Source organism: Pantoea sp. EKM21T, from assembly GCF_011800405.1.
Classification (GTDB): domain Bacteria; phylum Pseudomonadota; class Gammaproteobacteria; order Enterobacterales; family Enterobacteriaceae; genus Pantoea; species Pantoea agglomerans.
The window spans coordinates 1-55,997 of the sequence record NZ_JAALFV010000015.1 but is presented as its reverse complement, the minus strand read 5'-3'; the positions used below and the strand labels follow the sequence as shown (position 1 = coordinate 55,997).

General features: G+C 56.6%; 58 protein-coding genes (2 of these 58 only partly in view). 38 read left to right on the top strand and 20 right to left on the bottom strand.

Features of this window, described 5'->3' with window-relative positions:
* Positions 1-27: the end of a class II glutamine amidotransferase gene (locus tag HFD87_RS21720; protein ID WP_010255181.1), read on the top strand. The gene continues 741 nt to the left of window position 1, outside the view; only the last 27 of its 768 coding nucleotides appear in the window; the start codon falls outside the window, past its left edge; the stop codon is at positions 25-27.
* Here the strand turns inward: HFD87_RS21720 and dpaA are convergent.
* Positions 1-741 carry the 5' portion of a peptidoglycan meso-diaminopimelic acid protein amidase gene (gene dpaA, locus HFD87_RS21715; RefSeq protein WP_010255183.1) on the bottom strand. Its footprint begins 3 nt before the window's first position, so the window shows 741 of its 744 coding nt (coding positions 1-741); the start codon lies at positions 739-741; its stop codon lies off the left edge, out of view. The two genes, HFD87_RS21720 and dpaA, sit on opposite strands and share 30 nt — an antisense overlap.
* 244 nt (positions 742-985) lie before the next feature.
* Between dpaA and dinB the strand changes: the two genes are divergently transcribed.
* The gene (gene dinB, locus HFD87_RS21710; RefSeq protein ID WP_031590388.1) at positions 986-2,041 is read left to right on the top strand and encodes a DNA polymerase IV; all 1,056 of its coding nucleotides are present in this window, start codon (positions 986-988) and stop codon (positions 2,039-2,041) included.
* A gap of 36 nt (positions 2,042-2,077) precedes the next feature.
* Here dinB and HFD87_RS21705 read toward each other — a convergent pair whose 3' ends face one another.
* From HFD87_RS21705 to pepD, 4 genes are all read right to left on the bottom strand, one after another.
* Complete coding sequence (locus HFD87_RS21705) at positions 2,078-3,145, bottom strand: sugar ABC transporter substrate-binding protein (RefSeq protein ID WP_010255186.1); 1,068 nt, start codon at positions 3,143-3,145, stop codon at positions 2,078-2,080.
* Positions 3,146-3,170: 25 nt separating this feature from the next.
* Entirely contained in the window at positions 3,171-4,172 is a 1,002-nt protein-coding gene (locus tag HFD87_RS21700) for an ABC transporter permease (protein WP_010671160.1), read from the bottom strand.
* A complete protein-coding gene (locus HFD87_RS21695) occupies positions 4,169-5,674 on the bottom strand; it encodes a sugar ABC transporter ATP-binding protein (RefSeq protein WP_031292786.1) in 1,506 nt (501 codons plus the stop codon). Before HFD87_RS21695 ends, HFD87_RS21700 begins: the two co-directional genes overlap by 4 nt.
* Before the next feature lie 260 nt (positions 5,675-5,934).
* Complete coding sequence (gene pepD, locus HFD87_RS21690) at positions 5,935-7,392, bottom strand: beta-Ala-His dipeptidase (RefSeq protein WP_010671162.1); 1,458 nt, start codon at positions 7,390-7,392, stop codon at positions 5,935-5,937.
* 254 nt (positions 7,393-7,646) lie between these two features.
* Here pepD and gpt point away from each other — a divergent pair, with 254 nt between their 5' ends.
* The 3 genes from gpt to crl all read left to right on the top strand — a co-directional run bounded on the left by gpt (position 7,647) and on the right by crl (position 10,003).
* Positions 7,647-8,105, top strand: a complete 459-nt coding sequence (gene gpt, locus HFD87_RS21685) for a xanthine phosphoribosyltransferase (RefSeq protein ID WP_031590376.1) — start codon at positions 7,647-7,649, stop codon at positions 8,103-8,105.
* Positions 8,106-8,221: 116 nt separating this feature from the next.
* Positions 8,222-9,469, top strand: coding sequence for an esterase FrsA (gene frsA / locus HFD87_RS21680; protein WP_033779697.1), 1,248 nt, complete (start codon positions 8,222-8,224; stop codon positions 9,467-9,469).
* 132 nt (positions 9,470-9,601) lie between these two features.
* Positions 9,602-10,003, top strand: a complete 402-nt coding sequence (crl, locus tag HFD87_RS21675; protein WP_003851176.1) for a sigma factor-binding protein Crl — start codon at positions 9,602-9,604, stop codon at positions 10,001-10,003.
* Between the two features lie 103 nt (positions 10,004-10,106).
* Here crl and ompC read toward each other — a convergent pair whose 3' ends face one another.
* The gene (gene ompC, locus HFD87_RS21670; RefSeq protein WP_010255197.1) at positions 10,107-11,219 is read right to left on the bottom strand and encodes a porin OmpC; all 1,113 of its coding nucleotides are present in this window, start codon (positions 11,217-11,219) and stop codon (positions 10,107-10,109) included.
* Between the two features lie 238 nt (positions 11,220-11,457).
* On the opposite strand from ompC, the gene proB reads away from it, so the two are divergent.
* The 10 genes from proB to HFD87_RS23035 all read left to right on the top strand — a co-directional run bounded on the left by proB (position 11,458) and on the right by HFD87_RS23035 (position 19,651).
* Positions 11,458-12,561: a glutamate 5-kinase gene (gene proB / locus HFD87_RS21665; RefSeq protein ID WP_010255198.1), complete on the top strand. Its 1,104-nt coding sequence runs from the start codon at positions 11,458-11,460 to the stop codon at positions 12,559-12,561.
* Between the two features lie 10 nt (positions 12,562-12,571).
* Positions 12,572-13,825, top strand: a complete 1,254-nt coding sequence (proA, locus tag HFD87_RS21660) for a glutamate-5-semialdehyde dehydrogenase (RefSeq protein WP_167423922.1) — start codon at positions 12,572-12,574, stop codon at positions 13,823-13,825.
* 360 nt (positions 13,826-14,185) lie between these two features.
* Positions 14,186-14,917 carry a S24 family peptidase gene (locus HFD87_RS21655; RefSeq protein ID WP_010255201.1) on the top strand — a complete coding sequence of 244 codons (732 nt, stop codon included), beginning with the start codon at positions 14,186-14,188 and terminating at the stop codon, positions 14,915-14,917.
* 423 nt (positions 14,918-15,340) lie between these two features.
* Positions 15,341-15,619: a hypothetical protein gene (locus HFD87_RS23200; protein ID WP_071785064.1), complete on the top strand. Its 279-nt coding sequence runs from the start codon at positions 15,341-15,343 to the stop codon at positions 15,617-15,619.
* A 204-nt stretch (positions 15,620-15,823) separates the two neighbouring features.
* Positions 15,824-16,291 carry a glycoside hydrolase family protein gene (locus tag HFD87_RS21645; RefSeq protein WP_010255203.1) on the top strand — a complete coding sequence of 156 codons (468 nt, stop codon included), beginning with the start codon at positions 15,824-15,826 and terminating at the stop codon, positions 16,289-16,291.
* On the top strand, positions 16,288-16,635 hold the full coding sequence (locus HFD87_RS21640) for a hypothetical protein (protein ID WP_010255205.1): 348 nt from the start codon (positions 16,288-16,290) through the stop codon (positions 16,633-16,635). Before HFD87_RS21645 ends, HFD87_RS21640 begins: the two co-directional genes overlap by 4 nt.
* Positions 16,632-16,925, top strand: a complete 294-nt coding sequence (locus HFD87_RS21635; RefSeq protein ID WP_010255207.1) for a hypothetical protein — start codon at positions 16,632-16,634, stop codon at positions 16,923-16,925. Before HFD87_RS21640 ends, HFD87_RS21635 begins: the two co-directional genes overlap by 4 nt.
* 203 nt (positions 16,926-17,128) lie before the next feature.
* The gene (locus tag HFD87_RS21630) at positions 17,129-18,883 is read left to right on the top strand and encodes a glycosyl hydrolase family 28-related protein (RefSeq protein ID WP_010255209.1); all 1,755 of its coding nucleotides are present in this window, start codon (positions 17,129-17,131) and stop codon (positions 18,881-18,883) included.
* A 381-nt stretch (positions 18,884-19,264) separates the two neighbouring features.
* A complete protein-coding gene (cspA, locus tag HFD87_RS21625; RefSeq protein ID WP_003854408.1) occupies positions 19,265-19,477 on the top strand; it encodes an RNA chaperone/antiterminator CspA in 213 nt (70 codons plus the stop codon).
* A gap of 3 nt (positions 19,478-19,480) precedes the next feature.
* On the top strand, positions 19,481-19,651 hold the full coding sequence (locus HFD87_RS23035; RefSeq protein WP_085978710.1) for a cold-shock protein: 171 nt from the start codon (positions 19,481-19,483) through the stop codon (positions 19,649-19,651).
* 316 nt (positions 19,652-19,967) lie between these two features.
* On the opposite strand, the gene HFD87_RS21615 is transcribed toward HFD87_RS23035, so the two are convergent.
* From HFD87_RS21615 to HFD87_RS21605, 3 genes are all read right to left on the bottom strand, one after another.
* Positions 19,968-21,545: a methyl-accepting chemotaxis protein gene (locus HFD87_RS21615; protein WP_010255214.1), complete on the bottom strand. Its 1,578-nt coding sequence runs from the start codon at positions 21,543-21,545 to the stop codon at positions 19,968-19,970.
* Positions 21,546-21,843: 298 nt separating this feature from the next.
* Entirely contained in the window at positions 21,844-21,993 is a 150-nt protein-coding gene (locus HFD87_RS21610; protein ID WP_022625169.1) for a hypothetical protein, read from the bottom strand.
* An 80-nt stretch (positions 21,994-22,073) separates the two neighbouring features.
* Positions 22,074-23,036, bottom strand: coding sequence for a chemotaxis protein (locus HFD87_RS21605; RefSeq protein WP_010255217.1), 963 nt, complete (start codon positions 23,034-23,036; stop codon positions 22,074-22,076).
* A 167-nt stretch (positions 23,037-23,203) separates the two neighbouring features.
* On the opposite strand from HFD87_RS21605, the gene HFD87_RS21600 reads away from it, so the two are divergent.
* Positions 23,204-23,596: a YgiW/YdeI family stress tolerance OB fold protein gene (locus HFD87_RS21600; RefSeq protein WP_010255219.1), complete on the top strand. Its 393-nt coding sequence runs from the start codon at positions 23,204-23,206 to the stop codon at positions 23,594-23,596.
* A 35-nt stretch (positions 23,597-23,631) separates the two neighbouring features.
* Here HFD87_RS21600 and dbpA read toward each other — a convergent pair whose 3' ends face one another.
* From dbpA to HFD87_RS21580, 3 genes are all read right to left on the bottom strand, one after another.
* Entirely contained in the window at positions 23,632-25,014 is a 1,383-nt protein-coding gene (gene dbpA, locus HFD87_RS21595; protein ID WP_167423921.1) for an ATP-dependent RNA helicase DbpA, read from the bottom strand.
* A gap of 987 nt (positions 25,015-26,001) precedes the next feature.
* Positions 26,002-27,390: an amidohydrolase gene (locus HFD87_RS21585; RefSeq protein WP_167423920.1), complete on the bottom strand. Its 1,389-nt coding sequence runs from the start codon at positions 27,388-27,390 to the stop codon at positions 26,002-26,004.
* A 90-nt stretch (positions 27,391-27,480) separates the two neighbouring features.
* Positions 27,481-28,341: a LysR family transcriptional regulator gene (locus HFD87_RS21580; protein ID WP_010255227.1), complete on the bottom strand. Its 861-nt coding sequence runs from the start codon at positions 28,339-28,341 to the stop codon at positions 27,481-27,483.
* Positions 28,342-28,428: 87 nt separating this feature from the next.
* Between HFD87_RS21580 and HFD87_RS21575 the strand changes: the two genes are divergently transcribed.
* From HFD87_RS21575 to yniD, 6 genes are all read left to right on the top strand, one after another.
* The gene (locus HFD87_RS21575) at positions 28,429-29,598 is read left to right on the top strand and encodes a cyanate transporter (RefSeq protein ID WP_045140740.1); all 1,170 of its coding nucleotides are present in this window, start codon (positions 28,429-28,431) and stop codon (positions 29,596-29,598) included.
* A gap of 205 nt (positions 29,599-29,803) precedes the next feature.
* Positions 29,804-31,459: an L-lactate permease gene (gene lldP, locus HFD87_RS21570; RefSeq protein WP_010255230.1), complete on the top strand. Its 1,656-nt coding sequence runs from the start codon at positions 29,804-29,806 to the stop codon at positions 31,457-31,459.
* Positions 31,456-32,229 (top strand): transcriptional regulator LldR, encoded by a 774-nt coding sequence (lldR, locus tag HFD87_RS21565; RefSeq protein ID WP_010255231.1) that lies wholly within the window; start codon positions 31,456-31,458, stop codon positions 32,227-32,229. Before lldP ends, lldR begins: the two co-directional genes overlap by 4 nt.
* The gene (gene lldD / locus HFD87_RS21560; protein WP_010255232.1) at positions 32,229-33,416 is read left to right on the top strand and encodes an FMN-dependent L-lactate dehydrogenase LldD; all 1,188 of its coding nucleotides are present in this window, start codon (positions 32,229-32,231) and stop codon (positions 33,414-33,416) included. Before lldR ends, lldD begins: the two co-directional genes overlap by 1 nt.
* Positions 33,417-33,474: 58 nt before the next feature.
* Complete coding sequence (locus HFD87_RS21555; RefSeq protein WP_010255233.1) at positions 33,475-33,903, top strand: OsmC family protein; 429 nt, start codon at positions 33,475-33,477, stop codon at positions 33,901-33,903.
* Between the two features lie 121 nt (positions 33,904-34,024).
* Positions 34,025-34,132 (top strand): small membrane protein YniD, encoded by a 108-nt coding sequence (gene yniD, locus HFD87_RS23195; protein WP_022625163.1) that lies wholly within the window; start codon positions 34,025-34,027, stop codon positions 34,130-34,132.
* A gap of 115 nt (positions 34,133-34,247) precedes the next feature.
* On the opposite strand, the gene HFD87_RS21550 is transcribed toward yniD, so the two are convergent.
* The 3 genes from HFD87_RS21550 to HFD87_RS21540 form a co-directional block, all read right to left on the bottom strand.
* Positions 34,248-34,478 (bottom strand): hypothetical protein, encoded by a 231-nt coding sequence (locus HFD87_RS21550; protein ID WP_029519422.1) that lies wholly within the window; start codon positions 34,476-34,478, stop codon positions 34,248-34,250.
* Positions 34,479-34,577: 99 nt separating this feature from the next.
* Entirely contained in the window at positions 34,578-34,748 is a 171-nt protein-coding gene (locus tag HFD87_RS21545) for a hypothetical protein (RefSeq protein WP_003850083.1), read from the bottom strand.
* A 172-nt stretch (positions 34,749-34,920) separates the two neighbouring features.
* Positions 34,921-35,571, bottom strand: coding sequence for a CPBP family intramembrane glutamic endopeptidase (locus HFD87_RS21540; RefSeq protein ID WP_010255238.1), 651 nt, complete (start codon positions 35,569-35,571; stop codon positions 34,921-34,923).
* 213 nt (positions 35,572-35,784) lie between these two features.
* Between HFD87_RS21540 and HFD87_RS21535 the strand changes: the two genes are divergently transcribed.
* The 3 genes from HFD87_RS21535 to HFD87_RS21525 all read left to right on the top strand — a co-directional run bounded on the left by HFD87_RS21535 (position 35,785) and on the right by HFD87_RS21525 (position 39,433).
* A complete protein-coding gene (locus tag HFD87_RS21535) occupies positions 35,785-38,388 on the top strand; it encodes an EAL domain-containing protein (RefSeq protein WP_167423919.1) in 2,604 nt (867 codons plus the stop codon).
* Positions 38,389-38,660: 272 nt separating this feature from the next.
* Positions 38,661-38,957, top strand: a complete 297-nt coding sequence (locus HFD87_RS21530) for an I78 family peptidase inhibitor (protein ID WP_010255242.1) — start codon at positions 38,661-38,663, stop codon at positions 38,955-38,957.
* Between the two features lie 155 nt (positions 38,958-39,112).
* Entirely contained in the window at positions 39,113-39,433 is a 321-nt protein-coding gene (locus HFD87_RS21525; RefSeq protein ID WP_122459180.1) for a hypothetical protein, read from the top strand.
* Between the two features lie 9 nt (positions 39,434-39,442).
* Here the strand turns inward: HFD87_RS21525 and HFD87_RS21520 are convergent, their stop codons facing one another.
* Complete coding sequence (locus HFD87_RS21520) at positions 39,443-39,694, bottom strand: biofilm development regulator YmgB/AriR family protein (RefSeq protein WP_010255246.1); 252 nt, start codon at positions 39,692-39,694, stop codon at positions 39,443-39,445.
* Between the two features lie 434 nt (positions 39,695-40,128).
* On the opposite strand from HFD87_RS21520, the gene HFD87_RS21515 reads away from it, so the two are divergent.
* Positions 40,129-41,403: a multidrug efflux MFS transporter gene (locus tag HFD87_RS21515; protein ID WP_167423918.1), complete on the top strand. Its 1,275-nt coding sequence runs from the start codon at positions 40,129-40,131 to the stop codon at positions 41,401-41,403.
* Here HFD87_RS21515 and HFD87_RS21510 read toward each other — a convergent pair.
* Positions 41,285-44,422 (bottom strand): beta-galactosidase, encoded by a 3,138-nt coding sequence (locus tag HFD87_RS21510; protein WP_167423917.1) that lies wholly within the window; start codon positions 44,420-44,422, stop codon positions 41,285-41,287. The genes HFD87_RS21515 and HFD87_RS21510 overlap by 119 nt on opposite strands.
* 253 nt (positions 44,423-44,675) lie before the next feature.
* On the opposite strand from HFD87_RS21510, the gene HFD87_RS21505 reads away from it, so the two are divergent.
* The 4 genes from HFD87_RS21505 to HFD87_RS21490 all read left to right on the top strand — a co-directional run bounded on the left by HFD87_RS21505 (position 44,676) and on the right by HFD87_RS21490 (position 47,425).
* Entirely contained in the window at positions 44,676-44,819 is a 144-nt protein-coding gene (locus HFD87_RS21505) for a hypothetical protein (protein ID WP_164480391.1), read from the top strand.
* A 204-nt stretch (positions 44,820-45,023) separates the two neighbouring features.
* Entirely contained in the window at positions 45,024-45,275 is a 252-nt protein-coding gene (gene iraP / locus HFD87_RS21500) for an anti-adapter protein IraP (protein ID WP_010671173.1), read from the top strand.
* Between the two features lie 115 nt (positions 45,276-45,390).
* Positions 45,391-45,693: a PsiF family protein gene (locus HFD87_RS21495; protein WP_010255256.1), complete on the top strand. Its 303-nt coding sequence runs from the start codon at positions 45,391-45,393 to the stop codon at positions 45,691-45,693.
* Between the two features lie 205 nt (positions 45,694-45,898).
* Positions 45,899-47,425, top strand: a complete 1,527-nt coding sequence (locus HFD87_RS21490; RefSeq protein WP_167423916.1) for an FAD-dependent oxidoreductase — start codon at positions 45,899-45,901, stop codon at positions 47,423-47,425.
* Between the two features lie 67 nt (positions 47,426-47,492).
* Here HFD87_RS21490 and proC read toward each other — a convergent pair whose 3' ends face one another.
* Positions 47,493-48,305, bottom strand: coding sequence for a pyrroline-5-carboxylate reductase (gene proC, locus HFD87_RS21485; protein WP_010255263.1), 813 nt, complete (start codon positions 48,303-48,305; stop codon positions 47,493-47,495).
* Positions 48,306-48,473: 168 nt separating this feature from the next.
* Between proC and HFD87_RS21480 the strand changes: the two genes are divergently transcribed.
* A complete protein-coding gene (locus HFD87_RS21480; RefSeq protein WP_010255266.1) occupies positions 48,474-48,923 on the top strand; it encodes a YaiI/YqxD family protein in 450 nt (149 codons plus the stop codon).
* Positions 48,924-48,925: 2 nt separating this feature from the next.
* On the opposite strand, the gene HFD87_RS21475 is transcribed toward HFD87_RS21480, so the two are convergent.
* Entirely contained in the window at positions 48,926-49,642 is a 717-nt protein-coding gene (locus HFD87_RS21475) for a DUF2076 domain-containing protein (protein ID WP_010671175.1), read from the bottom strand.
* Positions 49,643-49,957: 315 nt separating this feature from the next.
* Between HFD87_RS21475 and aroL the strand changes: the two genes are divergently transcribed.
* The 7 genes from aroL (at position 49,958) to ppnP (ending at position 55,746) form a co-directional block, all read left to right on the top strand.
* A complete protein-coding gene (gene aroL / locus HFD87_RS21470) occupies positions 49,958-50,482 on the top strand; it encodes a shikimate kinase AroL (RefSeq protein ID WP_010255270.1) in 525 nt (174 codons plus the stop codon).
* A 111-nt stretch (positions 50,483-50,593) separates the two neighbouring features.
* Positions 50,594-50,785, top strand: coding sequence for a YaiA family protein (locus HFD87_RS21465; protein ID WP_010255272.1), 192 nt, complete (start codon positions 50,594-50,596; stop codon positions 50,783-50,785).
* Between the two features lie 349 nt (positions 50,786-51,134).
* The gene (locus HFD87_RS21460; RefSeq protein ID WP_010255274.1) at positions 51,135-51,887 is read left to right on the top strand and encodes an IclR family transcriptional regulator; all 753 of its coding nucleotides are present in this window, start codon (positions 51,135-51,137) and stop codon (positions 51,885-51,887) included.
* A gap of 288 nt (positions 51,888-52,175) precedes the next feature.
* A complete protein-coding gene (locus tag HFD87_RS21455) occupies positions 52,176-53,735 on the top strand; it encodes an OPT/YSL family transporter (RefSeq protein ID WP_163850668.1) in 1,560 nt (519 codons plus the stop codon).
* Between the two features lie 10 nt (positions 53,736-53,745).
* A complete protein-coding gene (locus HFD87_RS21450; protein ID WP_010671177.1) occupies positions 53,746-54,678 on the top strand; it encodes a DUF1177 domain-containing protein in 933 nt (310 codons plus the stop codon).
* A 1-nt stretch (position 54,679) separates the two neighbouring features.
* Positions 54,680-55,360 carry an AroM family protein gene (locus HFD87_RS21445; protein WP_010255292.1) on the top strand — a complete coding sequence of 227 codons (681 nt, stop codon included), beginning with the start codon at positions 54,680-54,682 and terminating at the stop codon, positions 55,358-55,360.
* A 95-nt stretch (positions 55,361-55,455) separates the two neighbouring features.
* A complete protein-coding gene (gene ppnP / locus HFD87_RS21440; protein WP_009091800.1) occupies positions 55,456-55,746 on the top strand; it encodes a pyrimidine/purine nucleoside phosphorylase in 291 nt (96 codons plus the stop codon).
* Positions 55,747-55,758: 12 nt separating this feature from the next.
* Here ppnP and HFD87_RS22850 read toward each other — a convergent pair.
* On the bottom strand, positions 55,759-55,997 hold a 239-nt coding region (locus HFD87_RS22850; RefSeq protein WP_207713122.1), incomplete at its 5' end, for a hypothetical protein.

Here is a 55,997-nt window from a genome sequence, read left to right as displayed (position 1 = left end):
TTCTGCCTTGGAGAGCGCCAGGAATGAACGGGAAGCGGCTTCGGGACTGGCTAAAACCGGTGCCGGGCTGCTGTTCATCACATATTTACCGCTGGCGACATTAACCATCGGCGGCTGATGATATTTAGCAAAGTAAGCGTATCCCGGCTGCAGCTGCTGCCAGAAACTGGCATAGGTGGAGTAGCGGTGACGCTGCATATTGCTGTCGGTCATGCGGAATGGATAGATGCTGATGCTGATATCCTGCTGGCCGTTACGCAGTGCGGCATTCACATAGGTAAAAATCTCATCCATATAGGCGTTAGTCATGGCATAGCAGCCAATCGACTTACAGTCGCCATGAATCATCAGGTAATTGCCGCTGTAGCCCTGATTACGATCGTACTGATTCGGAAAGCCGATGTTGATCGCGCGATAAAACCGGCTATCCGGCTTCAGCTGATTCAGCTTCACGTTGTAAAAACCTTCCGGGCTTTTGAAATCGCCTTCACGGCGTTTCGGGCCGAGGCCGCCAGAAAAGTTACAGATGCGGTAGGTGTCCAGCAGGCGGTATTCGTTACCGATTTTGCCGTAGAGTTCGAGCGTGCGTTCTTCCTTGAAGATCTGGATATAGACCGGGGTGCCGAGTAACTGCTTCTTTAATTCTTTGCTGACCGGTGCCGTTGAGACGGGTTCGGGTGTCATTGCCATGCTGAGGGCTGGCAGTAAAATCATCGCAAACAGGAGTGCGATTTTGCCCATGCTGTGTGTACCTTGAGGTGAAGAGAACATGACGCAAAATGTGCGTCTCTGTTTGCATTATCGGAACTGTCCGCTACCGCAGCGCAACATTAAACATTGTCTGTTTTTTTAGCAAGACGGCGTCAGCCAAATTCGCGATTTACTGAAAGATATTCGGCCAGAAATTTGTAAACTTTAATCGTCAGCGCGACAAATATTGCAGTTACCCCTGCCAACTGTATACTTATCCAGTGCCGGAGGGGGTATGCGTAAAATCATTCATGTCGATATGGACTGCTTCTATGCCGCGGTGGAGATGCGTGATAATCCCCAGCTGCGCGACATCCCGATCGCCATTGGTGGCAGCCGCGAGCGTCGCGGCGTGATCAGCACCGCCAACTATCCGGCGCGCAAATTTGGCGTGCGCAGCGCGATGCCAACCGGCATGGCCCTCAAGTTATGCCCGCATCTGCGTCTGCTGCCAGGACGCTTTGACGCCTATAAAGAAGCCTCCGCGCAGATCCGCGACATCTTTACCCGCTATACGCCGCTGATTGAACCGCTCTCCCTCGATGAAGCTTACCTGGATGTCACCGACAGCCCCCACTGTCACGGCTCTGCCACACTGATGGCGCAGGCGATCCGTGCCACCATCTACCGTGAAACCGGGCTTACCGCCTCAGCGGGCATCGCCCCGATTAAATTTCTGGCGAAGATCGCCTCTGACCTGAATAAGCCGGACGGCCAGTTCGTGATTACCCCGCCGGAGATGTCCGGTTTTCTGCTGACTCTGCCGCTGGCGAAGATCCCTGGCGTCGGCAAGGTCTCGGCCAAAAAGCTGGAAGAGATGGGGCTGGTAACCTGTGGCGACGTGCAGAAGGCGGACTTAGCGCTGCTGTTAAAGCGCTTTGGCAAGTTTGGCCGGGTGCTGTGGGAGCGCAGTAATGGCATTGATGACCGCAGCGTGATCGTTGAGCGCGAGCGTAAATCGCTGGGGGTTGAACGGACGCTGGCGGAAGATATCAGCGACTGGGATGCCTGCCTGGAAATTATCGATTTTCTCTACGCCGAACTGGATCGCCGGCTGACGCAGATCCGACCTGACAAGCAGGTGGCGCGTCAGGGCGTCAAACTGAAGTTCAGTGATTTTCAGCAGACGACCCAGGAGCATATCTGGCCGGTGCTGAATAAAGAGGACATGATTGCCATCGCCCGTAAAACCTGGGATGAGCGTCGTGCCGGGCGCGGCGTGCGGCTGGTGGGATTACATGTGACTATGGTGGATCCCCAGCTGGAGCGTCAGCTGCTGCTGGGTCTGTAACCGTCAGCCTCACCGACCGGCAAGGCTGACATCCGATTACTTCTTATATTTCGCCGCCAGGGTCGCAAACCACGGGGCAACGAAATCCTCATTGCTGCCCCAGCCCGGAATGATCTTGTTCAGTGACGCGACGTTCACCGCGCCAGGCTGGCTGTTAAGCTGCTGCTGAGAGATCGATGCCGCTTTAAACTGATAAGTCGCTGGCGTCTCTTCACCGGCAATTTTCTTCGCCACCAGACGCATATTCACCGCGCCAATAGTTTTAGGATCCACCGCTACCGTCTGCACCCACGGGCTGTTTTTCTCGCGCATCAGCTGCAAATCCTGGTTCGAGACATCAATGCTATAGAGTTTGATCTCGGTACGGCCATTCTCCTGCAGCGCTTTGTAAGCGCCCTGGCTGAAGGCGTCCCAGGCACCCCAGATGGCGTCGATTTTGCCTTTCGGGTATTTCGCCAGAATCGCGCCAATTTTATTGGCGGTGTCGCCCTGAACGTCAGTTGAAACCGCACCAATCGACTCAAGCTGATGAATGCCCGGATTCTCTTTCAGCAGTTTTTCATACACCACCTGACGGCGTTCCATCGGCGGGAAACCGGCAACCCATAGCTTGACGATGTTCGCCTTGCCGTTGAAATCATGGATGAGCTGGCCCAGCGACAACTGCGCCAGTGAAGCGTCATCCTGCGCGGTGACGGTGACGCCCGGGATCGGGCTATCCACCGGCGTATCAAACACCGACAGCTTAATGCCTGCATCGGCAATGCGCTTCACCAGTCCGCTGGCGTAGGGCGCTTTACCGTGCGACAGCACGATGCCGTCATATTTCTGGCTGATCGCCTGATTCACGAAATCCTGGAAGCGCGCATCGTCGCCGTTGCTGAGAAAGGTGCTGACCTTGAAGCCAAGCTGGCGACCCTGCTGAATGGCACCGGCAACAAACTGGGTGGTGTTGTCATCGGAGCCGAGATTGCGGATCACCGCAATACGGATCGGGCCATCATGACTGGCGATAGCCGCAGGCACCGGCGTGACGGTATCCGCGAAGGCGGCGCTGGCGTTCAGCAGGCTCAGGGCCAGCAGCGAGAGTGTTATTTTTTGCATTGTTATCAACTCCGGTAAACGCGCCTCAGCGGCGCTGGATATAGGTGATCGCCAGTGCTAAAGCCAGCACCAGCCCTTTAATAATGTCCATGGCGTAGTAGGGAACAGAGAGCATCACCAGACCGTTCTGCAGCACGCCGAGGATCACCGCACCGACCAGCGTGCCCAGCGCATTCGGCTTGCCGGAGCCCGCCAGTGAGAAGCCAATCCACGCCGCCGCGACCGCGTCCATCAGGTAGCCGCTACCGGCGTTCACCTGCGAGGAGCCGATACGCGAGGCGAGCAGAATGCCGCCCAGACCGGCCAGCAGTGAGGCGATCACATAAGCCAGCACCCGATAGCGGGTGGTGCGGATGCCGGAGAGGCGCGCCGCTTCCGGATTGCCGCCCAGCGCATACATCCGGCGACCATGTTTAGTCAGGGAGAGCGCCAGCTGCGCGGCGACGGTGACGACCAGCATGATGATGACGATGGTGGGCACCTGGCCGAGCAGGCCAAACGCCGCCGGAATGGTGCCTTCCGCCATATCACCGCTCGGCAGCACCATGTTCTCGGTGATCGATCCGCCAAAGCTGTAGGTCATCGCCACCCCCTGAATCACGAACAGTGTCGCCAGCGTTGCCAGCATGTCGGGAATGCGCAGGATCACAATCAGAAAGGCGTTAAACAGCCCGACCAGGGTGCAGAGCGCCAGGGTGAGCAGGATGGCGGTGGTAGTGCCGAAGCCGTACCAGACAAACAGTGAAATCACCAGCGCATTGGCCAGCGAGGCGGTCGATCCGACCGACAGATCAAAGCCGCCAACGGTCAGCGAGATCGAGACGCCGATAGCAATCACCGTGACAATGGCAATTGAGCGCAGAATATTGATGATGTTGTTGGGTTCAAGGAAGCTGTCGGAGGCGAGACCAAAAGCGGCGATCAGGATCACCACCGTGAGCAACATGCCCCATTTATAGAGAAAGTCGAACAACTGGTGACGCCACGGCGAGGCTGTCAGATTCAGGCTGGTTTCTTTGCTGCTCACGCAGGGGTTCCTCCGGTAGAATAGAGCAAAAGCGTCTCTTCGGTGACGTCGCGCGCAGCCAGCTCGGCCACAATGCGTCCATCCCAGAGCACGCAAATCCGGTCGCATAAACCGACCAGTTCAGAAAACTCTCCCGACGCGTAAATGATGCCTTTCCCCTCGCGCGCCAGGTTATCGATCAGGGTGAAGAGTTCGGTTTTGGCTTTGATATCGACGCCTTTCGTCGGCTCATCGAAAATCAGCACGTCGGCGTTGTTGCGCAGCCATTTGCCTATCGCCACTTTCTGCTGATTGCCGCCGGAGAGACGGCGCAGCGTCTGTGCCGGACCGGTGGTGCGCACCTGCAACTGCTGGATAACCTGCTCCGCCCAGCGCCACGCCTGGCGATGGCCAAACAGGCTCCAGCGCGAAAAGCTGTCGTCTGCGCTGACGCTGAGGTTCATTGCCACCGACTCATCAATAAAGATCCCCTCTTTGCGCCGCTCCTCCGGCACCAGCGCCATGCGGCGACTGACGGAGTCATGCGGCGAACGGGGCTGCCACGGCTGGCCATGCAGTTCACCGCGACTGACGCGGCTTTTGCTGGCACCAAACAGCGCCTTACAGAGTTCGGTTTTACCGGCACCGGCCAGGCCTGCAATGCCCAGAATTTCCCCTTTGTGCAATCGTAGCGAGATATCCTGCAGCAGTTGCTCATCATGAAGACCGTCAATCGCCAGCAGCAGCGGCTGAGTCTGCTGCGCACGACGGGCCGGGAAGATATCGGTGAGCTGATGCCCCAGCATCTTCTCCACGATCTGCTCACCGCTCAGTGCCGCCATCGGGCCGGTTTCGATCAACCGGCCATCACGCAGCACCGTCAGCTGGTCACAGATTGCTTTCAGTTCATGGATGCGGTGAGAGATAAACACCACGCCGATGCCGCTGGCCTGCAGGCGACGCACCACAGCAAACAGCCGCTCACTTTCATGCTGATCCAGCGGGGCAGTGGGTTCATCCAGAATCAGAAAGCGGCAGTGGTGCGACAGCGCGCGCGCCAGCAGAATTTGCTGCTTTTCAGCCAGGGTGCAGCGCTCCACCAGCCGGTTGACGTCCAGCGCCACGTCGAGCTGAGCCAGCAGCGCCCGCGCCTGACGCCGAACCTCGCCCCAGCGATAGCGGTGGCCAGGCTCTGCCAGCCGATCCAGCAGAATGTTTTCCGCGACGCTGAGCTGCGGCACCAGCGCCACGTCCACTTCCTGCTGAACCAGATGGATACCCAGCCGTTTCGCATCACGCGGCGTACGGATGGAGACCGGCTCACCATCCAGCAGGATCTCGCCGCTGTAGTGGCTGTGCGCACCGGAAAGGATCGCCATCAGTGTTGACTTGCCCGCGCCGTTAGCGCCGGTCAGTGCATGTACTGAATGGCCGTCACTGCGGAAATCCACCGACGATAGCGCGGCAAACCCGCCAAAAGCGATGGAGATGTTACGCATCTCAAGGCAGTTTAACCCTGGCATGTCATTACTCTCCTGAAGAAACACTGGCCGCATTTTTTCCTGAACCTTCAGGCGCGGCAACAGCCGAAAGCGCATAAGCTAGCACGAAATCTTATTAGCCATCCAGACATCTGGACATAATGGCGGCTGTGACCAGCGAAGCGCGGGAAAGCGGCGGAATAACGGGGGAAAGGGCGGAAAAGGCAGCGAATTATGCTGGGGGAAAGTCACAGGCATAAAAAAACCAGGCCGGAGCCTGGTTTACTTTTTTTGTGACAGAATTACTTTTCTGGCACCACATTCAGCAGGGTGGTCAGCAGTTTCCAGTAAAGGCCAACGCTTTCGATGTGAACCTGCTCATCCGGCGAGTGCGGCCCGGTGATGGTCGGCCCAATCGATACCATATCCATCTCCGGATACGGTTTTTTGAACAGACCACACTCCAGACCGGCGTGGATCACCTGAATGTTCGGGGTCTTATCAAACAGCGCGATATAGGTCTGACGGGTCAGCGCCATAATGGCGGAGTCCGCATCAGGCTGCCAGCCGGGGTAGCCGCCTTTCGCTTTGGTCTGTGCACCGGCCAGCTGGCCCAGTGAGGTCAGCATCTGCACCACATAATCGCGGCCGGTGTCGATCAGCGAACGGATCAGGCAGTTGATCTCTGCATGATCGGCTTCCATGGTCACCACACCGATATTCAGTGAGGTTTCAACTACGCCTTTCGCCACGTCGGAGTTGCGGATCACGCCGTTTGGCATACTGTTGAGCAGGTTCAGGAAGCGATCGCGGCTGTCAGCGTTCAGCGCATCACCCTGATGCGCCAGCGGCTCAGTGACCAGTGCGATGTTCGGCTCTTTGATGCCGTGCTCATTTTTGATGGCGCTCAGGAAGTGCGCCGCCGCTGATTTCAGCGCATCCGCTTTGTGGCTCTCGACCGCCACGGTAGCGAAGGCTTCACGCGGGATCGCGTTGCGCAGCGTACCGCCGCTGAAGGCCAGCAGACGCAGATCCAGTTCAGCAGCATGTGCCGCCAGGAAGCGCGCCAGCAGTTTGTTGGCGTTGCCGAGGCCCATATGAATATCGGCACCGGAGTGACCGCCTCGCAGGCCTTTCAGCGTCAGCTTCAGGGTCTGGAATTCAGCAGGCACCGCTTCACGGGTCAGCGGCAGGGTGGTGACGAAGTCGATACCGCCCGCGCAGCCCATGTAGATCTCACCTTCTTCTTCGGAGTCGGTGTTGATCAGGATTTCTGCCTGCAGCCAGTTGGGTTGCAGACCGAATGCGCCATCCATACCGGTCTCTTCAGTCATGGTCAGCAGCACTTCCAGCGGGCCATGCGTCAGGCTGTTGTCAGCCAGTACTGCCAGCGCAGAAGCCATACCGATGCCGTTGTCCGCGCCCAGCGTGGTGCCGCGCGCTTTCACCCACTCGCCGTCAACCCAGGGCTGAATCGGATCTTTGGTGAAGTCATGCACGGTGTCATTATTTTTCTGCGGCACCATATCCAGATGCGCCTGCAGCGCAACCGGGGTACGGTTTTCCATGCCTGCGGTGGCGGGCTTACGAATCAGGATGTTGCCGACCTGATCGCGCTCACACCAGAAGCCTTGCTCTTTGGCCCAGCCGACGATGTAACTCGCCAGCGCTTCTTCGTGAAAAGAGGGATGGGGAATAGAGCAGATCTTAGCGAAAATATCCCACAGCGGCTGTGGAGAGAGTTGAGACAATTCAGACACGACAGGTCTCCTGTGTCAGTGTACCGGCGAGGCCGGACATCGCGAGTTTCCAATGAAAAATCGCCGTCAGAGAATCTGACGAGCCAGGCCCGAGAATATCACTGTTTTCTACCGGGTGCGCTCTCAGACGCGCTAAAAAGCCGCAACCAGTGCGCGGGTGCTGGTTTTTAGTGCGTCAACTCCTTATAATCTCGCGCAACCTTTTCCCCGTTGCACATTTTTACGCCACCTCGGTTGGCTGGGATTTCTATTCTATGAGCGAAAAATACGTCGTTACCTGGGACATGCTTCAGATTCATGCCCGTAAACTGGCCCAGCGGCTGCTTCCTGTTGAACAGTGGAAAGGCATTATCGCGGTGAGCCGCGGCGGTCTGGTACCGGCTTCGCTGCTGGCACGTGAACTGGGTATCCGCTACGTCGATACCGTCTGCATCTCCAGCTATGACCACGATCATCAGCGCGAAATGAAAGTCCTGAAGCGCGCAGAAGGCGACGGTGAAGGCTTTATCGTGATCGATGACCTGGTGGATACCGGCGGCACTGCCCAGGCGATTCGCGAGATGTATCCGAAAGCGCGTTTCTGCACCATTTTCGCTAAACCGGCCGGTCGCTCACTGGTTGATGATTATATTGTCGATATTCCGCAGGATACCTGGATCGAGCAGCCGTGGGATATGGGTGTGGTCTACATCCCGCCGATTGTTAAAAACTGATTGATACACATCAGACAACGCCCGGTTTTCCGGGCGTTGTGCTTTCTGTGCCTCGCACCCCGAATTGCCGTACAGTACACTTAGCCATCGCCGTTTCTGTTGCAGGAGAAGTGAGTATGTCGAGCAAAAATCTCAGCGAGGAGTTGTTCAAACCGCGCTTTAAACATCCTGAAACCTCAACCCTGGTTCGCCGCCACCATCATGCTACTTCGGATGTCCACTCAGCCCTGGATGGTGACAGCCAGCGTGGCTGGTATCGTATGCTGAATAAGCTGATGTGGACATGGCGTGGCCTGACGCCGCAGGAGATCAGCGAAGTGCTGGCTCGGATTGCCATCAGCAATGTTGAACATACGGATGAGACGCTGCTCGACACTGTAATCGGTTTTCGCGGCGGCAACTGGCATTTCGAATGGTGCAAACAGGCGGGTATCTGGCAGCAGAAAGCGCTGGAGGCCACCGACGACAGCGAGGCGGGCGACTACTGGTTACACGCGGCGCATCTCTACAGCGTTGCGGCCTATCCCTATATAAAAGGGGATGAGCTGGCCGACCAGGCGCAGACGCTGGCGAACCGCGCCTATGAAGAGGCGACTCAACGCCTGCCGGGCGAGCTGAAACCGCTGACGTTCGCCATTCAGGGTGGCAGCCCGGTTAACGGCTTTCTGCACATGCCGCCTGACGTTGAAGCGCCTTATCCCACCGTGCTGTTCTGTGGCGCGCTCGACTCATTACAGAGCGATCACTATCGCCTGTTCCATGATTACCTTGCACCGCGCGGCATCGCCATGCTGACCATTGATGTGCCGTCGGTAGGCAACTCGGTGAAATGGACGCTGAATCAGGACACCAGCTTTCTGCATCAGCAGGTGCTGCGCGATCTGAAAAACGTGCCCTGGATCGACCATACCCGCGTGGCGGCGTTTGGTTATCGCTTTGGCGCTAACGTGGCCGTACGACTGGCCTATCTGGAATCGCAGCGGCTGCGTGGGGTCGCCTGTCTTGGCCCGATTGTGCATGCGCTGCTGACGCAGACGGCGTTGCAGGATGAGATCCCGGATATGTATATGGATATGCTGGCGAGCCGGCTGGGCATGGCAACTGCCTCTGACAGTGCGCTGCGTACCGAACTCAATCGATATTCGCTGAAAACTCAGGGATTGCTGGGCCGCCGGACGCCGACACCCATGCTGTCGGGCTACTGGCAAAACGATCTTTTCAGCCCGGAAGAGGAGAGCAAGCTGATCGCTAACTCTTCGTCAGATGGCAAAGCGTTGCTGATTCCGGTGAAGCCGATGATGGCCAGTTTCGACAAGGCGCTGAATGAAATTTGCGACTGGCTGGAGAAGCGTTTAAAAAGGTAACTGGCAAAATTTACAGTATTTGCTACAACTAGTAGCGGAATTCTTCCGGGCTGCCGTTAAGCGAAACATGACATCCCCTGGCCGTCCGGAAAATCAAGGCTGTATAGCGGTCAAAATCTATGGAGATTCAGCATGACGTTACCAAGTGGTCATCCCCGCAGTCGCCTGCTTAAGCGCTTTACGGAGCTTGGGCCTTATATTCGCGATGGGAAATGTGGCGAAACCCGGTTCTTTTTCGACTGCCTGGCTGCCTGCGTTAATGTGAAACCGGCACCGGAACTGCGTGAGTTCTGGGGCTGGTGGATGGAGCTGGAAGCGCAGGCTGACCACTTTACCTATGTCTACCATATCGGTCTGTTCGATAAAGAGGGTGACTGGTCGGTGGCAACCATCAAAGGCAAAGAGAATACGGCGCGCGTGGAAGAGACCTTACGGAATTTCCATACCCGTCTGAAAGCGATGCTGAAAGAGTTCGAGCTGGATCTGATTCCGGCCAGCGATTTCGATGAGAAACCGGTGAAGCTGAGCGCCTGATTGGGCGGTTCGCTTATACAACAAGCAAAGGGCGCGTTGAAAAACGCGCCCTTTTTCATGCTCACACATTCTGTAGCTTATGCTGTGCGGCATTAGCCTGAAATCAGAACTGGTAAGTCACACCCATCGCGACCACGTCATCGTTGTTAATCGACAGCGCGTTGTCATCATCCAGCTGGTTGATTTTGTAATCAACGAAGGCGGACATATTTTTGTTGAAGTAGTAGGTCGCGCCCACGTCGATATATTTCACCAGATCCGCATCGCCGATACCGTTTTCGATATCTTTGCCTTTGGTCTGTACATAGCCAATAGAAGGACGCAGGCCGAAATCAAACTGATACTGCGCCACCAGTTCGATGTTCTGCGCTTTGTTGGCTGCGCCCGCGACGGTAGCACCGGTGTTACGGTTGGTGCCGCTGATTGGTGTCATGTTGCGGGTATCGGTATAGATCGCCGCCAGGTAGACGCTGTTGGCATCATACTTCACGCCTGCGCCCCAGGAATCCGCACGGTCACCGCCGCCATAGGCACGTGCCTGCTGCTGGTTGGTACGGTCAGAAGAGGTGATGGCACTCATCAGGCTCACACCGGAATCACCCAGGGCATAGCCCAGTGAGGCACCGTAGCCGTCGCCATTCTGACGGTTAATGTCGGTGCGGGTGTTGGCGCTGGTGGCGTCGTTTTTACCCTGATACTGCAACGCAAACTTCAGCCCATCGACCAGACCAAAGAAGTTGTTGTTACGGTAAGTCGCCACACCGGTAGCGCGCTGAGTCATAAAGTTATCGGAACGGGCTGTACCGTCACCGCCGAATTCCGGGAACACGTCGGTCCAGGCCTCAACGTCATACAGCACACCGTAGTTACGACCGTAATCGACCGAACCATACTGCGAGAATTTCAGACCAGCAAACCCAAGGCGGGTTTTGTTGCCGTTGTTGGCGTCGCTGCCTTCGGAGTTATTGACGTTGTACTGATATTCCCACTGACCATAACCGGTCATCAGGTCGTTAATCTGTGTCTGACCCTTAAAACCGATACGGGTATAGGACTTGTCTCCATCCTGGCTGGCATTATCGCTGATGTAGTGCTCAGCTTTAACTTTGCCGTATAAGTCCAGTTTGTTGCCATCTTTGTTATAGATTTCGGCAGCCTGCGCGGCGGATGCCAGCGTCAGCGTGGAGAGGATCATGGCCAGTGTGCTTTTCTTCATTTGCTATCAATCCCAATGTGAACGCCGTAAAAAAATGAAAGTTTTTGTAAAGCACGGACTTTTTACCCGTCGGCGATGAACTTTTTATGACACTTTTCATGATTTCTTGTTAACCCTGAACTTTTGGTCTACGTCCTTGTCCGCGTAAATTCGTGCTTTTCCCCTGCTGGCTGTTGGCTTCCTTATCGACTCCTGTTAAAACGTCCTTTCGTAAAAATTTTTCACTACGGCAGGAAATATGAGTGGCAGTCAGACCTTAGTGGTCAAGTTGGGTACCAGCGTTCTCACCGGCGGCTCCCGTCGGCTGAATCGGGCGCACATGGTGGAACTGGTTCGTCAGTGTGCGCAGCAGCACGCGGCGGGCCACCGCATTGTGATTGTGACCTCTGGCGCGATGGCCGCCGGACGCGAACATCTGGGTTACCCCGAACTGCCACCCACCATCGCCTCAAAGCAGCTGCTGGCTGCGGTGGGGCAGAGCCGTCTGATTCAGCTGTGGGAACAGTTGTTCTCAATCTATGGTATCCATATTGGTCAGATGTTGCTGACCCGTGCCGACATGGAAGATCGCGAGCGCTTCCTGAATGCCCGCGACACGCTGCGCGCGCTGCTGGATAACCACATAGTGCCGGTGATCAATGAGAACGATGCCGTTGCCACCGCTGAAATCAAAGTGGGCGATAATGACAATCTCTCAGCGCTGGCGGCGATGCTCGGCGGTGCCGACAAGCTGCTGCTTCTGACCGACCAGCAGGGACTGTTCACCGCCGATCCGCGTAACAATCCTGAGGCTGAGCTGATTAGTGATGTCCATGTGATTGATGATGCGTTGCGTGCCCTGGCGGGCGACAGCGTATCGGGTCTTGGCACTGGCGGCATGTCGACCAAGCTTCAGGCGGCGGATGTCGCCTGCCGCGCCGGTATCGATGTGATCATCGCCTCAGGCAGCCGCAGCGGCGTAATCAGCGATGTTATTGACGGCAAGCCGGTCGGTACGCGCTTTCATGCGCAGCAATCGCCGCTGGAAAATCGTAAACGCTGGATTTTCGGTGCGCCTCCGGCAGGTGAACTCACCGTCGATGATGGTGCGCTAGCAGCAATTATTGAACGCGGCAGTTCGCTGCTACCGAAAGGGATCCGTGCTATCCAGGGGAATTTCTCACGTGGGGAAGTGATCCGTATCCGCAGTTTGCAGGGCAGGGATATCGCGCATGGTGTTTCACGCTACAACAGCGACGCGATGCGGATGATTGCCGGTCATCACAGCCAGCAGATCAGCGAAATCCTGGGCTATGAATATGGCCCGGTGGCGGTTCACCGCGACGACATGATCGTCAGTTAAGGAGCGGACAATGCTAGAAGAGATGGGAAAAGCGGCGCGCGCCGCAGCTTACACCGTGGCCGATCTGTCGACTGCAGAGAAAAATCAGGTTCTGATGACTATTGCCGACCGTCTGGAGGCGGAAAGCGCAGACATTCTGGCGGCCAATGAGCTGGATTTAGTCGATGCGCGTCAGAACGGTATGAGCGCCGCGCTGTTGGACCGGCTGACACTCAATCCGCAACGCCTCGGCAGCATCGCCAGCGATGTGCGCCAGGTCTGCCAGTTGGCCGATCCGGTTGGACAGCTAATTGACGGCGGTCAGCTCGACAGCGGGCTGCGCATTGAGCGTCGTCGCGTGCCGCTGGGCGTGGTGGCCGTAATCTACGAGGCGCGTCCCAATGTCACGGTGGACGTCGCCACTCTGTGCCTGAAAACCGGCAACGCCGCCATTCTGCGCGGCGGTAAAGAGACCTGGCGCACCAATGCGGCCACCGTCCGGGTGATCCAGAACGCGCTGAAACAGCACGGTCTGCCTGCGGCGATCGTTCAGGCGATCGAAAATCCGGATCGCGAGCTGGTGAATCAGCTACTGAAGCTGGATCGCTACGTCGATATGCTGATCCCGCGTGGCGGAGCCGGGCTGCACAAGCTGTGCCGGGAAAACTCTACTATTCCGGTGATCACCGGCGGCATCGGCGTTTGTCATATCTATATTGATGAGACGATGGAGATCGAACCTGCACTTGATCTGATCGTCAACGCCAAGAAACAGCGTCCCAGCGCCTGTAACTCACTGGAGACGCTGCTGGTGGATCAGGCGATTGCCGATCGTTTCCTGCCCGCCTTCAGCGCGCGTATGGCACAGGAAGCGATCGCGTTGCATGCTGACAGCAACGTGCTGGCGCAGCTGCAGCAAGGCCCGGCATCGGTCACGCAGGTGAATCCGCAGCAGTACAATGATGAGTGGCTGTCGCTGGATCTTAACGTCAAATTAGTGGCGGATATGGATGAGGCGATCGATCACATCCGCACGCACGGCACGCAGCACTCGGATGCCATCCTGACCCGTAATACCCGCAACGCCGCGCGTTTTGTCCGTCAGGTCGACTCCTCAGCGGTCTATGTCAACGCAAGCACCCGCTTCACCGATGGCGGACAGTTTGGCCTGGGTGCCGAAGTGGCGGTCAGTACACAGAAACTGCATGCCCGTGGTCCGATGGGATTAGAGGCGCTGACGACCTATAAATGGATAGCATGGGGCGACGATACGCTCCGGCCATAACTGCCATAATTTTTAACAAAGCGGGAGTCTTTCAGAGACTCCCGTTTTTTTTAGCTCCATTTTCCGGTCCAGTGAAAGATAGAGTTTTCTGCGCATCAGCTTAATTTCCGTTCCGGTCTCGTCACTACTGGCCATTATTCTGGCTGATATTCACGCATTTTTTTACGGAACATTCCTGAAAGCCGGGGCTGTACGCGGCCTGAGGCAATATTTTTTGTCCAGCCGCAGGCTGAAGCGGATAATGATTATCAGGAATGCTTGATAAAGCGGTTAGGTAGTAAACGAGCGGTAATATAAAATGAACTGGTAGCAATAATGAAAATAACATCCAGTATCTCTTCTATGGCTGATTATTAACTAATGGTTAAAAAAGAAAGTACAAGACAAGCTTTCACCGCCAGGCTGATAGCGGCCTGTGAGAGTGCCGGCATTGCCGGACATGGACGAAACAAACAGGTTGCCAGGGCTCTGCAGCAGCAAGGCTGTAAGATTTCAACGCCGGGAGTGTGGAAGTGGTTTAACGCGCAGTCAGTGCCGGATGGCGGCAATTTACTGGCTCTCAGCCAGCTGCTGGGCGTCAGGGTTGAGTGGCTGCAATACGGTATGGAACAACCTGCTGAACCGGTGACGCTAAGTGCGCTCACCGGTCAGAAGAATGTGTTTCGGATTGATAGCCTCGACATTGGTCAGCGAAGTGCTGCAGGCCTGCCCGCGCGTGATGAGTTTGTCGAGACTATCCAGGCGATCGAATATGGTCTGGATGAGGCGCGGGTGCTGTTCAACGGGCGCCCGGCGGAAAACATCCGGTTAATCGCTATCAACAGTGACTCCATGGCTGACACCTTTGCGCCGCGCGATCAGCTGTTTGTGGATATCAGCGTGCGGATGTTCGACGGCGACGGCATCTATATTTTCACCCTCGATGAGCAGCTCTATCTCAAGCGCCTGCAGCTGCAGCATAAGAAAATCGCTGTAATATCAGATAATAAGCGTTATGAAACCTGGTATCTCAATCATGATGACGTCACCAGCCTGAAGGTACTGGCCAAAGTGATCATGAGCCAGGCGCGACATTATCAAATCCTCGGTTAAGGCCACTTCTGCCGGTTTTTTCAGGAAGGCTGAAAAAAAAATAATCGGCATAAATTCATAAATTTAACCAGCGGTAAATAAAAAATTAACCAACAGTGTTTGATAAAGCATAAGAACCTGTTAATAATTTGGATATGGATGAACGAAGCAGTTCTTTCAGGGACGAGCCGCTCTTAAACAATTGAGGCGCTGCACAAGCGCGAATCATACCACCACAAAGTTAGTGAACTTTGGGATGGGGTGGATGCGCAAAATGCAGCGTCGTCAGATGCCGTTTATTTCCCCTCGCTTACTTTCCACCTGACTGCTGATGCAGCCGGGCGGCAAGCGTGCGACCGTGATACGCGACATTCGGGCCCGTTCGGTTCGCCGAAAGCTCGCGCCTGCCACCCCATCGCCAAAGACTCATTCACAGGAGGAGTTATGGCGATAATTCACTATGGCAAAAGCGTTTTTATAGGCAACGCACGTACTCGTCGCCACCGGCGGCGCCAACCTCTCAGCAGCCTGACACAGAGCATCGACGAGGCCCTGAACTTCCCAACTGAAACACCCACCCTGAGACGTGCAGAGCAAATCTGCCAGCGTCAGGTCGCCCCGCGCGTTGACCGCGCAATTACTGCACCCCGCGTCACCAGTCAGGAAACACCCAGTTTCGACAATTGCTGTCTTCCGCACGTTCATCTCTACGCCGTGAGCTGAAACGCGCAGAAAACGCATTTTTCCGTTCCGGCTAACTCTTCGCTTTCTCCAGTTCTCACTGGGCGCAATTTGCTGAATTACTGTTCAGTTTTGCTGCAGGGTCAGTAAGGCCTTCTGCTGCGCCGTGCTGAGAAATGATCAGCGAGCGTTATGTATTTCTTTTCACAAGGCTGAGTTGCTTTAACCCGTCATTGAGGAGTCGTTATGAGCCAGATAATCGCAGTACTGAATTTTGAAGAGGGGTATGTCGACACGCCTTATCTCGACACGCTGGGCTTTCCCACGGTGGCCGGCGGCATTCGAATTGGACCCAAGGGGGCGTCTCTGAGTAATTACGCTTTCCGCGTGCCACGGCGCGTCGGTGATGTCTGGAAGCAGTGCATTCTTGAAAACAAAATTCAGGAGATGCAGGGCAGGGAGCTGCTGCGTAATGCGCTGGCGAAGTGCAACGACGCCCGCACCGACGTGCTGCTGAGCATGGCTTATCAGCTGGGCGTCGAGGGCGTCCTGCAGTTCAAAAACATGCTCAGCGCGATCGTGGCTGAACAGTTTAATGATGCGGCTGACGCGATGATGAACAGCCTCTGGGCCCGTCAGACGCCGGGCCGCGCCAGACGTCACGCGGAGATGATGCGCAGCGGAACCTATGCGGTTTACAGGGGGTTGCTATGAGATGGCTCATGTTTCTCACCGCCGTGCTGACGGCAATCATCATTCTGCTGCTGCTGCAGCGCTTTACCACCCTCCAGTTTGTCTCTCATGCCCGTCTGCTTTTCAAAACCTGGTCTGTCTGGCTTGCGTCGCTGGGTTCCATGCTCAGCGCCTGGGCGCAGTCGTTTCCTTCGGCCGCCGTTGATGCCTGGAGCGCACTGCCCGAAGACGTTAAAGCGATTCTGCCGCACAACTACCTCGGGCTGGTGGGCGCCTTCATGGTGGCGATGGGGGTGATTGCACAATTTGTTCGTCAGAAAAACCTGCTCAATGCGAAGGAGCAGTCTGAAGGAGCGAAGCCATGACTCTGATTACCACCTTACTGGGCGGCAGCTGGCACTGGATCGCCGCGCTGGCTGCGGTCATCGCGGCGCTGGGCGCCAGTTATTTCGGCGGCAAGAAAATCGGCAAAGTGCAGCAAAAAGCGCGTTCTGACGTCGATAACGCGCAACAGGAGGCGTCCCGCGTCACCGCGGTAGCGCAACAGCAACAACATAACCGCGAGGAGGCTAACCGTGTGGCGACTGACAACCATAGCCTTGATGACGCTGCTGCTCGCGACAAGCTGCAGCAGTCGAAATACCACAAACCCTGAGCCGGTGGCGATCACCGACTCTGCCTGCGTACTTTTTTCCCCTCTTTATACCTACGGCGATGACGCGCAAAAAATGGACGTTCGTACGGTGCGCGCCATCAACACCCACAACGACATGTGGGACTCCCTTTGCGGCCATCCGGCTGTGGCTAAGTAGTGCGCTGATTTCAGCGCGATATCTCTATGATCCTGAGGAGGATTCTATGATCGAAGTTAACTCTTTTGCTGAACTGCGTACCACTGTTCCACCAAAATCAGGTGAAGTCGCGAGCCTTAAACGCTATTACGATAAGGACTCCAGCTTCCGTGGCGGCGCAGACTTTGTCGGTTTTCTCAGCACCACTCCGCTGAAAGATGATGGCGGTACGGTGGCGGTGGGTAACGGTTTCTACTGGAAGCGCACCATCAACGATCCCGCCGAAGTGAACATTCTGCACTTTGGCGCGAAAGGGGATGGCGTGACCGATGACACTGAAGCCTTTAAGCGGATGCTGGCATGGACACAATCCTACAACGCCTACGCGAAAGCGATTCCGGTGCGTTTTCCGGGGGGCCGCTTCCTGATTTCACCCATCGATATCAGCGATACGGAGTTGTCGTTTTTTGGTCTGGCAGGCGATGATATCGAGCTCGGCTCGGCACCGCGTACCACCATTGTTTCTGATAAAAGCGCGAAAACCGTGTTTAAGGTTAATGCGCGTCGAATCGTCATTAAAGGCATCTGCTGGCATGGACAGGCTAACGCCGGGACTGTCGACACCACGGCCAAAGTCACCGTCACGCCTGAACAGTGCAGTAACACGCAGCCGTTCTTTGAAAATACCATTGTCGGAGGCCAGATCGTCAATATCTTCTGCTTCAAGGCGCAAAGTACCGGGGGAACCGTCTTTAAGCTGCAGGATACGCTCGACAGTAAGTTCGATCAGATTTACAGCTCCAATACCTTTTCACGGGTGTTTGATGTCGGCTGGTCAAACACGCCGAAGGGGAACTGGGACCACTCAACCGCCATTGAGCTGTGTAATGCCAACTTCCAGTCGGGCTATGGCGACGCCACGCTCTATATGCCGCGCGTCACTCAGGGGCTCATGCGTAACGTCTGGATTGAGCACACGACTAACCCAGGGGATCTGTCGGATGGCGGCTGGAACATCGAAACGCTCAACATTGAAGATTGCGCCACGCCGCTCAATCTCAATAATGCCCGCGTGGTGATGCGTCATATCAATCTGCAGGCAGGCGCGAAAATCACCAATGATCTGGCCGGAAGTAAGTGGTTATCGACCTTCGAATATGGCTATCGTCGGGATGAGAACTACGGCACGTTCATGACCGGTTCGCTGCGTGCCGGCTACTACAGCGGCTATAAAGTGGTGAACAACACCGATACCGACAACTGGTATCGGCTGGGGCAGCTCTATTTCCCTGCGCCTAACCAGCAATGGGTAATGGAGCTGATCGGGAAAGCGGATGCGACCACGCCCTCCGGCACCGCCGGTTCGCCGGTTAATGTGGTGGGCACCGGTAAAACCCTGATCAACCTCCAGCGACTGGAGACGGTCTGGGCCGATGCTTACCATATGGGTCAGCCTTCCGTACTGGACATTCGTTATGGCCGGGTAGGGACCACCTATGCCGTAATCTGGGTCAAGCTGAGAGCGAACAGCGGCGAAACCATGTTCAACCTGAAGACGACCGGTCCGACCCGCTTCGATACCGGCTCCTGCTCGCTGTTCCAGGCTGATATGTCGGTGGTTACGGATATCACCAAAATCAGCAACCTGAAACCCGCTGCACGTTTTGGTATGCACAATGGGCTGGCGGGCATCGGGGCCAACGAAAAAGGGGTGGTTACGCTGGCTACCGCTGCGGGTACGCCGACTAATAAGACCGCTCCGACCGGATTTGTGCTGATCAATATCAACGGCGTTGACCGTAAGGTTCCTTACTACGATTAATGATCGGCATGTTTTGGGCGAGGCTCCGGCCTCGCCCTTTTTTGATCTGACATTATCTCCGCTTCTTTTTACGTCGCCGGGAAAGTCACAGCTGCACTGTGAAGCCAGACAGTCTTCCTGACACAGCCTTTCGCCTTCATCCTCTTCAGCGGGCTGATTGCGTTTAATTTGAATTACGGCTTGCGTCACTTTAAGAAGTGTGGCCTAATGAATCGTCGGTTTGATTAACAGACACTATCAAAGTAAGTAACCAAAGCAGTTCTCATCTCTAAGTTTGTCGCGAGACATCCCTTCTTTTTGAGTCTTCTCTTACGTTCTGATTAAAATCTGTTCTCAGGCCATTATGTATGCCGGAAGGCTCGATATATTAAGGATTTAAGCATGTCTAACAAAATTCGCGGTACCGTTAAATGGTTTAACGCAGAGAAAGGCTTCGGTTTCATTTCTCCTGCAGACGGCAGCAAAGATGTATTCGTACATTTCTCTGCAATCCAGGGCACCGATTTCCGTTCATTAGATGAAGGTCAGCAAGTTGAATTCACAGTAGAAAATGGCGCCAAAGGCCCAGCTGCTGCGAACGTTGTTGGTCTCTAAGGACTGAAAATTACTTTTAAATGTCCTCACTGTAGTGGCTCACAGTTTCGTACATCACATTTTGATGTTACAAGAGCCAACCCGCATGGAGCGAAATGCATTTTCTGCAAATCTGTCGTGGTTCAGGTGAACCTGGCAAGGATTGCAATTCAGAGCCAGCTTCGCGCTCTCTGATTAAGGCTAGTGAGCTTTATAGCGTTGTTGCATTTACAGTAATAAAAGGCTGCCTCTGGCAGCCTTTTTTGTTTCTGCGTTTCCTCCTTCTCAAACCTCACGCTTTATCCTTGTAACCTGCCTGTTTACCTTCATTTTCGCTGTTTAGTTGCAACTCCCTTGTATAACGCTTACCACTTACCACTTACCACTTACCACTTACCACTTACCACTTACCACTAACCGCTAACCGCTTCCCGCTCTGTTGCCTGTAACCTATCCGCCCTTATCGTCACCATTCTTAAACTGGCCCGCCGAAGCAGGCCGTTGAGAGGGATTAACGCAGTACGGGTTGCAGTGAGAGCTTGCCGGTATTAAACACGCTCATCGCCTGTGCCATACGCTCTGCCTGATCCTGCAGCGCTTGTGAGGCGGCTGACGCTTCCTGTACCAGCGCGGCGTTCTGCTGCGTCACCGCTTCCATCTGGGTAATCGCCTGATTGATTTCATTAATGCCGCTGCTCTGCTCGCTGCTGGCAATGGTGATTTCGCTCATGATGTTTGCCACGCTCTGCACGCTGTTCACTACTTCGCCGATAGTTGAACCGGCGTGTGTTACCAGCTTGCTGCCTTCATCGACTTTAGCGACGGAATCTTCAATCAGTACCTTAATCTCTTTGGCCGCTGAGGCTGAGCGCTGCGCCAGATTACGCACTTCACTCGCCACGACCGCAAAGCCACGACCCTGTTCACCCGCGCGTGCCGCTTCAACCGCGGCGTTCAGGGAGAGAATATTGGTCTGGAAGGCGATGGAGTCGATAACGCTGATGATATCGACAATTTTTCGTGAGGAGAGGGCGATCGCTTCCATCTTCTCAATGACCTGCTCCATCACCACGCCACCTTCACGCGCCACGCTGGAAGTGGTTGAAACCAGGTGATTGGCTTCACGCGCGTTGTCGGCGTTGTGTTTCACGGTCGACGTCATCTGCTCCATGGCAGAGGCGGTCTCTTCCAGCGAACTGGCCTGCTGTTCGGTTCGGGTCGAAAGATCAAGGTTCCCGCTGGAGATCTGATTAGAGGCCACCGCAATAGTGTCGGAGCCGGTACGCACTTCGGTCACAATCGACAGCAGATTATCGTTCATTCGTTGCAGCGCCTGCATCAGGACGCCGGTTTCATCGCGTGAGGTCACCTGCATCTGTGAACTCAGATCGCCTGCGGCAACGCGTTCAGCAACGTCAACCGCTGCAACCAGCGGACGCACAATAGAACGGGTCAGGAAGTAGCCCAGCAGAATAGACGCCAGAATCGCCAGCGCGGAGAAAATCAGCGTAATGGAGATAGCCGACTGACCATTTTCCACAATACCCTGACCTTCACTGCGCAACTGTGCGTCCTGAGAGTTGGCAAAATCCACGGCATCCTGAAGGAATTTGTTCTGGGTGGCGGTCATCGATTTCAGGACATAGGTGCTGGCAGCCTCAAAATCGCCCGCCTTCACCAGGGTGATCAGCTCTGCTTTAACTTTCTCAAAAGCCTGGGAAGAGGCCAGCAGACCGGCGATCTTTTTCTTGCCGACCGGCGTGACCTGAATATCTTCGATCCTTTTCATTGCGCTGTTGGTGCGTTGCGTGGCTTCATCCAGCTGACCATAACGCTTCACATTCATTTCCGGACGTGTCGTGTCGATCACCATGCCGCGCAGGTATTTGATCTGATCGTTGACGCCATCGCGCACATCAAATGCCAGTCGTACTTTCACATAACGATCGTCAACGATCGAGGCGATCGCCGTATTAATGCTGTTAATCCTGGTTATGGATGTCACGCCAATCACTATCAGTAACGTCACAATAATACCGAAGGCTGCTGCGAGCCGCATTCCCACCTTCATATTCTTGATACTGAACATGTTCTCTTCCCCGTTTTATTATTAATCAATTTGTTAGCAACACTCAGGTTTCCTGCTGTTGTGCGCAGTGCCTTGCTGATGTCTGTGGTCACAGCCTCAGGCAAAAAGGTGATCTCGCGCATACTGTTATCGGAGCACGAAGTTGTACCTTTAATAATTTTTAAGTAATAACGCCGGGTGAATAAATAGTCAGTAAAAATCATCAGAAATGGTTAAGTAATAACCAGAGGAAATTCAGACAAAAAAAGGGCTGTCAGCAGTGATGCTGACAGCCCGATCCAGACAAGGATGAATGGATTCAGAAAACTAAGAAGTAGAGGCCTGTCCAGAACGCGACGCTTAATGTGACGGCGCTAATCCAGGCCAGCTGGCGTAAACGGCCACGCAGCACCTTTTGACGGGAAGGCGTAGCAGGTGCAGGCGTAACGGGTAAGGTTTCAATGTGCATAGTCGGTTCCTGATCAGGTCAGCCATTCTGCTGGCTAAAACGTAAAAGCGTGCCGGGCATTCTTAGCGGCCCGCATTCGCTTAGCGGGCAGTGTCGAGAACGTTGAAAATCACGTCTGACAGCTCATTCAACTCAAACTTTGCTACATAGCCATCGGCACCCACTTTGCGCACGTGATCTTCGTTGGCGCTGCCAGAGAGTGAGGAGTGAATGACGACCGGCAGAGCCTTGAGGATCGGGTCACGCTTGATGTTGCGGGTCAGCGTAAAACCATCCATCTCTGGCATTTCCAGATCGGTCAGCACCAGGGCGATTTTGTCGTGAATCGATTCGCCGGCAGCCTGCGCTTCCTGGCTCATCAATTTAATTTTTTCCCAGGCATCCAGACCGGTGTTAAACATCAGCGCCGGAATGCCCATACTCTTCAGACCCTGCTCCAGCAGCTGACGCGCGACTTTGGAATCTTCTGCCACAATCGCCACTGCACCTGGGCGGTAGTTGAAGGCACGCGGTCTGGCTGCTTCCGGTTCGACGCCGCGCACCGATGGGATGATGTCATACAGGATTTGCTCAACGTCCAGCACCATCGCCAGCTCGTTGCTCTGCTTGTCACTGTCCAGGCAGGCGATGCTGGTAATGTTGCGGCCGCCGATACCGGCTTCGGCGGTATGCACCTGGCTCCAGTCGAGACGCACAATGTTCTCAACTGACTCCACGGCAAACGCCTGGGTGTTACGGGCATACTCGGTAACCAGCAGCAGGTTAAGACCGGTTTCCGGCACACAACCCGCCACGGCAGGCAGGTCGATGACCGGAATGAACTGGCCACGAATACTTGCCATACCCAGCAGCGGCGAACGCATGCCTGCGGCTTTGGTGATAGTGGGCATCGGCACAATTTCACGCAGCTTGAAGACGTTAATGCCAAACAGTTCAGACTTGCCTTTCAGCTGATCGGAACCTAAGCGAAACAGCAGCAGCTCAAACTTGTTCGATAACGCGAGGTTCGCTCTCTCATCGATCTCTTTCTGAAAATTATCCATGGTTGCCTCTGCATTAACGCAGCTGGTGAAATAGGGTGTGAACAGGTTATCGGCAGCAAACGGAAAAAGGTGAGAAGAGAAGGGTGAAATAAAACGGACGCCAATTAATGTGCCAGGATTAACCCTGAAGGTTCAACATGGACACCTTTCCAATAAAGGAGTGTGAAATGAAAAAAGTGATTCTGGCGTCGTTGCTGGTGATGATGAGTGCGGGTGTTTCGGCCGAAGAGGGCGGATACAAAGCGGGCGATACGCCACCACCGCAACACAAGCAGGATGCCGGCTATAAAGGTTCAGAAGATACCGGTCAGACGCATATTGATCAGATCCGCGATTTCCGTCAGGGCGGATATGTGACGCTGGAAGGTTACATCGTGAAGAAAGAGCAGGGCGAACGGTATCAGTTCCGTGACAACACCGGCACCTTACCGATTATCGCGCCGAAGAAGACCTTTGATGGTAAAACCTACACCGCAGAAGACAAAGTACGCGTCAGTGGCAAGGTACAGGGCAAAGGGGATAAAACCACGCTGCATGTGACCCAAATCGAAGAGCCGTAACAAACCGGGCGAGATAATCTTCTCGCCCGTTTTATTTAGTCCTTCAGCAGAATCGCCCGGCAGGTTTTGCCTTTGATTTTGCCCTGCTTGAGTTTCACCAGCGCATTTTTGGCCTGATTCGCCTCAATCGCCACGTAGGCGTGGGTCGGCGTAAGGACAATTTTGCCGATCTGCTCGGCACGATAACCCGCTTCACCCGTCAGCGCGCCCAGAATATCTCCCGGACGTATCTTGGCTTTACGGCCACCATCAATGCATAAGGTCATCATAGCTGCAGGCAGCGGCTTGCTGCTGCCCTTTTTCAGCGTGCTGGCAGAGACCCACGGCAGCTTCTGCTGCAGGAAATCTTCCAGCGCATGCGCGCGAGCCATCTCATCGGCAGCAACCAGGCTGACCGCGACGCCATGTTCGCCCGCACGCGCCGTACGACCAATACGGTGCAGGTGAATTTCAGGATCCCAGGCGAGCTGATAGTTAACCACCATCGCCAGCGATTTGATGTCGAGTCCGCGTGCAGCGACGTCGGTGGCGACCAGCACGCGACCACTACCGTTAGCGAAGCGGATCAACACGCGTTCGCGATCGCGCTGCTCCAGATCGCCATGCAAAGGCAGGGCGCTGATATCACGCGCGTTAAGCGCCGCGGCGACATCATCACATTCACGTTTGGTGTTGCAGAAGACCACACAGGATGAGGGCTGGCGATCGCTGAGCAGTGCTATCAGCAGACCCAGTTTTTCATTGTGGCTGGCTTCGAAAAACTGCTGATCGATTGAAGGCAGTTCGCTGACATCTTCTGTCACCACGCTCAGTGCATCACGCTGAAAGCGGGTGCTGATAGCCGTAATGCCGTCTGGCCAGGTGGCGGAAAAGAGCAGCGTCTGGCGCGAGGTGGGCGTCGCTTCAATGATCGTTTCCATATCATTCAGGAAACCCATCTCCAGCATCCGATCGGCTTCATCCAGTACCAGCGTGCTGAGCTGGTCCAGCTTGAGGTTTTCGCGGTTAATGTGGTCGAGGATACGACCCGGCGTGCCGACCACGATATGGGGCGGATGCACCAGCGAATCACGCTGTGCGCTCATCGGCTGTCCGCCACACAGAGTGAGAACTTTGATGTTGCGGGTGAAGCGCGCCAGCTGGCGCAGCACATTGCCTACCTGATCCGCCAGTTCACGGGTCGGACAGAGAATGAGTGCCTGGGTCTGAAAGCGGGCGCTGTCGATATGGTGCAGTAAACCAATACCAAAGGCAGCCGTTTTACCGCTGCCGGTTTTCGCCTGCGCGCGCACGTCGCGTCCCTGCAGAATGGCGGGCAGCGTGGCGGCCTGCACGGGCGTCATGCTGGTGTAGCCCATCTCGCGCAGGTTTTCGAGCTGGCTGTCGGGAAGCGAATTGAGGGTAGAAAAAGCGGTCACGGGCGCGGCCTCTGAGGCTGAAAGTGTAGGGCATTATTGCGGGGCAAGTCTGGCAGAAAGCACGCCTGACAGCAACGGGAACCTCGATGGTTAGCAGTATGAAACTATATCTGTCAGAGGGCTTAGGAATAGACTGAAGTTTACGGGAAAAAGGTGGTTTATTTTTATAGATTAACCCCTACTCAATGTGATTGTTCCAGAATGACGATCTTTTGAGGCCAGAGATTATTTGATAAGTAGCCGTTTTTAAATATTTATTTCATTGTTAATCAGATAAATCCTTAACTACTACTCCAGTAATAGAATTAATCATTAAAAAATATCACCACTAGTGCCGATAAAAATCCTGAGCTAATTGCTTTATATTTAGCGCGCCATATTCCTGGTACAACGACCGGTAGAGGGTATTTGCATTGAGTAATCGCATCCAGGGACCACATGAAAATGTGCTTAAAATAGTAGGCCGCGCCGTACTGACACTGCATGTTCATGGAGAGAGCTTATCGGCTGATAAGATCGCTTCGATGATTGCGTGTTATGCGGAAGATGAGCCCTGTGATCAGGAAGATCGTCGCTTATACGCGCTGGCAATGGAACTAATGTCGAATGATAAATGGGCCAAAAGCGCGTAACCCGCACTCCGCTCAGGTAAATGCAGAGCCTCCCTTGTGGAGGCTCTGTTGTTTTTGGAGGAGTGGGTTTGCGTTGTGGGGCGGGTACTGGCTCCCGGCGCTTTAGGTAAGGTGGTCGTCTGTAACCGGGCCTGAGCCAGCTCGATCTCTCCGCATTTGCTGAGAAGGCTCAGCGCGGTCGATTACGCACCTCATCCCTGAGGTGCGCCCGTAGCCGGGCCAACGCTTTGCGTTGTTCAAAAACGCTCCCGGCGTTTTTAGTACGCACCTCATCCCTGAGGTGCGCCCGTAGCCGGGCCAACGCGTTGCGTTGTTCAAAAACGCTCCCGGCGTTTTTGTCCGCAGCCCTGCTGTTTCAGGCCGGGGCCAGCGCAAACACCGGTTTACCGCGCGAGAAGGTCGCGACGACTGGCGAAATTCGTGCCACGGCTTCGGCGGAACAGCTCGCCGCTACCAGCATCATGCTCGCTTCATCGCCCGGTACTGGCCACTGGCGGTCACCCTGGGCTGTCAGCGGCAGCCGATCGTCTGTGGCGATCGCCAGCGCCCGCGACAGCGAGAACTCATCCGATCCCCGATAGAGCTGCGCATAGAGATTCGCTTTTTCCATCATGCTGCCGGTGCCAAACGGTGACCAGTGATCGATAACGCTGTCGGTGCCGGTCATCACCTTCACGCCCGCTGCCTGTAATTGCGGAATCGGCATGGTCAGCTTGCCGATCGGCAGCGTAGAGGCGACGCTGAACTGCTGCTCCGCCAGCCCTTCGATCATCTTATCCAGCGTACTGCCGGTCAGGGTCGCCAGCGCAAAACCGTGGCTCAGCGTCACTTTGCCCTTCAGCGCCGGATTCTTTGCCACGGTGCCAATCATGTACTGAATCGCCGCCACGCCAGCGGGTGAGGTTTCATGCAGATGTATATCCACGCCGCGCTGATAGTCGAGCGCAATCTGGAACATCGCATCCAGTGACTTCTCCATGGCACCATCGACATTGGTGGGGTCCAGGCCGCCGACATACTCAACGCCGTGCTGCATCGCCTCGCGCATCAGCCCATCGACCTGCGAGTGCAGCAGGCCATGTTGGGGAAAGGCTACAATCTCGCAGGGAAAGGCGGGGTGACGGGCTAATGCCGCCTGCAGATGCTCCAGACTTTGCAGGCCGCTGACCGGATCGATATTGCAATGGCTGCGGGCGCGGGTGGTGCCTTTGGCGTGCAGCAGAGCGATCAACCCTTCGGCGCGCGCCTGAGAGTGCGGCAGCAGTTGCGGAATCAGCACCTGTTCACGCGCAATCATGTCCATGATAGTTTTGCCCTGACGGGGACGCGGAGCCTGCCACGGGCCGCCGTAGAAGGTTTTATCAAGGTGGATATGCATATCCTGGGTGGCGGGCAGCAGCAGGGCATCCTGTGCATCCCACGACGGCAGGGTGCTGTCACCCTGACCCGCGGGTGTCAGCTGGTCAATTTTACCGTCGCGCACGCTGATGTCGTAACGCCCGGTGCGGGTCGCAACGATCTCATCATCCTCACGGATAAAGCCCTCCTCCAGCCGCACATTGCGCAGCAGATAGTGATCCTGCCGGGGCAGGGCGGCGGGCTGGTCGGGATTGATGGAGGACAAAGGTGATGGCGTGGCGGCACTGGCCTGGCCGAGACCGGCGGCCAGCAAGCCGCCTGCGGCGGTCCAGCGGACGCTCTGCCCAAGGAAATCACGACGGCTCGGCGAAGAGGAAATAGGCATCAGAGGCTCCTGCAAAGTGAACAAGGTCTTAATCTGACAAACGACGCTCCACCCTGCTGCGTTATTTTCCACTGACGACTATTCGATATCTCACTGCCAGCGCAGCTGGCTGAAGGTTGCCAGGGATTCCGCCAGCTCGCGCTGCAGCGGGTCCTGCGGATGACGACAGAACAGCGCCAGTTCGAAGGTATCAATCACCGGCAGACCCTGTTCCGGGCCCAGTACCCGATGTTGCGGCAGGCGGCAGCTGGCGGGCAGTAATGTCAGCCCCAGACCCTGCGCACTGGCGGCGGCCAGCGCGACCAGGCTGGCGCTGCTGTAACTAATGCGCCAGCTACGGCCCAGTGCGTCGAGCGTCTGACACACCTCATCGCGATAGAGCCCCTGCTGGGGAAACAGCACCAGCGGTACCGGCGTCTGCTCAAAGCAGGGCCACTCTGCGCTATCGAGCCACAGCAGGGGTTCAGGACGCGACGCCAGCGGACGCTCGCCAGCGGGCTGTTTAATCAGCATGATGTCGAGCTCTTCACGCTGCCAGGCGCGACGCAGCTCCACCTGCATGCCGCTCATCACGTCCAGCCGAAGTTGCGGATGGTCGCGACTGAAGTGCGCCAGCAAACCGGCCGTGGGCGCGGCGAAATCTTCCGGCACGCCAAGACGCAGCACACCGTCGCGCCACTGGTCACTCAGCACATCGTGCGCTTCCCCATTCAGGGCGATAATCCGCCGGGCGTAGCCTAAAAGTTTCTCGCCCTCTTCGGTGATCTGCACCTGATGCGAAGAACGGTTCAGCAGCTCTTTGCCGACCATCTCCTCCAGCCGTCGCACCTGCTGGCTGACGGTGGACTGCGACAGGTGCACCCGGTCGGCGGCGCGGGTAAAGCTGGCGGTTTCGCACACCGCGACAAAGCTGAGCAGTTGTTGCGGAGTAAACATCGGCTGACGATTCATATTTCCACTACCTGGCAGAGTAATATTTCATTTCCAGATAGTAACGACTGCTGCCAGGCTGGCAACTTTTAACTGTGTGGATCTCAGATGAAGAGAGAGAACAACCTGCTGCTGGCGGCGCTGGTGTTAGCCGGGCTCAATATGCGACCGCTGATGACCTCGGTCAGTCCGTTACTCGGCGAGCTGCGTCAGAGCATCGGTCTGTCGCCGCTGGCGGCATCGCTGTTGCCTGCGGTGCCGATGATGATGATGGGTGCCATTGCGTTAGTCAGCGCCCCGCTGATGCAGCGCTTTGCGGTGCGTAAACTGCTGCTGGGTGGCCTGGTGCTGCTGTTGCTGGCGCTGGTGAGTCGGCTGTTTGTGGCTGACGGAGGCTGGCTGGTGCTGAGTACTGTGCCGGGAGGGGCGGGCATTGGCATTGTGCAGATGGCGATGCCGGGATTGATCCGTCAGCGATTTGGCAGCCGCAGTGCCGGCGTGACCGGACTGTGGGCAGCGGCGCTGATGGGCGGCGGTGGGATTGGCGCGGCGATCTCGCCGTGGCTGAATGGGCAGCTTGGCTGGCAGGGCGCGCTGAGCAGCTGGGCGCTGCCGGTGGTGCTGGCCATCCTGCTCTGGCTGTTTATCACCACCCCACGTGCAACCCGGACAGAGGCCGCCGCTCTGCCTTCGCTGTGGCGGAAAACCCGCGCCTGGACGCTGGCGTTGAGCTTCGGTCTGGTGAACGGCGGATATGCCATCTGTGTCGCCTGGCTGCCCGATTTTTATCATCAACTCGGCTGGAGCGCGCAGGCGGGCGGGTCACTGCTTGGCATGATGATCGGCTGTCAGGTCACAGGTGCGCTGCTGCTGCCCTTGCTGGCGCGGGGCCGCGATCGCCGTCCGCTGCTGCTGCTGACACTGGCGATGCAGTTCAGCGGCATGCTCGGTTTCCTGTTTGCGCCACAACTGGCACCGTGGCTCTGGGCGGGGATTGCGGGCTTCGGGCTGGGCGGGGCATTTCCGCTGGCGCTGGTGCTGGCGCTGGATCATCTGGAGCAGCCGCAGGCTGGCGCGCGGCTGGTGGCTTTTATGCAGGGCGTCGGCTTTATTATCGCAGGCAGCATGCCGTTTATCGCGGGGCAGTTGCATGCGCTCACCGGTCACTTCACCAGCGTCTGGTTATTGCAGGCGGCGGTCACGCTGCTGTTAATCGTGCTTAATCTGCGTTTCCATCCGCGCAGCTATCAGCACGCCTTTCCTGAGGTGAATCGCTGATTTTGGTCCGACCAATCCCGGCAATATTTTTCTCTGGTTCACACTCCGGGAAAATTCGCGCATCTTCTGTTGCCACAGGTTAACAATGCGTTAACTATCTGTTGCCATAAGCCCCGACAGAGCGGTTTGGTCTGACCAATCCGGGGCAGATGGCACCAGCGCTGCGGCTGCGTGCCACGTCACCTTTTCCTCTGGAGATACTGGCATGCAGATCTGGCAACAAAACTACGATCCGCTGGGTAATATCTGGCTTTCAAGCCTGATCGCACTGATCCCGATTCTCTTTTTCTTCTTTGCGCTGATTAAGCTGAAGATGAAAGGCTACCTGGCGGCCACCACCACCGTGGTGCTGGCGCTGCTGGTGGCGCTGTTTCTCTATCAGATGCCGGTTGCACAGGCGCTGGCCGCCGTGGTGTATGGCTTTCTCTATGGCTTGTGGCCGATTGCCTGGATTATTGTCGCCGCGGTGTTCGTCTACAAGATCTCAGTCAAAACCGGCCAGTTCGACATTATCCGCGCCTCTATCCTGTCGATTACTCCCGATCAGCGTCTGCAGATGCTGATTGTCGGCTTTTCGTTCGGAGCGTTTCTGGAAGGGGCTGCGGGCTTTGGTGCGCCGGTGGCGATTACCGCCGCGCTGCTGGTGGGACTCGGCTTTAATCCGCTCTACGCTGCCGGGCTCTGCCTGATTGTAAACACCGCGCCGGTGGCCTTTGGTGCGATGGGCATCCCGATTATTGTGGCGGGGCAGGTGACCGGGCTGGATAGTTTTGCCATCGGCCAGATGGCCGGACGCCAGCTGCCGCTGCTGACCCTGATTGTGCTGTTCTGGATTATGGCGATCATGGATGGCTGGCGCGGGGTGAAAGAGACCTGGCCGGCGGTGGTCGTGGCAGGGGGATCGTTTGCCATTGCCCAGTTCCTCAGCTCCAACTTCCTGGGGCCGGAGCTGCCCGATATTATCTCGTCGCTCGCCTCGCTGATTTCGCTGACGCTGTTCCTGCGGGTCTGGAAGCCGGTTCGCATCTTCCGCTTTGCGGATGCAGAGGCGAAACAGGGCGATCCGTTGCTGCCACCGCAGAAGTATCGGCTGGGGCAGGTGATCCGCGCCTGGATGCCGTTCCTGTTTCTCACCGCCACCGTCACGCTCTGGAGTATCCCGCCGTTTAAAGCGCTGTTCGCCAAAGGCGGTGCGCTCTATGAGTGGGTGCTGGCTATGCCGGTGCCGATGCTGAATGAGCTGGTGGCGCGGATGCCGCCCGTGGTCGGTACTGCAACCCCTTATCCGGCCATCTTTAAGCTGGATCTGGTGTCCGCCACCGGCACCGCCATTTTAATTGCGGCGATCATGGCGATGATTTTCCTGCGCATGAAGCCAAAGGCGGCATTGCAGACTTTTGGTGAAACGCTGAAAGAGCTGGCGCTGCCGATCTACTCTATCGGGATGGTACTGGCCTTTGCCTTTATCTCGAATTACTCCGGGCTGTCTGCGACGCTGGCACTGGCGCTGGCTCACACCGGCCACGCTTTTACCTTCTTCTCACCGTTCCTGGGCTGGCTGGGCGTCTTCCTGACCGGATCAGACACCTCATCGAATGCGCTGTTTGCTGCTTTACAGGCCACGACCGCGCAGCAGATTGGCGTCTCCGATATTCTGCTGGTGGCGGCCAACACCACCGGTGGCGTGACCGGTAAGATGATCTCGCCGCAGTCGATCGCTATCGCCTGTGCGGCGGTCGGGCTGGTGGGTAAAGAGTCCGACCTGTTCCGGTTTACCGTTAAACACAGCCTGATTTTCACCTGTATGGTCGGTGTGATAACCACACTTCAGGCCTACGTCTTCCCCTGGATGATCCCATGAGCAGCAATGCCGATCCGCTGGTGACGCGCCTGCGGGCCTATATCACCGAACATCAGCTCGAGCCGGGCATGCGCCTGCCCGCCGAGCGGCAGCTCTCTGCGGAGCTTGGCGTCTCGCGCTCCTCGCTGCGTGAAGCCATACAACAGTTGATCAGCAACGGCATGCTGATTAGCCGACGCGGCGGCGGCACCTGGATCCGTCAGCAGCTGGCGCCCTGGTCGGAACAGCGCATCGTCGAGCCGATTCGCCAGCTACTGCGCGACGATCCCGACTACCGCTACGACATTCTGGAAGCGCGCCATGCCATCGAGGCCAGCACCGCCTGGCACGCCGCACTGCGCGCCACCGACGCCGACAAAGAGAAGCTGCAGTACGCTTTCGACGCCACCCTGAAGCTGAAAGAGAGTGACGATCCCGATCTCGCCGCCCAGGCTGATGTGCGCTTCCATCTGGCGATTGCCGAGGCGTCGCACAACGTGGTGCTGCTGCAGACCATGCGTGGTTTTTTTGAGCTGCTGCAATCGTCGGTGATGCAGAGCCGTCAGCGCATGTATACCCAGCCCGCGATTTTTGCCCGCCTGACTGAACAGCATCAGGCGCTGCTCGATGCGATCCTCACTGGCGATGCCGACGCTGCGCGCCAGGCGGCGATGCAGCATCTGGGATTCGTGCACACCACCATGAAAAGCCTGCATGAAGATGAAGCGCGTCAGGCGCGCATCACCCGCTTACCGGATAACGACACACGCAACCCAAAGGAATCTGACTGATGATTATCTCCGCTGCCAGTGACTATCGCGCGGCCGCGCAACGTATCCTGCCGCCGTTCCTGTTTCACTATCTTGATGGCGGTGCCTATGCCGAGCACACCCTGCGTCGCAACGTAGAGGATCTCTCGGATGTGGCGCTGCGCCAGCGCATTCTGAAAAATATGTCGGAACTGAGTCTTGAAACCAAACTGTTCAATGAAACCCTGTCGATGCCGGTTGCGCTGGCACCGGTCGGCCTGTGCGGCATGTATGCCCGCCGGGGTGAAGTGCAGGCGGCGCGCGCGGCAGACCTGAAAGGCATTCCGTTTACCCTGTCGACCGTCTCGGTCTGCCCGATTGAAGAGGTGGCCCCGCAGATTAAGCGTCCCATGTGGTTCCAGCTCTATGTGCTGCGTGACCGCGGCTTTATGCGCAATGCGCTGGAGCGCGCCAAAGCCGCCGGTTGCTCTACGCTGGTGTTTACCGTGGATATGCCCACGCCGGGCGCGCGCTATCGCGATGCGCACTCCGGGATGAGCGGCAATCACGCGGCGCTGCGTCGTTACTGGCAGGCGGTCACCCATCCACAGTGGGCGCTGGATGTGGGTCTGCAGGGGCGCCCTCACGATCTGGGGAATATCTCCACGTATCTGGGCAAGCCTACCGGGCTGGAAGATTACATCGGCTGGCTGGCGAATAACTTCGATCCCTCTATCTCGTGGCGCGATCTGGAGTGGATCCGCGAGTTCTGGGATGGACCGATGGTGATCAAGGGCATTCTCGATCCGGAAGATGCGCGTGATGCGGTGCGCTTCGGCGCCGACGGCATCGTGGTCTCTAATCACGGCGGACGCCAGCTGGATGGCGTGCTCTCCTCGGCGCGTGCGCTACCGGCCATTGCCGATGCGGTAAAAGGTGACATCGCCATTCTGGCGGACAGTGGCATTCGCAACGGGCTGGATGTGGTGCGGATGATTGCGCTGGGCGCAGACAGCGTGCTGCTGGGACGGGCATTTATCTATGCGCTGGCAACCCACGGTCAGCGCGGCGTAGAAAACCTGCTGACGCTGATTGAAAAAGAGATGCGCGTTGCCATGACCCTGACCGGCGCGAAGTCAATCGGTGAAATTACCCGCGATTCGCTGGTGCAGGCGGAAGCGTTACTGGCACCGCAGAGCACATCGCCACGTCCCCGCGCGGTGAGTTGAGCCTGCGAAAATGAATGTATTGTCTATACTTAGCTTCTTTACCAACAGGAGGAACGACATGACAATTCATAAGAAAGGTTCGGCGCATTGGGAAGGCGATATCAAAGGCAAAGGCACCGTCAGCACCGAGAGCGGCGTGCTGAGCCAGCAGCCTTATGGCTTTAACACCCGTTTTGAAGGCGCCAAAGGCACCAACCCGGAAGAACTGATTGGTGCAGCGCATGCAGCCTGTTTCTCTATGGCGCTGTCGCTGATGCTGGGCAACGCAGGTCATCCGCCGGAAAGCATTGATACCACGGCCGACGTGTCGCTGGACAAAAAAGGCGATGGCTTTGCTATTACCAAAGTGGCACTGACCAGCACCATCTCTCTGCCAGGCATTGATGAGTCGACCTTCGATGAGATCATCAATAAAGCCAAAGCGGGCTGCCCGGTTTCTCAGGTACTGAACGCGGAAATTACGCTGGATTACACCCTGAACAACTGATGCCGGTAACGGGTCGCCTTTTGGCGGCCCGGGCGTTATGCTATGCCTCACCGGTCCTGTTGCTGACCGGAACAGATGCGCCTTCTGGCGCATCTTCGCTTTCTGACCAGAGGAAACTGAGGTGACGAGATACCGGGCAGCCAAAAAGTACTGGAAGATGGTGCTGGTTCTGTTGTGCATCTGTGGCGCGCTGCTGCTGATTCGCTGGGCTGCCATGATCTGGGCCTGAACAGATGAAGGGGATTGGCCGCCACACGCTGGGCATATTATTGATGGTGATTATTGTGCTGGAAGCGGTTCACTATCTGCTTACTGCCTCATGGCTGCCGTGGCGATAAACGCGCTCAGACAAAGGCATCCTCGCGCCTTTTAGCCCGCACATCGCTGCGCGCAATGCGATAAGCCTTGCGCGGATCGCCCACCACAAACTCAAAGGTTGGCGTGTAGTAAAATGGCAGCCAGCCGCCATAGCTGCTCTCCCACTCCCAACGGACGGGGCAGGGCCACAGAATGCCATCATACAAAAGATAGTAAACCCAGCGTCCACCAGGACGACGGGGGCGTGATGTTTTCATGGGATTCACAACGATAATGGTTAACAACAGCTTATATTTTGTACGCTAAAGCGTCAGCTTGCAACGTTACAGCCCTGCTTTATTGAATCTGGCCCTGAATTAGCGATGTACTTCGCCGCACAGCAGTACCACATTCGGTCTGACTTTATGAATGCGGTTCGCCATCGTTTCACAGTCGACCTTCGTCGGATAGATGCGCTCTGATACTGGCAGCGCCTCGCAGGCATCGTAGCCGCATGCGCTCACTAACAACACAAATCCTATCAACATAGATCCTCTCCTTTACACGGTCTGGTGGTCCGGACTGTGGTGCTTTTTATCCCTTTTTAACATCCAGTATAGACAAACGTGCCGGGGCGGCATTGTCAGTGTGAGCTATGGTCCGCCAGTCAGGGTGTGATGCGGCGGTCTGTAAGGTGTGTCAGAAGGGGCGGGCCTGGCGCTAGCCTGCGAAATACCAGGCGGGCAGCAGCGCAATCAGGTTATTCAGCGTGTGCAGGAAGATGGGCAGCGCCAGACTGTTACTCCGCAGCCGGGCGTAACAGAGCAGTAGCGAAAACAGCGTCAGGGCGATAAGGGTCTGCCAGTGCACATACTGCGTATGCATCACCGCAAACAGCAGTGAGGTCAGCAGCATACAGGCAAAGCGGCTCCGTGGCGCCCACAGCAGAAAGCCCTGCAACAGAAAACCGCGGAACAGCACCTCTTCAAACACCGGTGCGAGCAGCACGGCGGTGAGCAGCAGAATTAGCAGCGAATTGCGTCCCTGTTGGGCCTGCATCACCAGCCATCCTTCCGGCTGCATGAACTGCATCTGTGCGGCCATCAGAACAAATAGCGCGCCAGTAAACAGCAGAGTTTGCAGCGTGCAGAGTTCACCCAGCGGCAGGTCGGTGCGGCGCTGGCAGTAAAAGCGGTAAAGCGGATAGATAACAGCAAATTCAAACAGGCAGAGCACCGGCACCAGCAGGCCGTCATTACGCAGCACGCTGTAATTAGGGAACAGCGTGATCAGCATGGTAACCAGGTAATAGACCACAAAGCTGCCGACGTAGAACAGCGTCAGTGTCACTCTGTCGGAATTGGTATTCATAGGCGACTCTGCCAGCGAAGGTTAGCGCATAGTAGCAATGCACCAGATCGCTGTCGAGTCAGCCTGTAACACAATATTTAAGCGCAAAATGTTAACCGCAGACTAAACACCCGCGCGCGTGAGCCGATAACTGAGGAAACTAATCTGGTCAGCACTGCATGTTGTATTGCAGGCCCGTCATCTCAAACTCTGACTGTGTAGTGAGCACTCTTAATGACTTCTAACCCTCCGGCGCCACCCTCGCCTCCATTCAGTCATGCCGCTGAAGACCGCACTGTCCGCTTTACGCGGCGCAGCCTGCGCACGCTTTCGCTGCTGCTGTTTGGCGTGCTGGTGCTCTCGATGCTGATGGTGCTGACGATTGCGCAGCGGCAAAACAGCGTATCGGTTGAGCATGACCAGTTGCTGATGCAGCAGGCGTGGAAAAATCGTCAGGAGGCGATGGTCACGGATATCCGGGATTATGCGTTCTGGGGCGAAGCCTGGCGCAATCTCCATGTCAGGGTCAACAAAGTCTGGGCTTATGACGAAGAGAACTTTGGTCCGGGCCTCTACGAAGAGTATCACTATGAGGGCGTATTCGTGGTCGACGGCAACGGTCACACCACGTACAGCGTCATTAATGGGCAGCTGGTGGATACGCCGCTGGAAGCCTGGCTGGGAAAAGAGGCTCCAGCGCTGATTGCGGCGGCACGTCAGCGCAACGATACGGCGATAACCCGTGATGCGCTGATTAATCATCTGCCCGCCATTGTGGTTGCCGCCCCCATCGGCAGCGGCAAACTGACGAATATGCCGCCGATAGCGGGGCCGGCGTCAGTCATGGTGTTTGTGAATCTGTTCACCCCTGCCAAATTACAGGCGCTGGGCGCCACGCTGGATGTGCGCGAACTGCGCCTGCCCGTCAGTGCAGGGGATGCCCTGCGTGAACCGCGGATGGTGCAACCGTTACCCGGCGGCGATCTGATTGTGCTGCGCTGGACGCCAAAGATGCCTGGCATGGGCCTGGTCTGGTTTCTGTTACCACTACTGATGCTCATGGCGATCATCATTGGCATAATCACCCATCGCGTCAGCCGCCATGCGCTCTCTAATGCGATTCTTTCTGACCGGCGCTTTGCCCTGCTGGCGATCAGTCAGCAGGAGCTGGCCAACAGTGAAGCGCGGTTTCGCGATCTCGCTGAGGCGGCGTCAGACTGGATCTGGGAAACGGATGGAGAGGGCCGCCTGATCTACCTGTCAGCGCGCTTTCAAACCGTGACCGGCCACGATATTACACACTGGCTGGGCCGTCACATCGATCACCTGCTGACGCATCCCAGCCATTCGCTGGTCGCCTGGCTGCAGCGTCAGGAGGAGGAGGGGCAACGGATGCCACTGCGCTGTCAGTTTATGTCGGCGCACGGCAACCGCCGTATCGGCCAGCTGGTCGCGAAAACAATCTGGCATGATGCGCGACGTATCGGGTTTCGCGGCACGGTGTCGGACATCACTCAGAGCATGGAAGCCGAGGCGCGCATTCATTTTTTGTCGCGTCATGACGTCTTAACCGGCCTGTCGAACCGCGTACAGCTGCAGGAGTTTCTGACGCTACACCTTGAGCTGCCTGATGGCGCTGCGCCGCTGACGCTGATTACCCTCGATCTCGATCAGTTCAGGCCGATTAATGAAACCTGGGGCCATGCGGCGGGCGATGAAGTGCTGAGCCAGATAGCGCAGCGTCTGAAGCGCTGTATCGGCCCGCAGGAGCTGGTGGCGCGGCTGAGTGGCGATGAGTTTGTGCTGGTATTGCGTGAAACGAACCGTGAGCGGGTCGATCAGCGTTGCGCACAGCTGGTGCACGAGGTTCAGCAGCCCATCAGCACCGGCCAGCATGTCCACTATCTCACCGTCAGCATGGGGATTGCCTGTGTACCGCAGGATGCCAGCCATCCGGAAGCGCTGCTGCAAATGGCTGATATCGCGCTGAATGAAGCGCGCGAAGCGGGACGCAATCAGTGGGTCTGGTATGCCAATGAGATGGCCAGTCAGCGTGAGGATAAGCGTGAAATGGCGCGGCGGATTGAGAAAGCGCTGAAGAACAATGAATTTCGCCTGCACTACCAGCCCCGCTATCAACTGCTGACGGGTCAGCTGGCAGGTGCTGAGGCGCTGATTCGCTGGCAGATTGCGCCGGATGAGTGGATTACCCCCGATCACTTTATTCCGCTGGCGGAAGAGAGCGGTCTCATCGCCACCATCAGCGACTGGGTGCTGATGCGCGCATGTGAGGATGCGCTGGGATGGGGGGGCGATCGCTATGTTTCGGTTAATATTTCGCCCATGGAGTTCCGCACCAGCGATTTAGTGCAGCGGGTTGCGGATGTGCTGGCGAAAAGTGGCCTGCCGGCTACCCGGCTGGAGCTGGAGATCACGGAGAACGTGACCTTTGAACATCCGCAGCATGCGCTGGAGGTGATGCAGGGTTTACGGTCACTCGGGGTAAGGTTAACCGTTGATGATTTCGGCACCGGCTATGCGGCCCTGGGCTACCTGAAGACCTTCCCATTTAATGGGCTGAAGATCGATCGCTCCTGGATGAAAGATTTCCCGGAGTCGCAGCAGGCACAATCGGTGGTCGCGGGGATTATTGCGCTGGCACGCGCCTTTGCCCTGACAATTACGGCTGAGGGGATTGAGACAGAAGCGCAGCTGAACCAGCTAAAACAGCTCTCGTGCGAAGAGGGGCAAGGCTACTTCCTCGGTCGACCGATGCCGCTGGCTGCATTCAGTACGCTTCTGGAAAGAACCGCGCAGAACCAGGCTGAACCCGTTTAACGGACTTTAACCGCCACGGCGGTCATCAGCATTGCGCAGACGACAAAAATAATCAGTTCCATCATGACCTCCACAGGGCTAAGACTATTCTTAATATTGTAGTTTCCTGGTGTGCTTTTTTTAGGCAATGAGTGCGATTAATCTTAAAAAATGACCTGTGCCGCGACCCGTTTAATGCTGCTGTAACAACTTTACTTTTTAGGGGTTCAGGTCAGCAGGTACGCTTTGCTACTCTTGGGGCAGGGTTTTACACGTCCAACAGGAGAATAAACGTGAAATTTTATGGAAAAGGGCTGCTGGTAGTGGGGCTGTTTGCATTAACCGCCTGTCAATCTGCCTCTAAGCCCGATACCGCCAGTGTGGCACAGGATCCCGAAGCTGACCGCTGTGGTGCCTCTCAGTTTCAGAATTATGTCGGTAAACCGTTAACCGCGCTGCAGGGTCAGCACTTCGAACAGAAGGTCCGCGCCATTCCCTATAATTCTGCCGTCACCATGGACTTCAACCTTAACCGGCTGAACTTCCTGGCTGACAAAAATGGCAATATCAGCTCAGTTTATTGTGGTTAACGGCAAAGATGTCATAGGTTTGTCATAACGGCAGGCGAGGATAGCAGCGCGTTTAAGAAACTTCCTCGTCACACAATAGATAGTGCTCGTCTTGTTTATTCCCGCCCCGGCGGGAATTTTTTTAGCGGCTTCGGGCCGTAACAGGAGCAGAGAAGATGAAACGCATAATCGGGGCACTTCTGCCCGCATTGTTACTCAGCAGCACACTGGCGCAGGCTTCCAGTGAAGAGGCCTGGCAAAAGAGCCGTCAGGTGATGGTGCAGGCCTGCATTAACGCCAGTCATCTGAGCAAAGTAAAGGTGCTGGGCGAGCCAATCGAGTATGACGACAATACGGGCTACAGCGCACTGTTGCTGGAGGGACGCTATCCCCAGCCGCAGATGAAAAATAAGCGTGGACGGGAGCTGTGCCTGTTTCAGCGCAGCAGCGGACGGGCCAGTATCAGCGAAGCGGATAAATTGCGTTGGGTGAAGTAGGTGGTGGGTTTACGCCTCCGGCTGCGTGTCGATCAACTGCGCCAGCAGGGTGCGATAACGCTGCAACTGCGTCTCGTCGCCTTCCACTTCCAGTTTATCGATCACCCGCGCAATAAGGGCTTTATTGGTGGCGGGTTCTCCCGCTTCCATTATTTCACGCAGAATCACCGCCAGCAGATCGGACTCAGGCGGTATCCGCCAGTCCGGGCTGTTAAAATAGTCGCTGATAGCACGGCTGGCGCTGTCAGGTTGTACTCTCATTACCCACCTCCGCTAAAACAAGACCCCCTCCCTTACACCTGAGCATAAGGGCGTTTAACCATGAAATATGCTGGTTCGCCTCAGCGTAGCCGGACGGTCTGCACCGTTTTTTGCGGAGGATGTCGCGCCGATTAAAAAGATTGCCACACCGCCGCGGCTGGCGGTTTTTTAAACATAGAAGCGGGGGGATGAGTTGTCAGTAACAGAATGACATATTTTTCTATATTGACGGGGCGGGTCAGGGAAGATTGCGTCCGGCCAGACCATCGTCCGCGTGCTTCGCGCTAAAAACCCGGCGGGCTGGAAAATTTGCGCCGGTGATTGCGCTGAATCAAAGAGGAATCCGGTCTTTTGCCATTTGTGCCATGTTTTGTCGGTCACGCTGAGAATAGCCGCGTTAGACTGAGCATTCCCTCTCTTTAAAATATCTGCTCATGCCACGCACTATAGAACCCTGGAAGATAAACCTGATCTCGGTCTGGTTTGGCTGCTTTTTTACCGGCCTGGCCATCAGTCAGATCATCCCGTTTCTGCCGCTCTACCTTGAGCAGCTTGGCGTAACCGGTGGCGAATCACTGAGCCTCTGGTCGGGTCTTACCTTCAGTATCACCTTTGTGGTTTCGGCGGTCGTAGCCCCGCTGTGGGGCAGTCTTGCCGATCGCAAAGGCCGTAAGCTGATGCTGCTGCGCGCCGCTTTTGGCATGGGCGTGGTAATTCTGCTACAGGCTTTTGTCACCGAAGCCTGGCAGTTGCTGCTGCTGCGTGCCCTGATGGGGCTGACCTCCGGATATATTCCCAACGCCATGGCGTTGGTGGCCGCTCAGGTGCCGCGTGAACGCAGCGGCTGGGCGCTGAGCTGTGTCTCAACCGGCCAGATTGGCGGGGTGATTCTGGGACCGATGCTGGGCGGGCTGCTGGCAGACTGGGTCGGTTTGCGTACGGTGTTTATTGTCACCGCAGCGCTGCTGATGGTCAGCTTTCTGGTGACGCTGTTCCTGATCAAGGAGACCGGTTACACCCCGGTGAGTAAAAAGGAGAAGCTCAGCGGACGCGAGGTTTTCCGCTCGCTGGATAATCCAAAACTGATGCTCTGCCTCTTTTTCACCACCATGGTGATTCAGATGTGCAACGGATCGGTGAACCCGATCCTGACGCTCTTTGTGCGGGAACTGGCACCCACCGCTGAGAATATCGCTTTTCTTAGCGGGGTCATTGCCGCGCTGCCTGGCGTCTCTGCACTGCTGGCCGCGCCTCGTCTGGGACGACTCGGCGATCGCATCGGCACGCAACGTATCCTGCTGGCAACGATGGTCATCTCGCTGCTGCTGTTTATCGCCATGTCGTTTGTCACCAGCACGACACAGCTGGGGGTATTACGTTTTCTGCTGGGCTTTGCCGATGGCGCGATGATGCCCGCGGTGCAGACGCTGCTGGTGCGTCACTCGCGTGACAACATCACCGGCCGGATCTTCGGCTACAACCAGTCCTTTATGTATCTCGGCAATGTCGCGGGTCCGCTGCTGGGCGCCGCGGTGTCGGCGGTGGCCGGTTTCCGCTGGGTCTTTTTTGCCACCGCCGTGGTCGTGCTGATTAACGTGCTGTTTCTGAAGCGCTTTTACCGGCGTCCGAAGACAGCGCTGCCCGCGTCGGCTGGCAAATTGTCAGTTCAGCCTGCCAGCGCTGCTGAGTCAGTAAAAACTCAGGACTGACGCTGGGGCTCCAGGAGTCATCGCCGCCGACACCCATGTGGCAGGCATCCAGATGCAGCCAGCAGCCCGCTTCCGGACGCAGATGGTGGCGGTGTGATGCCTCCCGCAACTGCTCCAGGCTAAAACGGCTCAGTGAGAAAGCGAAATCGCCGCTGACCTGCCAGCTGCCGCTGTCGAGCTGACGGGTGCCGCAGCGCAGACCGTTCTCACCCGGGAAAACATAAGGCGTTGAGAGCTGATCCAGCGGCAGCTCCCAGCGGGAAAACTGCGCGGCCAGCTGGCGATCGGGATAGTTTTCATGCGGACCCAGGCCGAGCCAGCTCACCTGTTGTGGTATCTGCGTCAGCTCACAGCGTAATCCGATGCGCGCGGGCGGGGGCAATCCGCGCGACTGCTCAACGGAAAGCTGCAACTGCAATTCACCCTGCGCATTGATCAGATAACGTTTACGGCTGATAAAGGCGATCTGGCCATGGGCGAGCCAGCTGTGCAGCGTCTCAATCTGCACCGCCTGTGGCAACGCATTCGCCGTCATCGACACCAGCTGGCTGCTCATCTGGTCATAACCCGCTGCTTTCCAGCGCTCGACCCAGGCATTGGGATCAACGCGTTCCGCTTCGCTGGTGCCGATGTCATTGTCCAGTGGGGCGCGAATAAAGCAGTCCTGAAGCGGTGAAAGCAGTGTGGGCTGTTCATCCACAAACCACTGCGTCAGTTCGCCGCTGTGGCGTGAAAAATGCCAGCGTTGCTGCTGATGGGTGATGACAATCTCACGGGTATCATCGTGCAGGCCCGGTGCGTGGCCGCTCTCCGGCTTTGATGGCAGCGCCAGCGATGAGGGCAGCGCCCATTGGTGCCAGGCGACACGCCAGCCAGCGGCGCTCCATTGGGTCGGTTGAATCTGATGAACCGCGACGTTCAGCCAGCATTCGCCCTGTAATGCTGGCGGTGACGGCAGCGTGATCCGCTGCTGGCCCTGTGGAGCGATATCCAGCGGCACTTCTCCTTCCGCCACCACACGACCCGCCTGTTCGATGCGCCAGCGCAGCACTTCGTTGTCACTGTGGCGGAACAGATAGTCGCTGCTGACCGTAAAGCTCAGCGGATCGCCGGGATCGACGGCAAACTGCCAGAACTGCTGGGCGCACTGCGCCTCATAAAGCGCCGGATGCGGCGTGCGATCGGCAAATACCAGCCCGTTCATACAGAACTGACGATCGTTGGGTTTATCGCCAAAATCGCCGCCGTAGGCCTGCCAGGGTTCGCCCTGATCGTCATAGCGGGTCAGGCTCTGATCAACCCAGTCCCAGACGAAGCCGCCCTGCAGACGCGGGAACTGGCGGAAGGCCTGCCAGTACTTAGCAAAACCGCCAAAGCTGTTGCCCATGGCATGCGCGTACTCACACAGAATCAGCGGACGCGTCTCACCCGGCAGACCGATCCACTTTTTCAGCGACCATTTCGGCACCGCCGGGAAGGGCTGATCTTCATCAACCCTGGCATACATCGGGCAGATGATATCGGTAGCAGCGGTATCCGCACCGCCGCCTTCATACTGAACCGGACGGGTTGGATCGCTGCTTTTTACCCAGCGGTAGAGCGCATCGTGTGTGGCACCATGTCCTGACTCATTGCCCAGCGACCAGATAATAATGCTGCAGTGATTACGATCGCGCTGCACCATGCGCGTCACGCGTTCGCTATAGGCGGCAAACCAGCGGGGATCATCGGAGAGCCGGTTCATCGGCTGCATGCCGTGGGTTTCGATATTGGCCTCATCCACCACATAAAGCCCATACTGATCGCACAACCGGTACCAGAGCGGATGATTAGGATAGTGTGAACAGCGCACCGCATTAAAATTGTGCTGCTTCATCAGCTCGATGTCGCGGCGCATCGTCGCCTCATCCACCACCTGACCGCGCTCCGGATGATGTTCATGACGGTTGGTGCCGCGGATCAGCAGCGGCTTGCCGTTCAGACAGAGCAGTCCGTTGTCGATGGTGACCTGACGGAAGCCGACATCATAGGCTTCCACCTCGATCAGCTGCTGATTCTCATCCAGCAGCGCCAGCGTGGCGCGATAGAGGTGGGGTGTTTCGGCACTCCACAGCGCAGGCTGTTCCACCGGCAGGCTGAGCAGGGCGCGTTCGGGATAGTGACCCCGCTCGTCAATAATGGCACTGCCCAGCGGCTGCTGACACTGAGCAATCTGCTGTTCACCCTGCCACAGCGTCAGGCGCAGCTGATAGCGCGAACTGACCTCAGCTGGCAGAGCAACACGGACCCGGGCACGCAATTCGGCACGGTAAAACTCCGGGCTGAGCCGGGTTTCCAGCTGAACGTCGGCCAGATGCACCTGCGGTTTATGCATTAACGTGACATCGCGGAAAATGCCGCTCATCCGCCACATATCCTGATCTTCCAGATAACTGCCGTCGCTCCAGCGCAGCACCATTACTGCCAGTCGGTTTTTGCCCGGCCGCAGATAAGGCGTCAGATCGAATTCAGCGGGCAGACGACTGTCCTGAGAGTAGCCAATCCAGTGTCCGTTGCACCACAGGTGAAAGGCCGAGTTTACGCCGTCAAAAATGATGCGTGTCTGCCCATTATCCAGCCAGGCTGCGTCAGCGCTGAATGTGAGCGAGTAACATCCGGTTGGATTCTCTGTGGGTACCAGCGGAGGAGTAACCGGAATCGGATACTGCACGTTGGTATAAATGGGCGCATCGAAGCCGTGCATCTGCCAGTTGGCCGGAACCGGAAGGGTCGTGGTGTCCGGCAGATCCTGCAGTAACCAGCTGGCCGGGACCGCTTCAGGCTGCGTAAAATAACGGAAACCCCACTCTCCGTTGAGGCTCTGCAGTGACGCCGAGGGGCTGTCATCCCGCGCGGCTACTTCATCTCGCCAGCTGGCGAATGGCGGGTGCGCATCAAGCCGATGCAGCGAGGTCACGACCGGATTTTCCCAGTCGCGCCGGGAGAGGATGTCACTAAAAGCAGCCTGAGAGAGAGTCATGTTTATATCCTGTAAATGTAATGCGCTCACAATGCGCAAAATTACGCCGCCTGTAAAGTGTTCACCCTCCCGATTTGCACAAATAATTTGCACTGTAATCCAGCCGGGATGTTGAGATTGTGCCGCCTTAATGGTGGTAAATCGTTAAGTCTGGTCAGCAAAGATGAATAGTCGCCGGATGCGGAAGAATCTCACTTGTCGCCATGCAGGTGGCTCCATACACTCAGCCCGATTTCATCACCCTGAGGTAGATATGGTACGAATCTTTAAGCTGGCTGCCGTTGTGGCATTGGTTACTGCATTAAGCGGATGTATTTTCCCGCCTCCAGGCGGCGGTGGCGGTGGCTGGGGCGGACACGGCGGCGGACCAGGCCGCGGATTTGTCGATCCTCGCTAAGCAAAAGACCGATTTCGGGCGGGCGAAACGTTTAACCATAGCGTTGATTGCAGGGAAAACGTTTCGCTTGCAAGGTTAGCCGAAATCGTCTGAGCAGACGGTGAGGAATGCGGGCTAACTCACTGAAAAAAGTAGCGGTTACCCTCTGTTTTTTTAACCAGCGTGGTGATAATTTCAGCTTTTCTCCACCGCTGAGATAACAGCATGAAAAACCTGATTGCTGAGTTGCTGGTAAAGCTGGCTGAAAAAGAGGCGACAGCCAAAGAGCAGATGGCGCAAATCGAAGCGCTGGAGATTGTTGTTACCGCGCTGGTTCGCAAGCTGGAGCCGCAACAACATCTGGCTATAACCACCAGTATTGAAACCGCAATAGACAATGTGGCCGATGCCGAAGATGAAAATGCGCAACTGCTGCGCAATTACATCGAAAAGTTACTCAGACATCCTCGTCAGTAACAATCCCAGTGCCAGACTGGAATGGGATCTTCACATCACTTTGACCTGAAACATTTTCCGCTTTGCTTATTCGCTGCCAGAATAACAAAGGACAATCCACTGTGGAGATAACAAGATGAAAGTCGGTTTAATGGCGATGATGATGGCGGGCCTGCTGGTCAGTGGACTGGCCGGTGCGGCGGAAAAGACCCCGCAGCAGGAGAAGATGACGATGTGTAACCAGCATGCTAAATCACAGGATCTTAAAGGGGATGCGCGCAAAACCTTTATGAGTGAATGCCTGAAAAAGGACAGCAAGCTGTCGCAGATGTCACCGCAGCAGATGAAAATGAAAAGCTGTAACGGCGAAGCTGGTGATAAAAAACTGGCGGGCGATGCGCGTAAAACCTTTATGAGCCAGTGCCTGAAAAAAAGCTGATTATCCCCACGGCCACGCAGGTGGCCACTTCTCCTTCCCGCGCAATGCTGATTAAATTCCCTTCTATAACAGCATGTTAACCTTCTGATAAGCATTCATCGCCAGGCTTCCCGGTTCTTTTGCCACACTTACTGTTTGTGGGGATTTGCGCAGCACTCTGTTTTGCCGCGCAGCACAAGACAAGAACCGTTAAAGGAGCCATGTCGTGAACTATCAATTTACCGTCGACCTGAACGATCTGCCCCAGCGCCAGCCGGTTAAAAAAACGCTCGGCGAGGTGGAAGTGTTGCTGATCCGCGAAGGCGACAATGTACGTGCTTATCAGGCGAAATGCCCGCACGCAGGCGCGCCGCTGGAGCAGGGCGCGATTTGCGGCGATCGGCTGGTCTGTCCTTGGCACAAAGCCGCGTTTAATCTGGCCAGTGGAAAAATGTGTGAACCGCTGGCGTTAGCCGATCTCAAACAGTATCCGCTGCGCATTGAAGAGGGCCGGGTGCTGGTGAATCCGAAAGCGATGTCCGCCGCGGCGCCGATTGGCAGTGGGGCAGAAGCACCGGTCTATGTGGTGCTCGGTGGTGGGGCGGCGGGCAGCGCGGCGCTGTGGCGTCTGCGCCATGAAGGCTTCAAAGGCCGCGTGATTCTGGTTGAGCGGGAAGCGGATGCGCCTTACGACCGCACCGCGCTGACCAAATTTGTGCCGTCGGGCAAAATGGATATCAGCGAGGTGCCGCAGCTGCTGAAAGCGGATGTGATGGATCACGTTGAACGACTTCAGGCTACCGTGAGCCGCCTGGATGCCCAGCAGCAACGGCTGATCTTTGAGGATGGCGAGACGCTCGCCTTCGACAAACTGCTGATAGCCAGCGGCGCGACGCCAGTCCGCCCCGATTTGCCGGGCAGCGATCTCGATGGGGTCCATCTGCTGCGCAGCAAAGCGCAGACCGATGAGCTGCTTCAGGCGGTGGATGCCAGCCATAAAATCGTGATTATCGGCAACAGTTTTATCGGCACCGAACTGGCGTCGGCGCTGCGTAATCGTGACATTGACGTGACGGTAATCGCCCGACAGGCGTTGCCCTTTGCTAAACAGTTTGGCGATCAGATTGGCCGCTATTTCTATCAGCTGCATGAGCAGAACGGCGTGAAGTGGGTGCAGGGCGAGATCGAAGCCTTACAGGGCGACCAGCGGGTGAGTGGCGTGCAGCTCAAGGGCGGACGGTTGCTGGACGCGACGGTGGTGCTGTTTGCCACCGGGGTTAAACCGGCTACCGACTTTATCCACGATCTCCCGCTGGCAGAGGATGGCAGCCTGCAGGCGGATGAGCAGTTGCGGGTCGCTGACAATATCTGGGTGGCGGGAGATATCGCCACGTATCCGTCGGCGCAGGGGCCGCTGCGCATTGAACACTATCGCGTCGCGCATCAGCAGGGACAAACCGCCGCATGGAATATGCTGGACCAGACCGTCGCGTTTGATCGTGTGCCGTTCTTCTGGACTACGCAGTATGGCACCCGTTATGAGTATCTGGGCCATGCCAAAGAATGGGATTCATTCCAGCTGCTCGGCTCGCTGGAGGATAAAAAGTTTATGGCGTTTTATGGCCAGCAGGGGAGGCTGGCGGCAATCTGCTCATGCGGCATGTATACGCTGACCGCTGAGCTGGTGGAGCGGATGCAGCAGCCGATGACGTTTGCCGACGCGGTGGCGCTCTGTCAGGAACAGATCCGTTAATATCTGTTAAGCTGGAGGCAAGGCGGGCCAGCGTGCGGGGCCGCCTTGCACATCCTTTGTTGAGCGGTTAGCTGCGGCTCAGTTTCTCTGACTTCGCCATGCACTGCAGCATCGCTTCCATCACCGCCGAGCGCATGCCTTTCTCTTCCAGCACTTTCACCGCTTCGATGGTGGTGCCGCCCGGAGAGCAGACCATATCTTTGAGTTCAGCCGGATGTTTTCCGGTGGTCAGCACCATCTGCGCCGCCCCTTTCACCGCCTGTGCAGCAAACTGATAGGCCTGAGCGCGTGGCATGCCGCCCAGTACGGCCGCATCGGCCATCGCTTCGATAAACATAAACACGTAGGCCGGCGCAGAACCGCTGACGCCGACCACGGAGTGAATCAGATATTCATCCACCACGGCCGCTTTGCCGAAGCTCTCAAAAATCGCTATCACCTCGTCGATTTCCGCCTGCTCAACCAGCACGTTGGGCGTGACCGAGGTCATGCCTTCGCTGACCAGCGAGGGAGTATTCGGCATCGCACGGACAATTTTACGATCGTAACCCAGCACCGATGAGAGCGAATCGAGCGTCACCCCAGCCGCAATCGACACCACCAGCGCCTCTTTTTTCAGGCTGCCTGTCAGCTCTTTTAAGACTTTCAGAATGACATTGGGTTTGACCGCGCCGAACAGGATGTCCACTTCACGCGCCAGCGCTTCAGCGCTCTCTGCTGCGTTGATGCCATACTGCTCTGCCATCGCCTGGTTGGTCTCTGCTTTGCGATCGTAAACGAAGATATCAGACGGGGCGATTTTGCCGCTGTTGACCAGTCCGCCGATAATGGCTTTCGCCATATTTCCCCCGCCGATAAACCCGATTTTCTTTGCCAGCATCGCCATCTCCTTAGGACATTATTCGTTTTTCTCAGTGAGCTAGCTTACTTCAGCCAGCCTGAATAACAAGTCAGCCGGGCGCAGGCTGGAAAGCACGCCGCAAATAAAATTTGCCATTTAAGGGGAACCCGGCAAGATCTTACTCTTCTCTGACTGTAAGGAATCATGATGTTTATCTGGGTCGATGCCGATGCCTGTCCGAATGTAATCAAAGAGGTGCTCTACCGCGCAGCCGACCGCACCGCAACTACCATCACTTTTGTGGCGAACCAGTTTCTGCGTGTGCCGCCCTCACCGTATCTGCGCACCCTGCAGGTGCCTGCCGGATTTGATGTGGCGGACAATGAGATCGTCAGACGTTGTCAGCCAGGCGATCTGGTGATCACCGCCGATATCCCGCTGGCAGCAGAGGTGATTGAGAAGGGTGCGGCGGCGCTGAATCCGCGCGGCGAGCGTTACTCACCGGCGACGATACGTGAACGCCTGACGATGCGGGATTTTATGGATACCCTGCGGTCAAGTGGGGTGCAGACCGGCGGCCCCGCGGCGATGAGTCCGCGTGACCGCCAGCAGTTTGCAAATGAGCTGGATAGCTGGCTCACCCAGCAGAAACGCTGAAGTTAAACGAAGCTGTCGTCGTCGTAATCGTTGCCGCCAAAATCATTGAGATCGCTGTTGTCGGCATAATTACTGTCCCAGCCCGTATTCTGGTCGAGGAAGGCGTTGTCGTTACCGCCGTTAAAGGTATCGGCATTGTCATCGCCACCGTTGAAGGTGTTGAGATTGTCATTCACATCGGGCAGGGGTGGCTCATTGATGATGTTCACAATCTCTTCCGGCTGTGAATGGTGGAACATGCTGGTCAGCATATCGGCCATCACCACACCGCCCGCCACACCCACAGCTGTCTGCAGTGCGCCGCCGAGGAAACCGGTGCCGCGTGGTGCAGGCGCTTGTGCAGGCGCATATTGCGGCTGAGCCGGTTGCTGTGGCGCACTGTTCCACGGTGACGATTGCTGTTGCTGCTGCACAGGCGGCTGCTGACGCGAACCGCTGCCAAACAGCCCGGACAGAAAGCCGCCGCTGCTCTGTGCAGGTTGCTGCTGCTGTTGCTGGGCCAGCTGGCTTTCCAGCGCCGATACTTTCTCATTGAGTTTTTTCAGCGCCGCTTCCTGAATCAGGATCGCCTGTGCCATGTAGTAAGGCGCGCCCGGCTGCGCCTGCAGATGCTGGTTAATCAGTTGTTCGGCAGCGGCATCGCGTGCCACGGTCTGGCTTTCAGCCTGTTTCAGACGGCTGAACAGCCCTTCGATCAGTTGTTGTTCTTCGCGTTGCATGATGACTCTCCTGTGGCGATTGTTACCAGTATATGTGGGCGCCAGCGTGAAAAGTAAAATCGGGGCAGTAAGCAAATATTGCCGACGCATTTTAGCCGCTCTTTTGCGGAGTTTTTATCGCTCTGTTACGGCCCTGATGCACAAAACGTGCATGCATTTCCCCTTGAAAACACAAAGATTGTCGCTGTTCAGGGGACGAAAATGCGTAAATCGTGCCTGACAGGTAGAGGCCATAATAATTTCCAGTTATTATGCGTCGCATTAATAAGCTCACCATGCAGCCGCATCGCGCGGTCAGGCGGAGGAACGGCCCTGATGTCACTACCCATCTTTTTGATTGGCGCTCGCGGTTGCGGCAAAACCACGGTCGGCGAGGCGTTGTCGCGGGCGCTGGGCTACGCCTTTACGGATACCGATCACCATCTGCAACTCAGCACGCAGCGGAGCGTGACGGAGATTGTGGCGGAGGAAGGCTGGGAAGGTTTCCGCGCCCGTGAAACGGAATCGCTTAAAGCGGTGACGGCACCCGGAACCGTCATTGCCACCGGCGGCGGCATGATTCTGGCTGAAGAGAACTGTCGTTTTATGCAGGAGCAGGGCCAGGTGATCTGGCTTAGCGCGTCCCCCGAGGTGCTGGCAGAGCGGCTGGAAAGTGAACCTGAAGCGGCCCAGCGTCCGACCTTAACCGGCCGTCCGATTGCTGATGAGATGAGTGATGTGCTGCGTGAACGTGCGCATCTCTATCAGGCTGCGGCCCATCATCAGGTGAATGCGATGCAATCGCCCGAGTGCGTGGTAGAGGAAATTCTGCTGTCACTCTCTCTGGCGCGCGCCAGCTAACCCTCAGATTTTTCCCGCTTTGATCCCGCTTCAGACGGCATTGTCTATACTTATCCTATGACAGGCAGCGGCCTGTCCTGTGGAATGTTATTCAGACAAGAGGGACACAGTATGCCGACCAGACCACCGTATCCACGTGAAGCGAAAGTTGTGCCTGTTGAAAAGGGCACTGAAGGTAATAAAGTAACCTCTTACGAATTGCGTGCTGATCATCCCAAACCGAATTCATTAATCAGTGAGCACGAAACGGAAGAAGAAGCGCGTGACGCTAAAGCGCGCTACGAAGACGTTGAAAAAGAGTAAAGCTTCACTGCTGGCAGGGACGCCAGCCTGTTACACCGGATAACTGCTTATTACTGACCCGCCTGACGCTGTGCCTGAACCACGCCTCTTTTTACTCCTACCTGCAGTCGATCGGGTTATTTAAGAAGCGAAATTGACGCAGATTTACTGTCGAATGCTCTCTGCGTATGCTTCTGTTCTGCACTCTCCTTGTCTCACCAGATAAAGCCCCGCTAATCATTTTTATCCCCTTATTTTCTCTGCTGCCGATCTCTGTGTGAGTCAAATTGTCGCTTGACCGATTCAGCGCCACGCTTTATTTTCATCAAACCAACAGAGGAACTTAGTTCCATATAGTGGAACACGTAACATGACCACACTTGAAAATGCTGCCGCCGTACTTCGATTGTTTCAGCACAAAGGTGTGACGCAGGGGCATGTTGGTCTCTCATTCAGTGAGGTGGTTGAGGCGTTAAACCTGCCAAAAAGCACCGTTTCGCGTCTGCTGGCCACCATGGAAAGTCAGGGGCTGCTGGAGCGGAATGCGGATACGCGCGGTTATCACATTGGTCGCGTATTGCTGGCTGCCGCCGGACATTATCTTTCGGCACCGCTGGTTGACAGCGTTTCAGCGGCGATGGTCAGGCTGGCTGCGAAGACCGGCTGCATGGGTTACGTGTCGAAGCTCGACGGGCGGGAAGTATTAGTGATGCGTATGTTTCATGGGCGTCACTTTACGCAGATGGTCACGCCGCCGGGCAGTCGGATGCCGGCTGCCGCGACCTCAACCGGCCGGGCGCTGTTAGCGCAGTTAAGTGATGAAGAGGTGCTGGCGCGCTTCCATGATCAATGGCAGGTCGCATCAGCGAACTCGCCGCAAAGTCCTGAGGCACTCTGTGCCAGACTGGCTGAGATCCGCCAGCAGGGCTGGTCACTGGCCCGAAATGAATCGCTGCCAGGCATCAGCTCGCTGTCAGTTATTGTTCATAACAAACATCATGGCGAAACGGTGGCACTCTGCCTGTCGTTTCCGTCTATGGAGTCTGAACCGGGTTTCCCCTCAGAGCTCCTTGAAGCATTACGCGCAACGGCCACAGAGATGACCGAAAAATATGGCGCGTAACTTCACACCGTTTTTATCGGCGTAGTACTTTCGCCACACCAGGGAAAACAAAGGCCTTCGGGCCTTTTTCTTTCAATCTGATCGCCACGCTTTACGCAGCACCCCGGTTGCCTGTGTCCGTCTCTCATTGCCTCCTGTATCGGTTCAGCATGCGGAGGGACGACCATCTGCAGTGGCTGTTGCAATCTCTGTGCGCATCAGAGCAGTGAAACTGATAACCGGCTTAAACCGGCCAGCGGGCGGGTAGACGTTATTTCATTTCTTCTGGACAAGGACTGGCGGGGACGTATGGAACGGGTAAATCCGATTAAACACGTTGGCGTGGCACTGGTTTTAATTCTTCTCTCCATTGCGGGTGCCATTATTGGCATTCAGCTGATTACCACCATTGGCGTAACGCCTAACACCTCTATTATCGGCGCGCTGTTTGCTATGCTGCTGGCGCGTATTCCGCTGCAGGCATTTCGCCGTTATCGTTCAATTGAAATCCAGAACCTGGCGCAGACCGCTATCTCTTCAGCCACCTTTGGGGCGGCGAACAGTCTGTTGATGCCGATTGCCGTGCCCTGGGCGCTGGGTGAACCGCAACTGGTCCTGCCGCTGTTCTGTGGCGTCAGCGCCGCGATGCTGCTGGATGCCTGGCTGCTCTATCGGCTGTTTGATACCCGCGTCTTTCCGGCCAGTAATGCCTGGCCACCGGGCGTTGCAGCAGCGGAAGCGATCAAAGCGGGTGATAAAGGCGGACGCCAGGCGTGGCTGCTGGTGCTGGGCATCGTGGGTGGCGTCGTCGGTGCCATGCTGAAGATCCCGATGTCTGCCTTCGGCACCGCGTTTATCGGCAATATCTGGGCGCTGTCGATGCTTGGCATCGGTTTTCTGCTGCGTGCCTATGCGCAGCCGGTGGCCGGTATTGATATTAATGCGCTCTATATTCCGCATGGCGTGATGGTCGGTGCCGGTCTGGTGGCGCTGATTCAGGTCGTGATGGTGATCCGCAGCCGCAAAAATGATGCGCTGGTGGTGAGCCGCAATGGCAATGAGGTGCAGCGGGCGCTGGGTTTCGGCAGCGTGGGTTATATCGTGATTTCGGCGCTGCTGGCGCTGGCGGGCGGCCTGTGGAGTGAGATGGGCATCGCGATGCTGCTGCTGTTTGTTCTTTATGCCGCGTTTGCTGCTTTCGCCCATGAACTGATTGTCGGCATTGCCGCTATGCACTCCGGCTGGTTCCCGGCCTTTGCCGTGGCGCTGATTACGCTGATTATCGGCATTCTGATCGGCTTCCCACCGCTGGCGCTCTGCCTGCTGTGCGGCTTTACCGCCGCCACCGGTCCGGCGTTCGCCGATATGGGTTATGACCTGAAGGCAGGCTTTATCCTGCGCGGCAACGGTGCCGATCTGCAGCAGGAGCTCTGGGGACGTCGTATTCAGCTCATCGCAGCTATGATCGCCTTTGTTGTGTCGATTCCGCTGGTCTGGTACGCCCATACCTTCTTCTTTGCTGACAACCTGCTGCCGCCTGTAGCGCGGGTGTATGCCAAAACCATTCAGGCGGGTGCTGAGCCAGGTATCGCCGGTAATCTGCTGATGTGGGCGATTCCGGGTGCGATTATTCAGTTGATCGGCGGGCCGAAACGCCAGCTGGGCGTGCTGCTCGCCACCGGTTTATTAATTAATAACGCCATGGCGGGCTGGGCAGTAGTGGTGGGGATCGCCTTACGCATCGTAATCATCCGGATCTGGGGCGATCGGGGCCGGTCGCCTATGGAGGTGATGGCGGCAGGCTTTATTGCCGGTGATGCCCTCTACAGCTTCTTTCATTCGCTGTTTGCCAGCAGCAGCAAGAAATAAAGGATAAAGCATGAGTTTGCAGCAGACCCTGGCGGTTTTTGAGTTACTGGATAGCGCCCACATTGACGGACAGCAGGTGGTGGATCTCTTCGCGGCGTATCCTGATGTTGATGCCCGCTTTACCCGTGTCTCCGGTCCCAAAGGCCGCACCGATTTTGTGCGCATTGATATTCCGGGGACGCAGGGCAAATCAGGCGGCGGCAGTGCACCGACGCTGGGGATTATTGGTCGCCTTGGTGGCATCGGCGCTCGTCCTGGTCGTATCGGCATGGTGTCAGATGCGGATGGCGCGATCGCGGCCGTTGCCAGCGCGCTTAAACTGGCGCAGATGCAGAGCAAAGGCGACAGGCTCGATGGCGACGTCATCATTACCACCCATATCTGCCCGGATGCGCCAACGCGGCCGCATCTGCCGGTCGATTTCATGGACTCGCCGATTGACGATGTCACCATGAATGATAATGAAGTGGTGGCGGGTGTGGATGCAATTCTGTCAATCGACACCACCAAAGGTAACCGCATTATCAACCACAAAGGCTTTGCCCTGTCGCCGACGGTGAAAGAGGGCTACATCCTGCGGGTTTCGGAGGATCTGCTGCGCATCATGGAGATGACCAGCGGCCGTCCGGCGGTGACCTTTCCCATCACCACGCAGGATATTACGCCTTACGGCAATGGGGTTTATCACCTCAACAGCATTCTGCAACCTTCTACCGCCACGGATGTGCCGGTGGTGGGGGTGGCGATCACTGCCGAGTCGGTGGTGCCGGGCTGCGGAACCGGCGCCAGCCATGAAGTGGACATTGCGGCAGCGGCGAAGTTTGCCATTGAGGTGGCCAAGGAGTTTGGTCGTGGAACCTGTCACTTCTACGACGCCGAAGAGTATGCGCGGCTGATTTCACTCTATGGCAGCCTGGCGCATCTGCGTCACCGGAATCACTAAGATGACGAAACCACTGGTAACGCTGACTATCGGCCAGTCTCCGCGCAGCGATATTCTGCCGCTGCTGCGGCAGCATCTGCCGGATGCGCTGACCGATCACGCCGGTTTACTGGATGGACTCAGCGCGGCAGAGATTGCCGCACGCTTCGCGCCAGCAGCGGGCGACCGGGTTCTGGTGTCGCGGCTGCAGAGTGGTGAACAGGTGCGGCTGGCGGCCTCGAAAGTGGAGCAGGGATTGCAGCGCAAAATCAGTGCGCTGGAGCAGGCGGGCTATGCGACCATTCTGCTGCTCTGCACCGGTGAATTCAGCCGGCTCCGCACCCAGCGTGCGCTACTGCTGGAGCCGGATCGCCTGATTCCACCGCTCATCTGCGCCATGGTGCAGCAGCAGCAGCGGGTCGGCATTGTCGTGCCGGTTGAGGAGCAGATTGTTGAGCAGGCAGGTAAATGGCAGCAACTGCCTGCGCAGCCCTGCTTTGCGGTCGCCAGTCCCTATCAGGGCGATCAGGCAACCTTCGCCGATGCCGCAAACAGTCTGAAAGCGCAGGGCGCAGCGCTGGTGGTGCTCGACTGTATGGGGTATCACCAGCAGCATCGGATAGGGTTACAGCAGCGGCTGGGCGTACCGGTTCTGCTCTCTAATCAGCTGGTGGCGCGCCTGGCGGCGGAGTTGCTTCCCTGAGTGAAGAGATCACAAACGGCCATCATTTCGCGTGACAGATCAGCGGGTTCCCTTCTACACTGCCAGACACACAACATGTGCTCTGGAGAACTATTATGCTCAACGTAAGTGAGTATTTTGACGGAAAAGTTAAGTCTATCGGTTTTGACAGTGCGAGCACCGGACGTGCCAGCGTGGGCGTAATGGCTGAAGGCGAATACACATTCGGTACCGGCCAGCCGGAGGAGATGACCGTGGTCAGCGGCTCGCTTAAGGTATTACTGCCAGGTGAAACCGAGTGGAAATGGTTTGAAGCGGGTTCGGTGTTCAACGTGCCGGGTCACAGCGAATTTCATCTGCAGGTTGGCGAGCCGAGTTCCTATCTCTGCCGTTACCTGAAAGATTAAAAACATGGCCGCTTAGCGGTAATGCTGGTCAGTTAAGATTAGATTTGTAAAGGCTGCCACGGTCAAACGTGGCAGCTTTTTTTCCGGGCGAGCCAGCCGCAGTGCGGGCCAGCGCACCTCTGCTGCTGCCGGGCCGTCCTCGCGCCGCTCACGCGGTTCCTTCGGCTTTGACGTCGTGCCGACGAACCGTTCGGGGATCGGCCCTCCCTGGCCGGCCCCGAACTGTCCACGCTTCCCGGCGTGGACTTCTG

What these genes read in the sequence shown, in the direction of transcription:
- HFD87_RS21645 (WP_010255203.1), top strand. Translation starts at nt 15,824, where the DNA reads ATGAGCCAGATAATCGCAGTACTGAATTTTGAAGAGGGGTATGTCGAC.
- HFD87_RS21585 (WP_167423920.1), bottom strand. Translation starts at nt 27,390, where the DNA reads ATGCCTATTTCCTCTTCGCCGAGCCGTCGTGATTTCCTTGGGCAGAGC.
- HFD87_RS21640 (WP_010255205.1), top strand. Translation starts at nt 16,288, where the DNA reads ATGAGATGGCTCATGTTTCTCACCGCCGTGCTGACGGCAATCATCATT.
- HFD87_RS21580 (WP_010255227.1), bottom strand. Translation starts at nt 28,341, where the DNA reads ATGAATCGTCAGCCGATGTTTACTCCGCAACAACTGCTCAGCTTTGTC.
- HFD87_RS21450 (WP_010671177.1), top strand. Translation starts at nt 53,746, where the DNA reads ATGAGTTTGCAGCAGACCCTGGCGGTTTTTGAGTTACTGGATAGCGCC.
- HFD87_RS23200 (WP_071785064.1), top strand. Translation starts at nt 15,341, where the DNA reads ATGGCGATAATTCACTATGGCAAAAGCGTTTTTATAGGCAACGCACGT.
- HFD87_RS21550 (WP_029519422.1), bottom strand. Translation starts at nt 34,478, where the DNA reads ATGAAAACATCACGCCCCCGTCGTCCTGGTGGACGCTGGGTTTACTAT.
- HFD87_RS21605 (WP_010255217.1), bottom strand. Translation starts at nt 23,036, where the DNA reads ATGGATAATTTTCAGAAAGAGATCGATGAGAGAGCGAACCTCGCGTTA.
- cspA (WP_003854408.1), top strand. Translation starts at nt 19,265, where the DNA reads ATGTCTAACAAAATTCGCGGTACCGTTAAATGGTTTAACGCAGAGAAA.
- HFD87_RS21505 (WP_164480391.1), top strand. Translation starts at nt 44,676, where the DNA reads ATGGTACGAATCTTTAAGCTGGCTGCCGTTGTGGCATTGGTTACTGCA.
- lldD (WP_010255232.1), top strand. Translation starts at nt 32,229, where the DNA reads ATGATTATCTCCGCTGCCAGTGACTATCGCGCGGCCGCGCAACGTATC.
- dinB (WP_031590388.1), top strand. Translation starts at nt 986, where the DNA reads ATGCGTAAAATCATTCATGTCGATATGGACTGCTTCTATGCCGCGGTG.
- ompC (WP_010255197.1), bottom strand. Translation starts at nt 11,219, where the DNA reads ATGAAGAAAAGCACACTGGCCATGATCCTCTCCACGCTGACGCTGGCA.
- HFD87_RS21525 (WP_122459180.1), top strand. Translation starts at nt 39,113, where the DNA reads ATGAAACGCATAATCGGGGCACTTCTGCCCGCATTGTTACTCAGCAGC.
- HFD87_RS21705 (WP_010255186.1), bottom strand. Translation starts at nt 3,145, where the DNA reads ATGCAAAAAATAACACTCTCGCTGCTGGCCCTGAGCCTGCTGAACGCC.
- HFD87_RS21445 (WP_010255292.1), top strand. Translation starts at nt 54,680, where the DNA reads ATGACGAAACCACTGGTAACGCTGACTATCGGCCAGTCTCCGCGCAGC.
- HFD87_RS21610 (WP_022625169.1), bottom strand. Translation starts at nt 21,993, where the DNA reads ATGCACATTGAAACCTTACCCGTTACGCCTGCACCTGCTACGCCTTCC.
- HFD87_RS21535 (WP_167423919.1), top strand. Translation starts at nt 35,785, where the DNA reads ATGACTTCTAACCCTCCGGCGCCACCCTCGCCTCCATTCAGTCATGCC.
- proC (WP_010255263.1), bottom strand. Translation starts at nt 48,305, where the DNA reads ATGCTGGCAAAGAAAATCGGGTTTATCGGCGGGGGAAATATGGCGAAA.
- gpt (WP_031590376.1), top strand. Translation starts at nt 7,647, where the DNA reads ATGAGCGAAAAATACGTCGTTACCTGGGACATGCTTCAGATTCATGCC.
- HFD87_RS21545 (WP_003850083.1), bottom strand. Translation starts at nt 34,748, where the DNA reads ATGTTGATAGGATTTGTGTTGTTAGTGAGCGCATGCGGCTACGATGCC.
- HFD87_RS21555 (WP_010255233.1), top strand. Translation starts at nt 33,475, where the DNA reads ATGACAATTCATAAGAAAGGTTCGGCGCATTGGGAAGGCGATATCAAA.
- ppnP (WP_009091800.1), top strand. Translation starts at nt 55,456, where the DNA reads ATGCTCAACGTAAGTGAGTATTTTGACGGAAAAGTTAAGTCTATCGGT.
- proB (WP_010255198.1), top strand. Translation starts at nt 11,458, where the DNA reads ATGAGTGGCAGTCAGACCTTAGTGGTCAAGTTGGGTACCAGCGTTCTC.
- HFD87_RS21630 (WP_010255209.1), top strand. Translation starts at nt 17,129, where the DNA reads ATGATCGAAGTTAACTCTTTTGCTGAACTGCGTACCACTGTTCCACCA.
- HFD87_RS21615 (WP_010255214.1), bottom strand. Translation starts at nt 21,545, where the DNA reads ATGTTCAGTATCAAGAATATGAAGGTGGGAATGCGGCTCGCAGCAGCC.
- HFD87_RS21695 (WP_031292786.1), bottom strand. Translation starts at nt 5,674, where the DNA reads ATGCCAGGGTTAAACTGCCTTGAGATGCGTAACATCTCCATCGCTTTT.
- HFD87_RS21465 (WP_010255272.1), top strand. Translation starts at nt 50,594, where the DNA reads ATGCCGACCAGACCACCGTATCCACGTGAAGCGAAAGTTGTGCCTGTT.
- HFD87_RS21515 (WP_167423918.1), top strand. Translation starts at nt 40,129, where the DNA reads ATGCCACGCACTATAGAACCCTGGAAGATAAACCTGATCTCGGTCTGG.
- HFD87_RS21635 (WP_010255207.1), top strand. Translation starts at nt 16,632, where the DNA reads ATGACTCTGATTACCACCTTACTGGGCGGCAGCTGGCACTGGATCGCC.
- HFD87_RS21575 (WP_045140740.1), top strand. Translation starts at nt 28,429, where the DNA reads ATGAAGAGAGAGAACAACCTGCTGCTGGCGGCGCTGGTGTTAGCCGGG.
- HFD87_RS21600 (WP_010255219.1), top strand. Translation starts at nt 23,204, where the DNA reads ATGAAAAAAGTGATTCTGGCGTCGTTGCTGGTGATGATGAGTGCGGGT.
- HFD87_RS21495 (WP_010255256.1), top strand. Translation starts at nt 45,391, where the DNA reads ATGAAAGTCGGTTTAATGGCGATGATGATGGCGGGCCTGCTGGTCAGT.
- frsA (WP_033779697.1), top strand. Translation starts at nt 8,222, where the DNA reads ATGTCGAGCAAAAATCTCAGCGAGGAGTTGTTCAAACCGCGCTTTAAA.
- HFD87_RS21520 (WP_010255246.1), bottom strand. Translation starts at nt 39,694, where the DNA reads ATGAGAGTACAACCTGACAGCGCCAGCCGTGCTATCAGCGACTATTTT.
- aroL (WP_010255270.1), top strand. Translation starts at nt 49,958, where the DNA reads ATGTCACTACCCATCTTTTTGATTGGCGCTCGCGGTTGCGGCAAAACC.
- lldR (WP_010255231.1), top strand. Translation starts at nt 31,456, where the DNA reads ATGAGCAGCAATGCCGATCCGCTGGTGACGCGCCTGCGGGCCTATATC.
- HFD87_RS21460 (WP_010255274.1), top strand. Translation starts at nt 51,135, where the DNA reads ATGACCACACTTGAAAATGCTGCCGCCGTACTTCGATTGTTTCAGCAC.
- proA (WP_167423922.1), top strand. Translation starts at nt 12,572, where the DNA reads ATGCTAGAAGAGATGGGAAAAGCGGCGCGCGCCGCAGCTTACACCGTG.
- HFD87_RS21655 (WP_010255201.1), top strand. Translation starts at nt 14,186, where the DNA reads ATGGTTAAAAAAGAAAGTACAAGACAAGCTTTCACCGCCAGGCTGATA.
- HFD87_RS21540 (WP_010255238.1), bottom strand. Translation starts at nt 35,571, where the DNA reads ATGAATACCAATTCCGACAGAGTGACACTGACGCTGTTCTACGTCGGC.
- crl (WP_003851176.1), top strand. Translation starts at nt 9,602, where the DNA reads ATGACGTTACCAAGTGGTCATCCCCGCAGTCGCCTGCTTAAGCGCTTT.
- iraP (WP_010671173.1), top strand. Translation starts at nt 45,024, where the DNA reads ATGAAAAACCTGATTGCTGAGTTGCTGGTAAAGCTGGCTGAAAAAGAG.
- lldP (WP_010255230.1), top strand. Translation starts at nt 29,804, where the DNA reads ATGCAGATCTGGCAACAAAACTACGATCCGCTGGGTAATATCTGGCTT.
- HFD87_RS21475 (WP_010671175.1), bottom strand. Translation starts at nt 49,642, where the DNA reads ATGCAACGCGAAGAACAACAACTGATCGAAGGGCTGTTCAGCCGTCTG.
- HFD87_RS21480 (WP_010255266.1), top strand. Translation starts at nt 48,474, where the DNA reads ATGTTTATCTGGGTCGATGCCGATGCCTGTCCGAATGTAATCAAAGAG.
- HFD87_RS21510 (WP_167423917.1), bottom strand. Translation starts at nt 44,422, where the DNA reads ATGACTCTCTCTCAGGCTGCTTTTAGTGACATCCTCTCCCGGCGCGAC.
- HFD87_RS21455 (WP_163850668.1), top strand. Translation starts at nt 52,176, where the DNA reads ATGGAACGGGTAAATCCGATTAAACACGTTGGCGTGGCACTGGTTTTA.